Below are 57,462 nucleotides of genomic sequence, written 5' to 3' on the forward strand. Positions count from 1 at the left end.
GGCGGATCAATATCCGACACAATTGGTGCAGCCGCCAGCGCGGATGAAGTCGCAATTCCTCTTCTCGTTTTGTTAGTAGTCGGCGCATTGCTGCTCTCATCGCTTTGGATCGTTTATACGGCGCCTACGCTATTCGCCGAATTGCTGGTTGACGGAGCCCTTTCCGCTAGCCTTTACCGAAGGCTTCGGGGCCTCGACACCCAGCATTGGTTGGCCACTGCTATCAGCCGTACTATCTGGCCGTTCGTCATAACGGCGGTCATCGCCGGTTTCGGCGGTAAGGCTCTACAGTTTTGTGTTCCCACAGCCTACTCACTTGGCGAGGTAATACACTGGCATGAGTGAGCAGACGGCTAACCTCTCGGTCAACCGGACCTCGCGCATAAAGCCGCGCGAGGTCAGTTACCTCAAACGTTGAAGCTGTAGAGAAAACCCAAAAATGCCATTCTTGCTAATTCTCAAGCCAAGGGAATCAATGACTTACGCCGCTAAAAAAACCGCAAAACGACTTTTCCTACAGTCTCGTTAGGCAGAACATGTCACGCGAAGGCGATCTCATCAGACGCGAGTTGAAGAAGCATGTGATTCCTCGGTTGGAGGAACTTGGCTTTTCAGGAAAAGGGCTGTACTTTCAACGAAAACGTGAGGTCTTAGATCTTTTGGATTTCCAGTATTGGAAGTACGGGGGAGAGTTCTTGCTTGAATTCGCGTCGTGTGAGCTAGGCGATCTTAAGACGTCTTGGGGCGAGATTGTGCCTGAGAATAAAATCACCGTGGCGCATATTTCCCCATTGAAGAGGGCGCGCCTACAGCAGCAGGGGCCAACACGGGGAAAGAATTTCGGGGGATTTGCATTCGAAGGCTTCGCGGATGACCAAGAACGATACGAGTCACTGGCGCGACAAGTAGCAATGCTCCTGCCTCAAGTCGATCTTTGGCTTCGTATTAGGGAGGTCGGTTCACATGTGCACGTACTTGGAGCTGCCTAACATTTTGATCAACGCCGACGGCTGCGTCGCCGGTTATCGCGAACGTGTGTGCCGGGCATGGCACGTAACTATGCAGGTGCAAGTCCTGCAGCCAGGTTTTCGTAGAGCCGAAGGCTAGGAGAACGGCAAGGGCGTCGCCGCGAGGCGGGGTCTGAAGGAAGCCGAATCCAAAACTGCGGGGCGACGAACAGAAACCGGATATGAGGCGTGATGCATTCGGGGCGAGCGGGCACGTGACTGCGAAGCCCTCCATCTACGATTGGGATGCATTTTGTAAATCCGGCGCTCGCGCAGTGAAAGTGACGTGTCTTACCCCGGGAGGCCTGTCCGGTGCCACAGGAGTGGCTGGGAACTGAGAGATTGGTTTTGACCGCCGGGCAGGAGTCAGCAGAAGGCATAGTAGGTGCAAGGCCCTGCACCGAAGGCCGGAACAATAAATGATGCCAAACCTTGTAATGAGAAACGGGACTGCCCCTGATCGACAGCTAACGCTGCCGCTGGCCGAAAGGCCAGAGGGTGAACTCGTGGCTGGAGAGCAAGGGCTTCGTGCATCAACGGAAGACCTTACCCTGATGGCGCAGATACTCGCACGCGAGAATCTGAAACGCGCCTTGAAGCAGGTTCGTCAGAATCAGGGCGCACCGGGCATCGACGGCATGACGGTCGATGAACTTCCGGCGTACCTGAAACAGCATTGGCCGGAAATACGCGCCCAACTGGAGGCGGGACAATACCACCCGCAAGCGGTCAAGCGCGTGGAAATTCCCAAGCCCGACGGCAAGAAACGGCCATTGGGCATTCCGACCGTGTTGGACCGCTTCATTCAGCAAGCCATTGCGCAAGTAATACAAGCGCAATGGGAACCGGCATTCCACGCCGACAGTTACGGCTTTCGACCCAACCGGAATGCACATCTGGCTATCTGGCAGGCGCAACGCACTATCCGTGAAGGCCATGGCTGGGTGGTGGATATCGACCTTGAAGCGTTCTTCGACCGCGTCAATCATGACCGGCTGATGCAGCGGCTCAAGCAGCATGTTCCCGACCAGCAGGTACTGCGGCTCATCAACCGCTATCTGAAGGCGGGGGTGCGGATTGGCAGCCAAACACAGGCAACGACAGCAGGCGTGCCGCAAGGCGGCCCACTGTCTCCGGTGTTAGCCAATGTCGTGCTGGATGAACTGGACTGGGAACTGGACAAGCGTGGCCATCGCTTTGCCCGCTATGCGGATGATTGCAACATCTTCGTGCGCAGTCAGCGTGCCGGCGAAAGGGTGATGGCAAGCATAGAGCGTTTCGTGCGTGACCGGCTGAAGCTCACAGTCAATTCACGCAAGAGCGCAGTCGACCGACCATGGAATCGAAAATTCCTGGGCTTTACCATCAGCGCCAAGACCAAAGTGAAAGTGGCCGAACAGGCCATCTTCAAGCTCAAGGCGAAGGTAAAGGAGTTGACCCGTCGTACCAGAGGCCACCGTTTGAGCGATATCATCGTGGAGCTGAGAGAAACCCTGCTTGGTTGGAAAGCGTATTTCGGCATTGCCGAGGTACTGAGCCCTCTGCGGGATATAGACAAATGGATACGACGGCGGTTACGCTGCTATCAATGGAAACAATGGGGGCGAGCGGGATACCGTGAGCTGAGAAAGCGCGGTGTGACTGTGCGAGAAGCATGGAACTGCAGCAAATCGGCGCATGGACCTTGGCGCATCAGTATGGCTCCAGCCTTGCTGCTTGCGATGCCGAACCGATTGTTTCGCCAAATGGGGCTGCCTTCACTGGCAGCATGAGATCAACCGTATTTATTGAACCGCCGTGTACGTGACCCGTATGCACGGTGGTGTGGGAGGGAGGGGCTGCGAGGCTTCTTCCTATCCCGATTGACCGGCCGCTTTCCCGTATTTAGCCGACGGTGGCGAAGACCACCGGACTGAATGCATACTTCGCCGATCACGCTGAAAACGAACATCGGAGCATGCAAAGGACTTATTCCGTGCCTTCCATGTATTCCGCGGACATCCATCACGTCCTCGATTTCCCCTGATGTCAGACCGCCGCCGACGCGGTGAACAGCCCTCTCGAACCGGCTGGATAAAGCCTGTCGCATGGGCTAAGCTGACAGGATTTCCAACCCTGATCTGAACGCGATGACCAAGAAGACAATCCCCGCTACCCTTATTCCCGGCGATGGCATCGGCCCCGAAGTCACCGCGGCCACCGTCAAGGCGCTGGAGGCGCTCGGCAGCCCCTTTGCGTGGGAGACGCAGTACGCCGGCATGGCCGGTGTCGAGCGCTGCGGCGATCCGCTGCCGCAGGAGACGCTGGACAGCATCCGCCGCAATGGGCTGGCCTTGAAAGGTCCGCTGACCACGCCGGTCGGCGCGGGGTTCCGTTCGGCCAACGTGCGCATGCGCGAGGCCTTCAAGCTGTTCGCCAATGTGCGTCCGGTGCGCACCATCATTCCCGGCCGCTACGAAGACATCGACATCGTGCTGATCCGCGAGAACATCGAAGGCTTGTACGTCGCGCATGAACACTTCATCCCGGTCGGCGACGACCCGCAGGCGGTGGCGGTTTCCACCGGCGTGAATACGCGCGAAGGCGCGCGCCGCATCGCGCGCTATGCCTTCGAGTACGCGGTCAAGCATGGGCGCAAGAAGATCACCATCGTGCACAAGGCCAACGTGCTGAAAGCCTTGACCGGCATCTTCCTGGAAGCCGGGCGCGAGGTGGCCAAGGAATACGAAGGCCGGGTTGCGGTCGATGACCGCATCGTCGATGCCTGCGCGATGCAGCTGGTGCTCAATCCCTGGCAGTTCGACATGCTGCTGTGCACCAACCTGTTCGGCGACATTTTGTCAGATGAGCTGGCCGGACTGGTCGGCGGATTGGGGCTGGCGCCCGGCGCCAACATCGGCAAGGACGCGGCGATCTTCGAGGCGGTGCATGGCTCCGCGCCGGACATCGCAGGCAAGGGCCTGGCCAATCCGATATCGCTGTTGCTGGCCGCCGGCCTGATGCTGGATCACGTCGGGCAGAGCGATCTGGCGACACGCCTGCGCAACGGCATCCAGCAAACCCTGATGGAAGACCAGGTCCGCACCCGCGATCTCGGCGGCAGCGCCTCGACCGACGAATTCACCGCGGCCCTGGTCAAGCGCCTCGCCTGAAGCGCCCTGCGGGCGCGCTCAGGAAAACAAATCTTTCCGATGCTACACTGGACGCAGCTTCGCGCTGCGTCGGTGGCATCCTGAATCCGGCCGGCGCGTTTCACTCTCAGGGAAAACGTGAAAGACGCTGCGACACCATCCGGGATAGAAACCGAGCTCGAAAAATATCGTCGCCTGTTCCGCTCGATGCCGGACTATGCGACCTTCTCCATTCTGAAGACGGGCGAGTTCATCGACGTCAATCCCGGCTTCGAACGGCTGACCGGCTATCGGCGTGACGAAGTCATCGGCCGGACCTCGGCCAGCATCGATCTCTGGGTGCATCCCGAACATCGCGCGGCAATTGTCCAGCGCTTGCAGACGACGGAGACGACCTCCATCGAGACCCAGTTCCGCGACCGCTCCGGCAACATCTACGACGTGGATGCCTCCATGGCCATCTTCAACGTCAATGGCGAGGCATTGCTGGTGGCGACGGCGCGCGACGTGACCGCGCGCAAGCGCCAGGAGCAGGAGCTGGAGCAGTACCGCACGACGCTCGAAAAGCTGGTGGAACAGCGCACCATGGAGCTGGAATCGGCGATGCAAAAGCTCAAGGACCTGGCGGCGCATGATGAGCTGACGGGCGTCGGCAACCGGCGCGACCTCAACACCCATCTTGAGCAGGAATGCGCGACATTCAAGCGGCTGGCCGTGCCGTCGAGCGTCGCAGTGTTCGACCTCGACAACTTCAAGATGGTCAACGACCGTTACGGCCACGCGGCCGGCGACGAAGTGATCAAGGCATTTGCGCAGATCATCCGGCGCGAAATGCGGGTCGTCGATTATGTCGCGCGTTACGGCGGCGACGAGTTCGTGCTGCTGCTGAAAGGAATCACGGCGGAGGCGGCGCTGGTTCCGCTGGGCCGCATCCGCGAGGCGGTGCTGGCACATCCGTGGTCAGCGCTGATTCCGGATGTCGCGCTGACGACCTCGATCGGCGTGGCCTCCTTCCATCCGTCCGAATCGGCGGACGACACCTTCCGCCGCGCCGACAAGGCCTTGTATCAGGCCAAGCTGGAGGGACGCAACCGGGTTGTCATCGCAGCGGCCCCATAGAGCGCCTATCAAAATGCTACTGCGCAGCCCGATCCTGAACCTGCGATGCTCACCGTACATCACGTACGGCTGCGCTTCTCGATTCAGGCTAGGGCTGCTCGCTACGCATTTTGAAAGGCACTCTTGGCAAGCGCGGCGAGTGCTCATTCGCACTTAGCTGCGCTCGACGGATTTCCTGTCCGATGCAGACGGCTGCGGGCGCAGCGCAGCCATCACCACCAGGCGTATGAGTTCCCTGTTCGTCTCCGCGTCCTCCCGGCGGGGATGACGCGGCAGCAGGCCTGCCTCGATCGCTTTCTTGATGGCCGCCTGCAGCATTTCATCAGTGAGGTTCATGGCGTACCTCGTCCTGGAACGGTTGCTATGCTCAGAAGCTCGCGTTGGCGTTCGCAAACTGCGTCGGGCTGACATCGAGCTTGAGCGGGCCGAAGCCGGCACCGATCACGCCAACGTTGTTCAGCGCGTTGACGTTGATGTTCTGCAGCTGGACGATGTTCTGGTTCACGCCGACGTTGACGTTGGCTACCGGGCCGAGCCCGGCGAGCCAGGAATTGCCGCCGCGTACGGATGACATGCTCTTGCGGTCGAGTTCCCTGGTCTGGTCGAGGTCGTGAATCGTGATGTGCGACATGCTGTTCTCCTTGAATGCGTTGCGAACGGGCGGAGGCATTCGGCGCCTCCGCCGCAAATTGGATTAGTGGCCGAAGTTGATGGTGTTGGTGCCGGTCTGGTGCGGGTTCACGTTGGCCGTGATGTTGTCCGCGAAGGCGACGTTGTTGCCGTTGTTGACGAGCGTGTTCTGGCTCTGGCCCAGCGCTTGCGTGGCGCTGAAGTTGAAGTCGCTCTTCGAGATGTCGGTCATCGGGCCGAAGAAGGACGGCATGTAAGGCGATGCGCCGGAATATTTGCTCATGCCCGTGCCGCCATGCACGCTGGCCATGGCTTTGCGGTCGAGTTCTTCGTTGCGGACGAGGTCTTTGATGATCAAGGTTTTCATTGCGTTTCTCCTGAAAGGAATTAAAGGATTCGGGGTTGGTGTAGCGCGTTTCCTTGCGCTTGAAGGACATACAGCAGGGAGCGTGCCAGTTGCTGCGAGCGCACCGCGAAGCGCGCGCAAGCGCTTGAAAATAAAGGAGAAATTCGGATCAGGCCGGCACGGAAGCGGCGCGATGCTTGACATGCGGACAAGCATCGCTGATGGGGCGGGGCCAACACATTGGGACGCACTGTTCGTTTTGGTGCAACAGCTGGTGACGCGTGGGATGGCACGAGGGGGTGGGCGAGCGGAAGCGGGTGGCTAGCACCCGCTACGGCCTTGTCCGTTTGATCATGACGACGCGATGCGCCGCCTGCGTGTGTGGCCTCAGGCTTTCGCGGCCCCGCATTCCGGATTCAGCAGATTGGCCGGGTGGCCGCCGGTGAGCGCGGCAATCAGATTGTTCGCCGCAGTGTTCGCCATCGCGCGCCGCGTCGGTTCGGATGCGCTGGCGATGTGCGGCGTCAGCACCACGTTCGACAGGCCGAGGAAATCCGGATTGAGTTTCGGTTCGTTTTCGAACACGTCCAGGCCCGCCGCCGCGATCTTTCCCGATCGCAGCGCCGCGATCAATGCCACATCGTCAACAATGCCGCCGCGCGCAATGTTCACCAGCGTGGCGGTCGGTTTCATCAGCGCCAGCTCGGCGGCGGCGATCGTGTGATGCGAGGCCGCGGAGTAGGGCAGGACCAGAATCACGTGATCGGCATTGCGCAGCAGATCTTCCTTGCCGACATAGCGCGCATGGTTGGCGGCGCGTTCCAGGTCTTCGCTCAGGCGCGAACGGTTGTGATAGATCACCTGCATGCCGAAGCCGGTCGAGCGGCGTGCAATCGCCTGCCCGATGCGGCCCATGCCGATGATGCCGAGCGTGGCGCCATGCACATCCGCGCCGAGGAAGGCGTCGTAACGCCATTTCTCCCATTTCCCCGCGCGCAGCCAGTGCTCCGACTCGGTGATGCGGCGCGCGGTTGCCATCAGCAGCGCCCAGCCGAAATCGGCGGTAGTTTCATTGAGCACGTCGGGCGTGTTGGTCACCATGATGCCGGCCTTCGTCGCCGCATCGAGATCGATGTTGTTGTAGCCGACCGCCATGTTGCAGATCGCCTTGAGCTTCGGGCAGGCTGCGATGGTTTGCGCCGAGACGCGCTCGCTCGGCGTGGTGTAGACGCCGTCCTTGTCGCGCATTTTCTGCGCCAGCTCCTGCTCGGAAAAGATGCGGTCTTCCTGATTCGATTCGATGTCGAAATAGTGCGACAGGCGCTCCAGTACGTCGGGAAAGACGGCGCGGGTGACGAGGATGCTGGGTTTGGTCATGGCTATAGGCGAACGCTGGCTGGGGTGCTGAAATACTAACAGAGCAGCGCCGCGCGCGTTTGCCCGTTCAGGTCGTCGTGCAGGACGCTTGCATGAACTCACTGCTCTGTCCACGGAATACACGGAAATCACGGAAAGAACCGGTGTTGCTTTTTTCCGTGATTTCCGTGTATTCCGTGGACGCTCTGCTGTTTGCCTCCACGGCGCCGGCCTTCATGCAATCGCTCAGGCCGTCAGGCGCCAGGTCGCCGGTTCCTCCAGCACAAGGGTTTCATCCGAAGCAGCAAGGCGTAGCGCGGCTCGGCCGTGCGCCAGTTCCGTTGGGGCAAAACGGAAGCGCGATACCGAGGCCGACACGCGCATCGATTGCGCGGTCAGATCGTCGATGGCGCGCACCGCATCCTGCACCAGGTCGGAATTCTGATGCGTCGTTTCGTCGATCCGGTCGATTGACTGGCCGATAGTCAGCAAGTCTTCGGTCTGGCTGTCGCTCGCGGTCTTGATGTGCGCGACGATCGCCGTGACTTCGTTGATGCTGGTCACGATCTGCTGCATGGTCGCGCCGGCCTGGTCGGCCAGCGTGCTGCCGGTCGCGATCCGCTCGACCGACTGCGTGATCAACTCGCGGATTTCCTTCGCTGCCGTCGCGGATCGCTGCGACAGCGTCCGCACTTCAGAGGCGACCACCGCGAAGCCGCGGCCGTGCTCGCCGGCGCGTGCTGCTTCCACGGCGGCGTTGAGCGCGAGGATGTTGGTCTGGAAGGCGATGTTGTCGATGAGGCTGATGATCTCGACGATGCGCCTGGACGAGGCATTGATCGATCCCATCGTGCGCACCACCTCGGACACGACGGCGCCGCCCTCGGTGGCGACTTGGGCCGCGCCGGCGGCAAGCTGGTGCGCCTGCTGGGTATGTTCGGCATTGCGCTTGACCGTTGTCGTCATGGCTTCCATCGAACCGGTGATGGCGCGCACCGATTCCGCCTGCGCGACGGTGCGGCACGACAGGTCTTCATTGTCGCGCGCGATGTCGGTCAGCGCACCGTCGATCTCGGCGACGCCGCCCTGGATGTCGCGCGCCATGTGCGACAGGTTTTCATTCATCTGCTGCAGGGCACGCATCAGCTCGCTGATTTCGTCGCGTCCCGGCGCATGGATGGTGGAGCTCAGGTCACCCTCCGCCACGCGCGTGGCCACCGTCGCGGCGTCGCGCAGCGGCAGCACGATGCTGCGCGACAGGACCACCGCGAGGAAGCCGCTGACCAGCACGGCCGCGCCGCCGACGCCGATCAGAATCAGGACGCTGTTGGTGAACAGGTCGTTCGACTCCTGCGCCATGCGGTTGGCCTGCGCCTGCTGATATTCGCCGAGCGATCGGAGTGCCGCCTCGTAGTTCGCCAGCGAGCTGTCAAGGCGCGAGGACACCAGTTGTTCGACTTCGATGGTCTTGCCGATCGCCTTCAGCCGGAAGACTTCGGTGCGCGTCGTCAGGTAGGCATTCTCTGCTTCGGTAATCCGGTCCATCAGCTGCGCCTCTGCGGCGCTTGAGGCGGACTTGCGGATGGACGCGCCGAGTTCCGTGATCAGCCTGTCGCCGTCGACGAGCTGCTTCTCGTAGTAGTCGCCCAGTTCCAGGCTGTCGCTCTTGGCAATCGCGGTTGCGCGGGTGGCATTCAGGGCGACCGCGTTTTGCCATGACGCGACGCGCTGCAGCCCGGCGAGTTTTTCATTGACCAGGACCTTGGCCATGCGATCCACCGAGTACAGCCGCCAGACCGACAGCCCGGTCGTGAATGTCATGAGGGCGAGAATGCATGCAAATGCCAGCATCAACCGGGTTTCGATACGCGCGAGCCGAAAATTCATCATGTTCCTGTCGTGATTTGAATTCCACGTAGAGTAAGAAACTATTGCTACATGGATATGACATGCAAATGACGGCCGGTTGTGCGCACACATGGAAGGGCGCAATGTCATCAAGCGGTCATGCAATGCGGGCAAGATGTTTTGCAAACAAGAAATCTTTCCCGTTCGCATTGCCGCTTTTGCATCTGATAACCATGCTGCTTTCGAAGCCGTCCCAATTCCTGCGCAGGCGTTTCCTTGCCGCGAGCGAGAGCGGGTTTCGGTATGCCTGGCCCCTGCTTCCCATCGTGGTCGGCATCATCGTGTGGATTTCGGTGGACAAGGAAATCGCCAAGGAGCGGCAATCCTTCGAGCAGTCGCTGGCCTCTTCCGCGCAGTCGATCGCCGCCGGCTATGCGCGCTACCTGACGCGCTCCATCGATCAGATGGACCAGGTCACCATGCAGCTCAAATACGACTGGGAGACATCGAAGGGCACGCTCAGGCTCGGCGACCTGGTCGCCAGGGGAATGTTTACGTCGCCGCAGTATGTCGAGGTCGCGATCATCAATGGCAAGGGCGAGGTGGTGACGACGACCTCCACCGCATCCTTTGCGCAGTCGTATGCCGGGCGAAACTTCTTTCAATGGCACCGCGCGAACATTTCCTCCGCGCTGCGCATATCCGCTCCGGAAAACGAGCCGCTGAGCGGCAAGCTGCTGGTTCGCTTCACGCGGCGGCTGGATTCTTCCGATGACGACTTTGATGGCGTGGTGATCGTCACCGTCACGTCCGATTATTTTTCGACCTTCTACGATGCCGCTGCGCTCGGTAACCACGGCCTGCTGGCCGTGGTGGGCGACGACGGGCGGGTGCGCGCATCGCGGATCGGGAGCAAGGCGTCCGGGGCGGAGCCGGTTGCGTTGACGTACACACCGCGCTTCGGCACGCCGCAGGACGGCAATCGGTCTTTCGGGAAGGGCGAAGCCTGGCTTGCCCCGGACTGGTTTGTCGATGGCGAGAAACGATTTGTCGCTTGGCGCACACTTTCCGCCTATCCGGTCACCGTGATGGCAGGATTGTCCGAGCGCGAACAGCTTGCGCCGCTCCAGCGAAAATGGCGCACCTATCGCAGCATGCGCGCCGCAGCCGAAGCGGCGATCCTCGCGCTGGCTGTCCTCCTTGCCTATGTCGTCCATCTCATCGAACGCAGAAAGACCAGGCAGAGAAGTGTTCAGGCTGCGTATCGCCTGGCTACCGAAGCGGGTGAGGAGGGCTTCTACATGCTCTCCCCGATCCGAGACGAGAACCATGCCATTCGCGACTTCCGCATTCTCGACTGCAATGAGCGCGGCGCCGGCCTGCTCGGCAAGGAAAAAAAGGCGCTGCTCGGGCAGACCTTGTCGGAGAACTACCGGCGGGAAGAGTTTGCCCGTCTGCTCGATGTCTACCTCCGCGCGATGGACCTCGGCTCCTATCGCGAAGAAGATGAATTCCAGCCGATCGGATCGCCCACGCCGCGCTGGGTGCGGCGCAAGCTGGTTCGCTCCGGCGGAGAACTCGCGGTGACGCTGCGCGACATATCGGATGCCAAGGCGCAGGAAGGCAAGCTGATTCGACTCGCCAACACCGACGAGCTGACCGGCCTGCCGAATCGCTCGTGGTTCATGAAATCGCTGGAAGCAACCATCGCGAAATCGCAGGACGATGTGGTCGCCTTGCTGTTCATCGACCTGGACAAGTTCAAGAACGTCAACGACACGCTCGGCCACGCGACCGGCGACAAGGTGCTGCAGGAAGCGGCAGGCAGGTTGCGCCAGGCCTTGCGGCCCTCGGATCACGTCGCTCGCCTCGGCGGGGACGAGTTCACCGTGGTACTACGGCAGATCGGCGATGACGCAGAGATTGTCCGGGTCGCGAACCGTATCCTGGCGGCGCTCGCGGCACCGTTCCATGCAGGAGGCGCGACCATGGAAGTCGGCGCATCGATCGGCATCAGCGTCTATCCGCGCGATGGAACGACGGCCGGCACGCTGCTCAAGCACGCCGACATCGCGATGTATTCGGCGAAAGGCAATCGACGTGGCACCTACGCCTTCTATCAGCAAGCCTTGTACGAGGCCCTGAAGACGCGCATCAACACCGAACGCGAGCTGGCCGAGGCGATCGAACAGGACCAGTTTCTGTTGCACTACCAGCCGCGGGTGGATGCGGCCAGCGGCCGGCTGGTCAGCGTCGAGGCGCTGGTGCGGTGGCGGCATCCGGCGCGCGGCATGGTGCCGCCGCTCGAGTTCATCCCGATTGCGGAAAGTACCGGTCTGATCGCGAAGCTTGGCGCACTGGTGCTTGAGAAGGCATGCCGGCAGATCGCGCAATGGCGTTCCGACGGTCTGCATGCCGTGCCTGTTTCCGTCAACGTGTCGGCTGTCCAGTTTCAGCTTGGCGATGTCGACGACTTGCTGCGCCGGTGTCTTGCGGAATCCGCAATCTGCCCGAGCCTGATCGAACTCGAAATCACCGAGTCGGCGATGCTGGGCGAGCAAGCGACCATTGTCGATCGCTTGGCGGCGATTCGCGCGATCGGCGTCAAGATCGCGGTGGACGATTTCGGAACCGGCTATTCCTCGCTTTCGCAATTGCAGCGCCTGGACATGGATGTGCTGAAAGTGGACCGCGTATTCACCGCGGACCTCGGCCGCTCCGCGGAAAGCCATGTCTTGTTCAAGGCAATCGTCTCGATGGCCCATGCGCTCGACATGAAAGTCGTCGCCGAAGGCGTTGAAACCGAACTCCAGGCCGGCATGCTGCGGGAACTCGGTTGCGACGAACTCCAGGGCTACCTGATCTCGCGGCCGGTTCCTGCCGACGATATCGCCGCGCTGCTGCGGCAGCCGCACGGCCTGATCGGCGTGGATGTTGATCAACCCCATCTCCGCCTGATCAAATCCCACTGAGCCTGTCCGACTGCGTTCGTCGACGAGCCGCGTCGACGTGCGTTGCCTCGATTCTTCCGGAAACGCCACTCCCCGCTACCCGCTGCCGTCGCTGACTGTCTGTGCTGCGGAAAAGTGCATCTTTCCGCCATTGCCGTGCATGCCCGACCTGATTATTGTTTAATATGTATCGGGCAACTTGCAATGCGGATGCCTTGGCGCGCAACGATAGCGATCGTACAAGGTCAGAAGGTCTTCACCATGATTCACATGATTTCCAATAACGCATTCACTCAACCATGAGCTTCCAAAACCTAGACCTGAACCTGCTGCGCGTTTTCGATGCGGTGATGACGGAGCAGAATCTGACGCGCGCCGCCAATTCGCTCGCGATGACCCAGCCGGCGGTATCGAATGCGCTCAAGCGCCTGCGCGATGCGCTCGATGACGATCTCCTGATTCGCACCGCGCATGGCGTGCGCGCAACGCCGCGCGCGGAAACCTTGTGGCCGCCGATACGCCAGGCGCTGGCGTCATTGCAGAATGCCATCGCGCCCGACCTGTTCGACTTGTCGAAAGTGCAAATCACCTTCCGCATGGCCATGGCCGATTCCACGGCGGTGCTGTTTCTGCCGCCGCTGGTGCGCTCGATCGAGCGCGAGGCACCCGGCATGCGGGTGCAGATGGTGCCGTTGACCACGCGCGAGCCGCGCCCGATGCTGATCCGCAGCGAAATCGACCTCGCGATCGGTTATTTTCCCGGCGTGCTGGCCCAGATCGCCGGCGCGCAGGGGCCGGTCACGTCCAAGATACGGCATCAGCGCCTGTACAGCGGCAAGTACGTATGCGTGATGCGCAAGGATCATCCGCTGGCGGACAAGGACTTGACGCTCGACGCCTATTGCGCGGCACATCACCTGCACGTCAGCTTCTCCGGCCGCGCGCATGGCCTGGTCGATGATGCGCTGGCCAATCTGGAGCGCGAGCGCACCGTCCTGCTTACCGTCAACCAGTACTTCACGGCGGGCAAGGTGATTGCCAATTCCGATCTGATCACGGTGCTGCCCTTCCACCTGATCGCCGCGACCGGCATGGCCGAGGTGCTGGTCTGGAAGCGCCTGCCGTTCAATCTGCCGGACATCAACGTCGACATGCTCTGGCATGAGCGCGACACGCAAAGCATGGCGCACAAGTGGATCCGCGAACAGATGATCTCGCTGGTGGAAACCAGCGGCAGCGGCACCGGCACGAAATCGGAAGTGGACCGGCGCTGATCGAGTGAAACCCGCATAGCGCGTGTTGGTAATGCCCATGCAACAACAGGAGCCTGCAAAATCTGCTGACAATTTTCCGTGCAGAAAGTATATTGGCCATGAGGATTTTTCGCCAATCAGAAAGGACACCCAATGGCACGCACCGACAAATTCAGACTGCAGCACAATGAACTGATGGCGCTGGCAAACGAGCTTCAGGGCATGCTCAACGAAGACGCCTTGTCCCAGGATGCTGCCGCGGCGCGCCGCTGCCTCGGCAACCTGATGGGCAAGCTCACCATGCATCTTTCGACCGAGGACAAGGTACTCTACCCGGAACTCGAAGCGAACAAGGATCCGGCAGTGGCAAGCCTTGCACACCGCTTCGCGTCCGAAATGAAAACCACGGCTGCCAGCATCACCGCGTACAACGGCCGTTGGGGCACGCCGAGCGCGATCAAGGCGAACGCGCACGCGTTCATCAAGGAAACCAAGGACGTGATCAAGATCCTCGCCGACCGCATCAAGCGCGAGAACCAGGAGTTGTACGCGACGGCGGACCGCAGCGAGGGCAAGGCGTTCTAGCTTTCACCTGGATCGCTTGCTTACGAAACTGCTGACTTGAAGTTCTCGGCCTTGCCCGGGAATGCAAACAAGCCCGGAATCCATGTCAACCACGTGGCCGGGCGGAAGCGCGCTGTCCACCAGCCCCCATTCGACATACGACGCACGGTTGGCCGTTTCTTGCATTTCGCTGCCTAAAATATTCACCAGTGAGGAAACAGGCAAGGTACGGATGGTGGCGCCGGGCGCCAGTTCAGTGCTGGAGGCTGCTGCGGCCAGGCCGATGTAGATACCGCCGGAGAGCGTGCCTGTCACGCGCAGGCGAATGGATACACCTTCGCGCACCAGATGGCGCAGGCTCAATGCCAGGTGAACCAGATACTGCGAGAGAATAATCTCTTCATCCTGCAGCGAGGTACTGTGGCCGGGGCAATCCATGACGATCGTGAGGGTCTTCATCGCGCCATTCGAGCATGCCGATTCCGCCAGCTCGGCCAGCATGATCGCATCGGCTGCCCCAAAAGATCTGTCCATCACGCATCGTAGCGTGTCGCCGTCCAGTACGGGGCCTTCGCCGTTACCGAGGGCACGCCTGGCATCCTGCGCACCTGCCGACAGTCGCTGCGATAGATGGCGACGCTCCAGAAGCAATGCCTCGCGTGTCACGCACGGCGTTATCGGCTTGGCGACCCATGCGCGCACGGCTTCCGCATAAGCATCGAGATCGTCGGCGATCAGCTGCTCGGCGTTGCCAACGGCAGCGCGGGAAATGCCATTGATCCGACTTGACACGGTGTCGCGGGATGCGTCGTCCGTCAGCGCTGCCTGCAGCACGCGCGGCCCTGACATCGCCAGTTGCGTGTTTTCCGAATAAAGGCGCGCATCGGCCGAGAACGACAGCATGCTCGCCGAGCCAAAGGCATAGCGCCCGATGACGGCGAGCATGGGCACTTCGGCGAGACGGGCGTCCAGCACTTCCCGCATCAATGCACGTATTGCGCCTTGCACAGGCAATCCCGCCGTAAGGCGGGTGCCGGCGGAATCGATTAACAGCAGAACCGGCGCGCCTGTCGCACGCGCACGCAGCAATGCCCACTTGAAGTCGACACATTCGGCAACACCGAAGGTGCCCAGGGCCGCAGCGGGCTCGGTGGCAATGACCAGAACCTTGCGATTGGCAATATGCCCCTCTACGAGGCAAAGATCGGAATTGGTAGCGAGGTATCGCAACGCATCGCCCTTGAACAAGGCGGCGAGTCGCTGTGAAAGTTCAGCCCGGCTGTAGATTTTTTGTTCCACGATGACCCCTTACAATTTATCTAGAAGGAATGCCGCTGCAGCTGCCGGTGTGGTAAAACCGGCGGCCACGGCGGCGATCTGCTCCGGCAGTGCGGCTTGCACCGCGCTATGGTTGTGAAAGCGTTTCTGCAGACGCATATCGATGAGTGTCCACATCCAGTCCAAGGCCTGCTTGCGGCGTTTTTCCGTCAGCCGCCCGCTTGCCGACAGCATCTTGCGGTGTCGCAGAACGGCGTCCCAGAAAGCGTCGATGCCCTCGCCAGATGCCGCACTGACTGCCAGTACCGGCGCGGGGCCGTGCGACGCGCTGCGCAACAAGCGCAATGCATTTCGCATCTGGCCCATCGCCAGTCGTGTGGCGTTCCGGTCCAGGTCCGCTTTGTTGAACACCATCAGGTCAGCCAATTCGACAATGCCTTTCTTGATGGCCTGCAAGTCGTCGCCGCCATGCGCCTGCTGCAGCAACACGAAGGTATCGGTCATGGCGGCTACCGCTGTCTCGCTCTGTCCCACGCCCACCGTTTCGACGATGACGACGTCGAACCCGGCCGCTTCGCACACCAGCATGGCTTCACGCGTATGCGCCGCGACGCCGCCCAGCGAACCGGCGGCCGGCGATGGACGGATATAGGCATGGGACGTCATCGACAGCCGCTCCATGCGCGTCTTGTCGCCCAATATCGAGCCGCCATTGACAGAGCTGGAGGGGTCTACTGCAAGCACCGCCACGCGCTGGCCTTGTCCAATCAAATAAAGCCCGAGCGCTTCGATGAAGGTCGACTTGCCCACGCCCGGTGCGCCGGAAATGCCGACGCGCACCCGCTGGCCGGTTTCCGGCAACAAGGCATTGATGACCTGTTGCGCCCGCGCCTGATGATCGGCCCGGCTGGATTCGATCAGCGTGATGGTCTTGGCCAGAGCCCGGACTTGACGCGCGCGCACGCCCGCGACCAGCGCCGCATCCTCATCCGATAAGCCGGAGCCGGCTGTCATGGCGTGCGTCATGCAGTGCGGGACTTGGCGCCGATGCCGGCTGCCAGCGATGCGCTGATTTTCGCCAGGACATCGCCGGCGCATTGCGGAATCGGCGTGCCGGGGCCATAGATCCCTTGCACGCCGGCCTGGTACAGGAAGTCGTAATCCTGCGCCGGAATGACGCCGCCGACGAATACCACAATCTCGGCTGCCCCCTGATCCTTGAGCGCTTGCACGACCGCAGGCACCAGCGTCTTGTGGCCGGCGGCGAGCGTGGAGATGCCGAGCGCATGCACATCGTTTTCGATCGCCTGGCGTGCCGCTTCTTCCGGCGTCTGAAACAGAGGGCCGATATCGACGTCGTAGCCCAGGTCGGCAAACGCCGTCGCCACCACCTTCGCGCCACGGTCGTGGCCGTCCTGGCCCAGCTTGGCGATCATGATGCGCGGACGTCGGCCCTGCAGCGCGGCAAATCCCGCGATGTCCTTCTTGATCGCAGTCCAGCCGTCGTCATTGTCGAAGTGCGCGCCATAGACTCCCGCTACGCTCTGAATGGTGGCGCGATAGCGGCCGAATTCCTTCTCCAGCACGTCCGATACCTCGCCTACGGTGGCACGCGCGCGCATCGCATGAATCGACAGCGCCAGCAGATTGCCCTGGCCCTGGTTTCCGCCGCACCGCGCTGCTGCCGCCAGATCGCGCAATGCCGCTGTCACGGCCGCGCCATCACGCGCCGCCCTGGTCGCCTGCAGGCGACGGACCTGCGACTCACGCACGGCAGCGTTGTCGATGTCGCGAATCTCGACCGCATCTTCCCGGGCCAGCTTGTATTTGTTGACGCCCACGATGACGTCGCGGCCGGCGTCGATACGTGCTTGCTTTTCAGCGGCGGAAGCCTCGATTTTCAGCTTGGCCCAACCGGATGCGACGGCCTTGGTCATGCCTCCCATCTGTTCCACTTCCGTGAGCAGCGCCCACGCCTTGTCCGCCATTTCTTGCGTCAGTTTTTCCATCATGTAGGACCCGGCCCACGGGTCGATCACGCTGGTGATATGGGTTTCTTCCTGAATGATGAGCTGGGTATTGCGCGCAATGCGTGACGAGAAATCGGTCGGCAGTGCGATCGCTTCATCGAACGAATTGGTGTGCAGCGACTGGGTGCCGCCGAATACGGCCGCCATCGCTTCGACGGTGGTGCGCACGATATTGTTGTAGGGGTCCTGCTCGGTCAGGGACCAGCCGGAGGTCTGGGAATGCGTGCGCAGCATCATCGACTTCGGGCTCTTTGGGCCGAACTCCTTCATGATGCGCCACCATAACAAGCGCGCCGCCCGCAGCTTGGCGACTTCGAGATAGAAGTTCATGCCGATGGCGAAGAAAAAGCTCAAGCGGCCTGCAAACTGATCCACATCCAGGCCGCTGGCGAGCGCCGTTTTCACATATTCCTTGCCGTCGGCCAAAGTGAACGCCAGCTCCAGTGCCTGATTGGCGCCCGCCTCCTGCAGGTGGTAACCGGAAATCGATACCGAATTGAATTTCGGCATGTGCTGCGCGGTGTAGCCGATGATGTCGGCGACGATGCGCATCGACGGCTCGGGCGGATAGATGTAGGTGTTGCGCACCATGAATTCTTTCAGAATGTCATTCTGAATGGTGCCCGACAACTGGTCCTGCGCCACGCCTTGTTCTTCCGCCGCCACCACATACGCGGCCAGCACCGGCAGCACCGCGCCGTTCATGGTCATCGACACCGACACCTTGTCGAGCGGTATGCCGTCGAACAGGATCTTCATGTCTTCCACCGAATCGATCGCCACGCCGGCCTTGCCGACGTCGCCGGTCACGCGCGGATGGTCGGAGTCATAGCCGCGGTGCGTCGCAAGATCGAACGCGACCGACACGCCCTGTCCACCTGCTGCCAGCGCCTTGCGATAGAACGCGTTGGATTCTTCGGCGGTGGAAAAACCGGCGTACTGGCGTATGGTCCATGGCCGCACGGCATACATGGTGGCTTGCGGCCCGCGCACATAAGGCGCAAAACCGGGCAGCGTATCGGTGTAGGGCAGGTTCCTGATGTCGGCCGCCGTATAGAGCGGTTTGACGGCGATGCCTTCCGGCGTATGCCACACCAATTTGTCCAATGCGCATGCGGGGGCCGACTTGGCCGCGACTTTGGTCCACTCTTCGATTGACGTCGGACGAATGTCTTGAGGCGATTGATTTGCTTGAGAAGACATGGGCTGGATTCCACTGCGAATGGTTCGTTGGAAAATGTCTGCCGGAATCTGATGGGCTCTGAGCGCGGCACCACTTTGCCACCCTCGTCGGTGGCATTAGTCGAGGGCGTCAAATGCATCCGGCGCTGCGCAGTCTGTTTCTATGCGAGCGCTGATGGGAGAGATACGTTCGGATCAAGCCGGTCGTGTCACTCTTGCTGAACAACGCGTTGTTCTTGTTCGATGGCATGGCCGATGACCCGCTGTGCCTGTTGCAGGACCAGGAGCCGCGCCGATCGCAACGAATGGTTCTCGTTTGGAATTTGCGCTTTGATCGTGACGCTGGTCTGTTGAAACTCGACGGCAGTTTCGGCAAGCAAAGTGTGGCCGCTCGAGATGAAATTTAACTGTTCAAAAGTTGGAATGCTCATGCGTATGCCCTCGACAATCCGTTAAGAACGTGAACAATGTGATGTTGATCCATCGATCCGGATGGACAACGCGTGCCGGCTAACAGGTGCTACACGGTATTGGGTATTGGCTTGGGGCAGGTCATCAGTTCATTCGGGATGAATCGCCGGTGCCACTCTGCTTTTAACTGGGTGTATCGCGTTTGTGAGACGCTATGTTGGCCGCGGAGTCGTTGACCGGTTCTGACCGGCGTCAAGTGATGGGCACAAGATCGCATGGGAAAGTCGCGAAGTCGGCGCATGACGTCCTCCGGTCCTTGATGCGGAAAAAGATTGCGTCATCGACGCTTTGCACAACGATGATTTGACAGGCGATCGCTGTCGAAACTTGTTCAATCCTGATTCACGTCGCTAGCCCTGCCGTCTTGCCATGCTTCGGGCCAAGCGATGCAACCACGGCAGCCAGACCAAGCGCGCTGGCTCCGATCGCAAACAGCGACGTGAACGAATGCGTGGACGCGTACAGCGTCGCCATTGCGTGCCCGCCTATCGCCTGCAGCACAGAATAGAAGAAGGTCAGCAAGGCCCAGTTGCGCTGGTGTCCGCCGACGCCTTCCAGTTCGATCACGCGGCCCGACACCACCGCCCCCATGCCCGGCGTCAGCGCGCCGACTAGCAATGAGGAAGCAAACAGCGCAAGCGTCGAGGTAGACAGCAGCGGGAGCGCAACCGACGCGCCCTTGAGCGCGAGGCAACCGATCACGGTGGTGCGGAAACCGATACGATCGGCGATCAATCCGCACACCGGCGGGCCGAGCGCGGCGCCGACGCCGAACACCACCCAGAACGCGCCGCCGGCGGAAACCGGCTTGCCGAGTCCGTGCACCAGATACTCCACCCAGAACACGGTGTGCGGCAAATAGCCGATTGCATCGAGCGCATAGGCCACCAGCAAGGCAAGCAGCGCGCCGCGTGGCAGCATCTTTCCCTGCGCCGCAGTCGCGTGTGCCGGCGCGGCGGCCAGTGGCTTGTCATAGCGCTTCCAGGAAACCGCCACGCACAGCCCGATCATGGCGGCGAGCGCCGACCACGCCAGCGCCAGATGCTCGGCACCAAACACCGGTGCGGCGAAACCGGACAGCACGATGCCCCAGCCGACCCCGGAGAACATGATGCCGGCCGCCTTGCCGCGCTGTGCGACGGGAAGCTGGCTCAGCAGATAGGGCGCGGCGAGGATCATCAGCAGCGCGCCGGAAATGCCGGCCACGAAGCGCCAGCCCCAGAACCAGGCCAGCCCGAAATTGAACGCGCAGGCGATGAAACTGAGCAGGATGGCGACCATGGCCACACGCACCACACGCGCGGTACCAAGCATCAGGGCAAGGCGATGCGCCACCAGCGCACCGAGCAGATAGCCGATCAGGTTGGCGGCGGCGATCTGGGCCGCGCCGCCGGGCGCCGCCCAGTGTGCATCGATCATCAGCGGCAGCAAGGCGACATAGGAAAAGCGGCCCAGCCCGATGCCGATCAGCAGGGCGCACAAGCCGGCGACCGCAACGGGCCGCCAGGGTGACGAAGCGTGTTTGTTCATGCGTTGAATTCAAAAAGCGTGACGAGCGCTTCGTTCCCTTTCTGTGCCGGTCGAAACTTAGCGGGCAGGCGCGCGCTTGAACAGGGCGCTGATCTCGCCGACGATGCCGCGGCGGAACGCCAGCACGCAGAAGATGAAGATCAGGCCGGTGACGATGGTGACCGATTCGCCGATGGAAGTGAACCATTCGATATGGGTCGCGGATGCCAGCCAGGAACCGAGGTCGCCCAGCTTGTTCTCCAGCGCGATGATGAGCAGCGCGCCGACAATCGGCCCGGCCAGCGTGCCCAGTCCGCCGACGAGCGTCATCAGCACCACCAGGCCCGACATGGTCCAGTGCACATCGGTCAGCGTCTCGAAGCCGAGCACTACCGTCTTGGTCGCGCCGGCCAGCCCCGCCAGCGCGGCTGACAGCACGAAGGCCAGCAGCTTGTACTTGTCCGTGTCGTATCCCAGCGAAATCCCGCGCGGCTCGTTGTCCTTGACCGCCTTGAGCACCTGCCCGAAAGGCGAATGCACAGTGCGCACGATGAGCGCGAAGGCAGCGACGGCGATGCCGAGCACCACGTAATACAGCGTCATGTCGTTCGACAGATCCACCATGCCCAGCAGCTTCCCTCGCGGCACGCCTTGCAGCCCGTCCTCGCCGCCGGTGAACGGCGCCTGCAGGAACACGAAGAACAGCATCTGCGCCAGCGCCAGCGTGATCATGGTGAAGTAGATGCCCTGCCGGCGAATCGCCAGCAGGCCCATCAGCAGGCCGATGAAGGCAGCGAAGGCGGTACCGAGCAGCAGGCCCGCTTCGAAGGGCAGGCCCATGGTCTTGATGGCGTAGCCGGCCACATAGCCGGCACCGCCGAAGAAGGCGGCGTGGCCGAAGGAGAGCAGGCCGGTGAAGCCGATCAGGAGATTGAACGCGCAGGCAAACAGCGCGAAGCAGAGCACTTTCATCAGGAACACCGGGTAGGCGGCGAAGGGTGCCGCCAGTGCCACTGCCAGCGCGATTGCATATCCAACTTTCTTGTCCATGCCAGACTTCCTTTTCATTTCTCTTTGCCGAACAAACCTGCCGGCCGAATCATCAATACGATCGCCATGATGATGAACACCACCGTGGCCGACAGTTCCGGATAGAACACGCGCGACAGGCCTTCGATCACGCCCAGCCCGAGGCCGGTCAGGATGGAGCCGAGGATGGAACCCATGCCGCCGATCACCACGACCGCGAACACGACGATGATCAGATTCGATCCCATCAGCGGCGATACCTGGATCACGGGCGCGGCCAGCACGCCGGCGAAGGCAGCCAGCGCGACGCCGAAACCGTAGGTCGCGGTCACCATCAGCGGTACGTTGATGCCGAAAGCTTCCACCATCTTCGGGTTCTCGGTGCCGGCGCGCAGGTAGGCGCCGAGCTTGGTCTTTTCAATCACATACCAGGTCGACAGGCAGACCACGAGGGACGCCACCACGACCCAGGCGCGATACTTCGGCAGGATCATGAAGCCGAGGTCGAAGGCGCCCGACAAGGCGTCCGGCACCGAATAGGGCTGGCCCGACACGCCATAGAAGGAACGGAACAGGCCCTCCAGCAGCAGCGTGATGCCGAAGGTCAGCAGCAGGCCGTACAAATGATCCAGCTTGTACAAATGGCGCAGCATGGTCTTCTCGATCACGATGCCGAACACGCCGACCACGACCGGCGCCAGGATCAGCATCACGAAATAGTTCAGCTCGAAGTAGGACAGGCCCATCCATGCGAGGAAGGCACCGACCATGTACACCGCGCCGTGCGAAAAGTTGATGACGTTGAGCAGACCGAAGATCACCGCGAGGCCGAGCGACAGCATCGCGTAGAACGATCCGTTGACCAGGCCCAGCAGCAGCTGGCTCAACATCGCCTGCAAGGGAATACCGAAAATATCCATACGAATAGCCTTAAAGAAAAACCGGGGAGGACATGCGGGCCGCCGCTTTTACACGCCGCACTTACACGCCGAGCAGCTCGTTGAGCACGGGCATCATGCTGTCGAGCTTTTCGGAGGGGAAATGCTCGACGATCTGGCCGTGCTCCATCACATAGAAGCGGTCCGCCAGCGGCGCGGCGAAGCGGAAGTTCTGCTCCACCATGACGATGGTGTAGCCCTTGCTCTTCAAGGTGGTGATCATGCGCGCCAGCGCCTGCACGATCACCGGCGCCAGGCCTTCCGAGATTTCATCGAGCAGCAGCAGCTTCGCGCCGGTGCGCAGAATGCGCGCCACCGCCAGCATCTGCTGTTCGCCGCCGGACAGGCGCGTACCCTGGCTGGCGCGACGCTCGGCCAGGTTGGGGAACATGTCGTAGATCTCTTCGAGCGACATGCCCTTGTCGGTCTTCGACACCATGGGCGGCAGCATCAGGTTTTCTTCCGTGGACAGCGAAGAAAAGATGCCGCGCTCTTCCGGACAGTAGCCGACGCCGGTGTGGGCCACCTTGTAAGTCGGCAGCGCGATGGTTTCGCGGCCCTTGACCTTGATCGAGCCCTTGCGGCGCCCCGTGAGGCCCATGATGGCACGCATGGTGGTGGTGCGCCCGGCGCCGTTGCGGCCCAGCAGCGTGACTACTTCGCCCTGGCCGACCGACAGGTTCACGCCGTGCAGGATGTGCGATTCGCCGTACCAGGCGTGGAGATCGACGATGTCGAGTGCTTGTGATTTCATTTGAGCGAGGTTCTGGATGTTGTGATGAACGGCGGCATGCATCAGTGCGCTCCTTCCAGCGCGGCGCTGGCGCTTCCCATATAGGCTTCCATCACCTGCGCGTCTTGCGAGACTTCCCGGTAGCTGCCTTCGGCCAGCACGGCGCCGCGCTGCAGCACCGTGATCCGGTCGCAGATGCCGGATACCACGGCCATGTTGTGTTCCACCATCAGGATGGTGCGGCCGGTGGAAACCCGCTTGATCAGCTCGGTCACGCGACTCACGTCCTCATGTCCCATGCCTTGCGTCGGCTCGTCGAGCAGCATCAGTTCCGGCTCCATCGCGAGCGTGGTGGCGATCTCCAGCGCGCGCTTGCGGCCATACGGCAGATCGACCGTCAGCGTGTCGGCGAAGGATGCCAGGTCGACCTGCGTCAGCAACTCCATGGCGCGATCGTTCAGGCGCGACAGGCTGGCTTCGCTCTTCCAGAAATGAAAGGACGTGCCGAGCGCGCGCTGCAGTCCGATGCGCACGTTTTCCAGCACCGACAAGTGCGGGAACACGGCCGAGATCTGGAAGGACCGGATCACGCCCTGCCGCGCAATCCGGGCCGGCGTCGCATGGGTGATGTCACGCTTGTTGAACAGGATCTGGCCCGCAGTCGGCGTCAGAAACTTGGTCAGAAGATTGAAGCAGGTGGTCTTGCCTGCTCCGTTGGGGCCGATCAGCGCGTGGATATGACCGCGCGTGACCTGCAGGTTGACGTCGTTGACCGCGGTGAATCCCTTGAACTCCTTCGTCAGGCTTCTCGTCTCGAGAATGAAGTCGACCATTGATGCTCCTTGCTGTTTATCACGGACTCAAGATCCGGATCTGTTCTGATATTGATGCGGGCGCAACAGGTGCAACAAGCGTGCCATACCGTGCGCGAAGGCAATCGATGGCGATGACGGGCATAGCTTTCCCTGTCGGCGCAGCGGTTTGGCGATCCGATAACACTTCGCAACTTCTCGCCGCGTGTGTTTGCCGTGAACACTCTCCATGAAAGCCACTGTCTTCTGCGCACACATGTTTCGTTCAAAAAAGCATGAAAGCGGCTGCTCTACGAGAAAAGGCGCGCTTTCCCGTGCGTGGAACGGAATTTGCTGACAGGCTTACAGAGCACCAACTTCGCGGAAGAACGTGCCGACATCAACAAGGAATGCGCGAGCAGCGGCTGATGAGAATCGTTGCCTGCATCCCTACCCAGCCACATGTTTGAACAGGAAAACGGAGAACGAGATATGAAGCGCACTGCTTATTCCACATTAAGCACGACTCTCACCGCGATCGCGGCGGCAACACTTTCAGCCCATGCCGCAGCCCAGATTTCGGACGATGTCGTCAAGATCGGCGTGATCGTCGACAAGACCGGCGTGTATTCCGCCAACGGCGGCCCGGGCGCAGTCAGGGCGGTTGAAATGGCTGTCAAGGATTTCGGCGGCAAGGTGAACGGCAAGCCGATCGAGATCGTCTCCGCCGACTATCAGAACAAGGTGGACATCGCACTGTCGAAGGCGCGCGAATGGATCGACCGCGACAAGGTCGACATGATCATCGAGTCGACCGACTCCGCCGCCGCCATCGCGATGCAGAAGCTGGGCGCGGAGAAGAAGCGCGTGATGATCTTCGCCGGCTCGGCCAGCACCGCGCTCACCAACAAGGAGTGCTCGCCCTACGGCATCCACTATGTATATGACACCTATGCGCTGGCCACCGGCACCGGCCGCGCGGTGATGCAGGAAGGCGGCGACACCTGGTACTTCATCACGGCGGACTACGCCTTCGGCCATGCTCTGGAAAAGGACACCACCAAGGTCATCAACGAGATGGGCGGCAAGGTACTCGGCTCCATCAATCATCCGCTGTCGGCTTCCGACTTCTCTTCCTTCCTGCTGCAGGCGCAGGCTTCGAAGGCGAAGGTGATCGGCCTGGCCAACGCCGGCAAGGACACCCAGAACTCGGTGCGCCAGGCGGCCGAATTCGGCATTACCAAGGGCGGCCAGAAGCTGGCCACGCTGCTGGTGTTCGATACCGACATCAAGGGCCTCGGCCTGAACGCTGCGCAGGGCCTGCTGTTCACCACCGGCTACTACTGGGATTTCAACGACGAGACGCGCAAGTGGTCAAAGCGTTTCTATGACATCCACAAGGCCATGCCGACCATGATCCAGGCCGGCGCGTATTCGGCGACCATGCATTATCTGAAGGCGATCCAGGCCACCGGCAGCGACAATGCCGACACCGTGATGAAGAAGATGAAGGATACGCACATCAACGACTTCTTCGCCAAGGACGGCATCATCCGCGCCGACGGCCGCATGGTGCATGACATGTACCTGGCCGAAGCCAAGAAGCCGAGCGAGTCGAAGGGCGAGTGGGACATCATGCACATCAAACGCACGATCCCGCGCGACCAGGCTTTCCAGCCGCTCGCCGAAAGCACCTGCCCGCTGGTGAAGAAGTAATCGCATGACACCGGAGGCCGGCGTTTGTGCGCCGCCTCCGGCGCATTCCACGGCAACAGTGAGCAGAAATCCATCATGAGCAATCCACTTTCCAAGGAACTGGTCCGCGCCTGGCTGAAGCGGCGTCTGGAGAACCGCGAACCGCCGCCCGAGCTGGACCAGATACGGCGCGAAGTCGGCTGGGACGACACGGGCAAGAAGATGGAAAAGGAACTGGACAAGGGAAAGCAGGAGCTGGTCTTGCGGCCGGGAGAGAGCGATGCGCTTTTCGCCTGACGCGCGCAACGATGCGCCCGGCGTGCTGCTGGTCCTGAACGACGTCGTCAAGGACATGGAAGACGAATTCAACCGCTGGTACCAGCAGCAGCATCTCGATGACCGCCTAGGCGTCAGCGGCTTCAGGCGCGCACGCCGCTATCGCTCGGTGGACGGGCAGCCGAACTACATGGCGCTCTTCGACTGCCAGTCGATCGATGTGCTCGCTTCACCCGCCTATCACCGGCGCCTCGCCAATCCGACCGACTGGACCAGGAAGGTGATGCCCGCCTTTCGCAACATGCAGCGCTCGGCCTGCCGGGAAACCTGGTCGATCGGCGCCGGCATCGGTGGCAGCGCGATCGTCGTGCAATGCAAGCCGATCCAGGGCAGGGAAGACGATGCGCGGCGCTTCATCAGGGACAAGTTCGGCCCCGGCCTGATGCAGTCGACCTGCACCGTGCGCATCGCGCTGTGGGAAACCGATGCCGCCGTCACCGCCGCACCCACGTCCGAGATGGCGCTGCGTGGCAGCCAGGACAGCGTCGCCGACTGGGTGCTGTTCATCGAATGCTATGACCTGGGGCAAATGGCGCTTGCCCTGCATACCCAGATCCTGAGCGGCGAAGGCGCCAGGACCGGCCTGCTGATCGGCTCCTGGATGCGCTACCAGCTGATCTGCGAGCGCAGTGCGCAGCGCGAGGCTGCCTGACCGGTCGCCCTAGCTACCGAATTCATTATTTACACCAACCTCCCAAGGAGAACCGCATGAACAAGGAATTGTTTGACAAAGGCCTCAAGACCCGCCGCGAAGTGCTCGGCGCCGAATACGTCGATGCGTCGATCAAGAATGCCGACGAGTTCAACATGCCGATGCAGGAACTCGTGACGCAATACTGCTGGGGCGATGTCTGGAACCGCCCGGGCCTGGAGCGCCGCACGCGCAGCTTCCTGAACCTCGCCATGATCACCGCGCTCAACCGCCCGCACGAACTGAAGCTGCATGTGCGCGGCGCGATCAACAACGGCCTGACCAAGGACGAGATCAAGGAAGTCTTCCTGCAGGCCGCCATCTACTGCGGCGTGCCGGCCGCCATCGACAGCTTCCGCGTCGCCAAGGAAGTCTTCAAGGAAATGGGGATCTGATGAAGATCGGATTTATCGGACTGGGCATGATGGGCAATCCGATGGCCCATCTGCTGGCGCAGGCGGGGCATGCGCTTGCGGTCATGGACCTGAACGCGGCGACGGCGGAGCGCTTCGCGGCCGAACATGCCGGCGCGACGGCAGTCACCGAACTGAAGGATTTCAGCGATGCCGACATCGTCATCACCATGCTGCCGGACTCCAACGCGGTGGAAGCGGTTGTGCTCGGCAGCGCCGACAAGCCGGGCTTGCTTTCCATCCTGAAGAAGGGGGCGACGCTGATCGACATGAGTTCCGCCGAGCCGATGCGTTCGCGCAAGCTGGCGCAGACGCTGCAGGACAAGGGACTGCAGTATCTCGACGCGCCGGTCTCCGGCGGTGTCAAGCGCGCGGTGGATGGCACGCTGGCCATCATGGTCGGCGGCGATGCGGCGGTGCTGGCGCAATGCGAGCCGGTCCTGAAGATGCTCGGCAAGAACGTCACGCACGTCGGCCAGCATGGCGCGGGCCACGCGATGAAGGCGCTGAACAACTACGTCTCCGCCGCCGGCCTGATCGCCACGGTCGAAGCCTTGCAGGTTGGGCAGTCGTTCGGCCTCGACCCCGAGATCATGGTGGCTATCCTCAATAGCTCCACCGGCAAGAACAACACGACCGAAAACAAGGCGAAGCAGTTCATGCTGTCGGGCGCGTACAACTCCGGTTTTTCGCTGGCGCTGATGGCCAAGGATCTCGGCATCGCGATGGGGCTGGGCGAGTCGGTGGGTTTCGACATGCCGCTGGGCGACGAAGTGCTGCAGATCTGGCGCGATGCCAACGAGGCGCTCGGCAAGGGTGCGGACCATACAGAGATGTATCGCTATTTCCGGAACAGGAAACAGTGATCTGACTATGGAAAACACCACGCTGCCGACCTACGAAGTCTTCGCGCTGCGCTATGCCACGGTGGCGCGGCGCAGGCCGGAAAACTTCATGGTGCCGGACCCGCATGACGGTCCGATGCCGATGGATTATTTCGTCTGGCTGATCCGCGGCGCGGGCCGGACCTGGCTGGTTGACACCGGCTTCAACCGGGCCGCCGCCGACGAGCGCAAGCGCAATTTCCTGCGCTGCCCCATCGCCTCGCTGGCGGCGCTCGGCCTGCAACCGGAGGATGTGAGCGACGTCATCATCACCCATTTGCATTACGATCACGCGGGCAACGTGAATTTGCTGCCGAAGGCGCGCATTCACCTGCAGGAAAAGGAGTTGCACTACGCCACCGGCCGCTACATGACGCAGCCCCTGCTAAGGCATCCGTACGCGGTGGACGACGTGGTGGAAATCGTGCGCGGCGTCTACAAGGATCGTGTCGTGTTTTACGCCGGTGATGCGGAGCTCGCGCCCGGCATCCAGTTGCTGCTGGTGGGCGGGCACACTGCAGGGCTGCAGGCGGTGCGCGTGCACACAGCGCGGGGTTGGGTAGTGCTGGCATCGGATGCATCGCACTTCTACGAGAACATCCATCGTGACTCGCCGTTCCCGATTGTCTTCCATGTCGGCGACATGCTGGACGCGTACCGAAGATTGCTGTCGCTGTCGGACACGCCGGATCACCTGATCCCCGGTCACGATCCGCTGGTGCTGCAACGCTATCCCGCGTTCGGCGATCCGGCATCGGAAATCGCATGCCTGCATGAACCGGCGTTGCGGCCGCTGGTGTTGGGTGGGGAGTGACGCGTCAATCCACGGAGGAAGCAGTCGGACCTTAACAGCTTAATGTCCACTGAAAACACTCGGCGTGCCCCACGGAAATCACGGAAAAAATTCCTTGGTTTCTTTCCGTGTTTTCCGTGGACAATCCGAATCACCCAGCCATGCCCAGCTTCTTGTACAGATAAGCGCGCGAGATCCCCAGCTCCTCGGCGACCTTTTTCTTGTTGCCGCCGTGCTTGAGCATGGCGTCGCGAATCATCGCCTGTTCCATGTCATCGATGGCGTCCTGTATCTTTCCGGTAGGACGCGCCGCGACCGTGACCGGGGCCGGCTTTTCGCCAAACCCCTCGGGTATCGGACGGAAATTCTGCAGCGTGATTTCCGGGCCGTCGCAGAAGATCGCGGCCTTCTCCACTTCATGCAGCAATTGCCTGACGTTGCCCGGCCAGGGCAGCTCTTTCAGATAATCGTAGACGCGCCGGTCGACGCGCTTCACCGAGGTGCGGTGGCGCTCGGCGAACGCGACGAGGAAACTTTGCACCAGGTCCGGGATGTCTTCCGGGCGCTCGCGCAGGCTCGGCATGTGGATGGTGACGCCGCTGATGCGGTAATACAGGTCGAGGCGGAATTCACCGTTGCTGATCATCTCCTGGAAGTTGCGGTTGGTCGCGCAGATCAGGCGGAAATCCGAATGACGCGCACGGTCGCCCCCGACGCGTTCGAAGATGCCGTCCTGCAATACGCGCAGCAGCTTCACCTGGATTTCCGGCGGCATGTCGCCGATCTCGTCGAAGAACAGCGAGCTCTGGTCCGCCAGTTCGAACTTGCCCTTGCGTCCCTTTTTTTCCGCGCCGGTGAAGGCGCCCGCTTCGTAGCCGAACAGTTCGCTTTCGACCAGTCCGCTCGGCAATGCGGCCGCATTGACGAAGACCATCGGGTTTTCATTGCGCGGACTGAGGGCATGGATCGCATGCGCGGCCAGTTCCTTGCCGGTGCCGCTCTCGCCGACGATCAGCACCGGCACGTACAGCGGCGCGACCTTCAGGATGTCGGCCTTCAGCTGACGGATGGCATCGCTATTGCCCACCATCTTTTCCAGGCCATACGAGCGGCGCTTCAGGCCGGACAGTTCATTGCGGTAGAACTCGACTTCGGAGCGCAGCTTGGCCACTTCGCTGCTCAGTTCCAGCACCGTTTCCGGTCCCTTGAACATCACGCGGCCGAGCGCGCCGAGGACCTTGCCATTCTCCAGCAGCGGGATGCGCGCCACCACGCGGGTGACGCCGCCCATCTCCTGCAGCTTGCCGATTTCCGCCTTGCCGGTCTGCACGACTTCATGCAGGTTGGTGTTTTCGATGACCTCGGTGACATGCTTGCCGATGGCTTCGCCGCGCTTGATGCCGAAGAATTTTTCATGCACCGGAGGAATGAACTGGATGCGCGCCTGATCGTCGACGACGACCATCGACTCGTAAGGGTTGTTCAAAAAATAGTCAAACACCGCCTGCGCGAAATCCACGCTGGAAACAAATTCGAACAGCGTCGATCTGCCCTTCACAGGTTGAATCAGGAACACGACAGCGTCGGGGCTGGTCCGGTAGCTGGCGATCAGTTCCGGCTCACCTTCCAGCGCAATCATGCCGCGCTCCGCGCCTTTTTCCTTGAAACGCTCCAGCAATGCGCGGCGAATTTCAGGATCGCAAGCGAATCCCGTCTGGCAAATAGTTTCGAGTTGTCGATTCAGCACCAGCATGCCGAATTCGGGCAACTTTTCGTCAACCGATTTCATCCTGTGTCTTTTCAAAAAACAGATTTCGCGAAATGCATTGTCTCTCAAAAAGACATTCCTTTCACGACGGAAGTTCAATTGCGGCAAGCATCGGCTCCGCGACGCAGTGGCATGCGGCACGCAAAGCGCCATACGGCGCTGTATTGCGCGGCATCGAGGCCCGAACGCGGCGCAATGCCCGCGCGACACGATCAGTGCGGGAAGCGCCGTAAATCGGATGGCATGGAGGTTGCTCATGCATATGCAGAACTTGTCCATCAAAGATCTTGCAACCATGCTTCCTGCCGATTCATTACCGCCTCCGCAATCCGAGAACCCGCTGCGCCTGCTTGACGGCATCCGCGTGCTCGACCTCACCACCTCGATCGCGGGCCCCTATGCTTCCCTGCTGCTGGCCGACCTCGGCGCGTCCGTCGTCAAGCTGGAGCGGCCCGGCCGCGGCGACGATGCCCGTGCATGGGGACCGCCCTTCCTCGACGGCGAGTCGCTCTGGTTTCTCAGCGTCAATCGCAACAAGGACAGCGTCACGCTCGACTATGCCAAACCGGCCGGGCTGGAGGCCCTGCATGCGCTGGTCAAAGTGGCCGACGTCATCATCGTCAACCAGGTTGCGCGCAGCCAGAAGAAGCTCGGCATCGATTACGCCACGCTCAAGGCACTCAACCCGAGGCTGATCCACGTGTCGATTACCGGCTTCGGACTGTCCGGTGCAAGCGCCGACCAGCCCTGCTATGATTTGATCGCCGAGGGATACAGCGGCGTGATGGACATGACCGGCGAAGCCGATCAGGATCCGCAGAAGGTTGGCACGCCGGCGGCGGATCTTCTGTCCGGCGCGGATGCGGCACTCGCGACGCTGGCCGCATTGATTGATCGAGGCCGCACCGGCAACGGACATGCGGTCGATGTCGCCATGGTGGAAAGCATGACCCGTTTCATGACCCCGCGCATCATTCCCTATCTTGGCTCCGGCGAGCTGCTGCGCCGCAGCGGCGGAAAAGACAGTGTGATCGCGATCTACCAAACCTTCCATACCGCCGACGACCCGATCACTCTCGGCCTCGGCAACGACAATATCTGGACGCGTTTCTGCGATGCAATCGGGCGCCCGGACATGGGGAGCGATCCGCGCTTTGCCGACAACGTCGGGCGCCGCGAAGGCCGTGCGGAAATCGTGCGCGAAATCCAAACCATTCTGCTCACGCAGCCGCGCGCGCACTGGCTTGCGCTGTTCGCCAAGGCCCGCATCCCGGCCGGCCCGATCAACCGCATCGACCAGGTCGTGAGCGCGCCGGTACTGACGGAAAGAGGCCTGTTCTACGCCGCGCAGCGCGACGGCGTCCCGGTTCCCCAGGTCGGCCTCGGCATCCGCTTCGACGACAACCACCAGACCTTCCGCAAGGCCCCGCCACGACTCGGCGAAGACACGCAATCCGTCTTCACCTCCTGGCTCGGCTGGAGCGAAGAAAAGATCCAGCAACTCGGCTCCGCAGGACTGCTCTGACTGCGCCCGCCCATACCGTAAAGGAAAACTCCCATGACACGCAAATTCGAAACCATTCTCTACGCCGAAGACGGTCCTATCGGCACCATCACCTTGAACCGCCCGAACAACGGCAACATGTTCAACGAGACCATGTGCCATGAAATCCGCGACTGCCTCAACGACATCCGCCGCGAGACGCGCACCCGCGTCATCGTCATCACCGGCGCCGGCGACAAGTTCTTCTGCATCGGCGGCGAAAAGACCGGCATGGAAGACACCAACCTGTACGCCGGCGTGCTGCCGGTGCTCGACATGTACGAAGCGATCGACCGCCTGCAGAAGCCGGTGATCGCGTCCGTGAACGGCTTCGCGGTGGGCGGCGGCCATGTGCTGCAGGTGATGTGCGACATCACCATCGCCAAGGAAAGCGCGATCTTCCGCCAGGTCGGCCCGATGATGGGCAGCTTCGATGCCGGCTTCGGCACCTGGTACCTGGAAGACCTGGTCGGCAAGAAGAAGGCCAAGGAAATCTGGTTCCGCAATCCCAAGATCACCGCCGCCGAAGCGGTGCAGATGGGCCTGATCAACAAGGCCGTTCCGGATGACCAGCTGGCCGCCGCCACGCGCGAGATGGCGCTGGAAATCGCCGATCGGGGCGCGTTCGCGCTGGCGGCTATCAAGAGCGCCTTCCTGGCACGTCACGGCGGCGTCGCCGGCCTGTCGCGCGTGACGCATGACATGCTGCTGCGCCTGAATCTCAACACCGAGGAATCGAAGGAGCTGTCGAAGTCCTTCGCCGAGAAGCGCAAGCCCGACTCCGACAAGTTCGGTCACTGACAGGACACCGGCGCATGAATACGATTCTTACACTTCACGATCCGCAACAGGCACGCGCCTGGTATGACGCCGGGGTCTGGCAGGACAAGACCCTGTACGGCCTGCTGCAACAACACGCCGGCAGGCAGCCGGACGCCTTCGCGCTGCGCGACAGCGTGCATCGCCTGACATGGAGCCAGTTGCTCGCATGGACCGAGGCGGTGGCGGCGGATCTGGAAGAGGCGGGATTGCGCAAGGGTTCGCGCGTGTCGATCTGGCTGCCGAATCGCGTGGAAGCGCTGGTGGTATTCCTGGCCTGTTCGCGCAACGGCTACATCTGCAATCCGTCGCTGCACCAGAACTACACGGTGGCGGAGATCGTGCGCCTGCTCGAACGCATCGACTGCGAAGCCTTCTTCGGGCAGAACGGCTACGGCGCGGACGCCAACCGTCCCGGCGTGGCGGAGCAGATCGGTGCCGTCCCGTCACTGCGTCGCACCTGCTGGCTGGAGGCGCGCCAGGGGCGCGCCGACGTGGCGGGCGGCAACTTCCCCGCGCCCGGCAGCAAGCAGCCGGTGCATGTGCCGGACAACAATCCCGACAAGATCGTCTATCTCGCCTTCACGTCCGGCACCACCGGCATTCCGAAGGCGGTCATGCACAGCGATAACACCCTGCTCGCCAACGGGCGCGCGATGGTGCAGGACTGGCATCACGACAACAACACCATCCTGCTCACGCTCAGCCCCATCAGCCACCACATCGGCACGGTGGCGCTGGAGCAGATGCTGTCGGCCGGCTTCGAACTGGCGGTGAACGATTTGCCGCCCGGCCTCAAGCCGATCGACTGGATCCTCGAGACCGGCGCGACCTACGTGATGGGCGTGCCGACGCATGCGATGGACATCCTCGCCGAGATGAAACGGCGCGACATGGAGAAACTCGGCCGCGTGAAGGTGTTCTACATGGCCGGCGCGGCGATTCCGCGCGAAACGGCGCAGGGCTTCCTGAACCGGGGCATCCTGCCGCAGAACGTGTACGGCATGACCGAGAACGGTTCGCACCAGTACACACTGCCGAGCGACAGTGCCGACACCATCGTCGGCACCTGCGGACGGTCCTGCGCCGCCTACGAGATCAGGCTGTGGAACCAGGAGAACCCGGACCTCGAAGCGGGGCCGGGCGAGATCGGCGAAATCGGCGGACGCGGCGGCTGCCTGATGCTGGGCTACTTCAACAACCAGAGCGCCACTGAGAAGTCCTTCAACGCGCAAGGCTGGTTCATGAGCGGCGACCTCGGCATGCTGGACGAGAACGGCTGTCTCATCATCATGGGGCGCAAGAAGGATCTGATCATTCGCGGCGGGCACAACATCCATCCGTCCACCATCGAAGACCTTGCCGTTACGCACACAGCGGTGCTCAAGGCGGCGGCCTTTCCGATCGCCGACGAACGCCTCGGCGAAAAGGTCTGCCTCGCCATCACGACCAACGGCGCGCAGGCACCCGACGCGCAGCAGATGCTGCAGCACCTGCATGCGGCCGGCCTGTCGAAGTTCGACATGCCGGAGTACTACATCCCGCTCGAGGAGTTTCCCCTGACGGCTAGCGGCAAGATCCTCAAGCGCGAGCTGGTGGAATGGGTGAAGCAGGGCCGCATCGCGCCGACGCCGGTGCGCTTCACCGAGAAACAAACAAGCAAAGAGACAAGCTGACATGCCCATCAACCTAAGCTATCGCGACGAGTTCGCGATTCTCACCATCGACCGCCAGGAAGCGCTCAACGCATTGAGCTTTTCCCTGATCGGCGATATCGACAAGATCTTCGACGAGGTCGAAAAATCGGATGCCCGCGCACTGCTCATCACCGGCGCGGGCCAGAAGGCATTCTGCGCGGGCGCCGACATCAGCGAACTGATGAACCGCGATCTGGAAGCGCAGAAGCGCGGTGCGGAATTCGGCCAGCGCGTATTCGCGCGGCTGGACAACTTTCCGATTCCGTCGGTCGCGATCATCAACGGCTATGCCTTCGGCGGTGGGCTGGAACTGGCGCTGGCCTGCACCTTCCGCCTGGCCACGGCCAACGCCAAGGTCGGCCTGCCGGAAATCAAGCTCGGCCTGATTCCCGGCTACGGCGGCACGCAGCGCCTGCCGCGCGCGATCGGCGAAGCGCGTGCAATGGAAATGATTCTGAGCGGGCGCACCGTGGCGGCGGATGAGGCGCATCGCATCGGCCTGGTGAATCGCCTGGTCGAAGGCGACGCGATCGAAGCCGGCATCGCCTTCGCGCGCGAATTCAGCGGCCACGGCATGGTCGCGCTGCGACTGGCGCGCGGCGCGGTGCAACGTGCGCTGCAGACCTCGCTCGCCGAAGGGCTGAAGATCGAAGCCGACCTGTCCACCCTCGCTTACCAGACCAGGGACGCGGCGGAAGGCATGGCCGCTTTCCTCGAAAAGCGCAAACCCCAATTCAAGGACTGCTGAAAAAATGAGCAAGCAAGGCACCATCATCGTCACCGGCGCAAGCCGAGGCATCGGCGCGGCGATCGCGATCGCACTGGCCGATCAGGGTTTCAACGTGGCCTGCCTGTCACGCAGGGGCGAATTGCCGGCTGTGCCGGATGCGAGCGAAGCGGCGCTCGCACGCTGCAAGGCGTATTCCTGCGACGTCACGAAGAGCGACAGCCTGCGTGACGCCTTCGCCCAGGTCGCCATGTCCGGTCCCATCGTCGGCCTCGTCAACAATGCCGGCGTGCATCTGGAAGGACCGAGCGCCACTTTCTCGCTCGAAGATTACGAAACAGTGTTCTCCACCAACTCGACCTCGGTGTTCACCAGCTGCCAGCACATCTATCCGCACCTCGTCGCAGCGGGCGGCGGCCTGATCGTCAACATCGGCTCCTTCTTCGACAAGATGGGTGTCAAGCGCAATCTCGCCTACTGCGCGTCGAAGGCGGCGGTCGGCGCGATCACGCGCTGCCTCGCGGTGGAATGGGCAGGCAAGGGCATCCGCGTGCTGGACGTGGCGCCGGGCTACATCATGACCGACCTGAACAAGGAAGCGATGTCGGCCGGACCCTTGCGCGAGTATCTCGACAAGCGCATTCCCGGCCGGCAGCCGGGCACCTCGGAGGACGTGGCGAAGCTGGTGAAGGCGCTGTACTCCGCCGACATGCCTTTCCTGTCGGGTGAGACGATTTATATCGATGGTGCGCAAGGCATCGCGCATTAATTTTTGAAAAGAGAACGCTGTGAATATCTTTGAACGGCTCGACGCCGACATCCCGCTCAACGAGGATGAAAAACTCCTGCTCGACAGCGTGCGGTCACTGGCGCAAGACGAAATCATGCCGCGCGCGGAGCATTACGACAAGACCGGCGAATTCCCCTGGGAGAACGTCAAGGCCATCAACAATCTCGGCCTGAATGCGATGTTCATTCCCGAGCAGTACGGCGGCGCGCAGTTGTCGTACACCGCCTACCTCGCCTGCGTGCGCGAAATCGCGAAAGCATGCGCCTCGACCGGCATCATCTGGGCCACCAATTTCCATGCGATCAAACCGGTGATCGACTTCGGTTCGGAAGAACAGAAGGCGCGCCTCTTGCCGCGCATCGCAGAAGGCGGGCTGGCCGCGCTGGCGATCACCGAGCCGAACGCCGGCTCCGACGCGACCGGCATGCGCACGCGCTTCACGCCGGACGGCGACGAGATCGTGATCGACGGCGGCAAGACCTTCATCACCAACGGCGACGTGGCCGATCTCTATGTGCTGTTCGGCAAATGGAGCGAGATCGACGATCCGAAGCAGGCGATCTCGGTCGTCGTGCTGGAAAAGGGAACGCCCGGCCTGTCGGTAGTGCGCACCGAAGACAAGATGGGCCATCGCGGCTCCAGCACCGCCACCATCTCCTTCGACAATTGCCGCGTGCCGCGCGCCAACCTGCTGTGCAAGCCGGGCGACGGTCTGAAGATCCTGTTCTCCTCGCTCAACAAGTCGCGCCCCAGCGTCGCCGCACACGCGCTGGGCATCGCACGCGCCGCCTTCGAGGACGGCGTGGCCTACATCAACGAGCGCAAGCAGTCGGGCCGCAAGATCATCGAATTCCAGGGCATCCAGTTCATGCTGGCCGACATGGCGACCGATCTTGCGATGTGCGAATCCTTCCTGTGGCGTCTCGCCAGGCTGGTGGACGGCGGCGGCAGCGATTTCGGCATCGATGCGTCGATGCTGAAGATGCGCGCTTCCGATCTGGCCATGCGCATCACCACCGACGTGGTGCAGTTCTTCGGCGGCTACGGCTACTGCAGCGATTTCCGCGTCGAGCGCCTGATGCGCGACGCCAAGATCACGCAGATCTGGGAAGGCACCAATCAAGTCCATCGCCAGTTGATCGGACGCAGTTTTTTGACCAAATGAGGACTCCACAATGAGTGAGATCAACACCATCGGCATCGCCGGCTGCGGCACCATGGGCGCCGGCATCGCCATCGTGGCTGCGCGCGCGGGCTTCCGCACGGTCGTGTACGACACGCGCCAGGAAGCGCTGGAACGTTCGCAGAAGCAGACCAGGGACTTCTTCGCCAAGTCGGTCCAGCGCGGCAAGCTGACCGAGGAACAAATGGCGACCGCCATCAACAACCTGGTGACCACCACCAAGCTGGCCGACATGGCGCAGTGCGACCTGGTGATCGACGCCGTGTTCGAAGACCTGCGCGTCAAGCATGAGCTGTTCGGCAAGCTGAATGAAGTCTGTCCGCAGCACACCATTTTCGCGTCCAACACCTCGACGCTGTCGATCACCGAAATCGCCGCCGGCTCCGGCCGCGACGACCGTTTCGTCGGCATGCACTTCTGCCTGCCGGCGCAGTTGATGAAGCTGGTCGAGATGTCGCCCGGCCTGAACACCTCCGAGGAAACCTTCGCCAAGGCCTGGGCGGCCTGTGAAGCGCTGGGCCAGCGTCCGGTGAAGACCAAGGACAACCCCGGCTTCATCCTCAATTACTTCCTGGTGCCTTACAACAATGACGCGATCCGCCTGGTGGAAGCCGGCGTCGCCGCGCCGGCCGACATCGACCGTGCGATCAAGGAAGGTCTCGGTTATCCGATGGGGCCGCTGGAGCTGCTCGACCTGATCGGCCTCGACACGCAACTGCTGCTGTGCGATGCGCTTTACGGCATCACGAATGAACCGCGCGCCGCCTGCCCGCCGCTGGTGCGGCGCATGATCGCCGCCGGCCATCTGGGCCGCAAGTCCGGGCGCGGTTTCTATACCTATCAAGGCAATGCCATGTTCGGGAGCTGACACATGAACTATTCCATTATCGATACCGGCAACAGCCGCTCCTTCCCAGCCGCGCATGCCTTGCTGGAAGGGCAGGCGGCGGATGGTGAGGTCGTCATCCTGATCGGACAACAAGCCGGCGATGCGCTGGCGAAGGTGCAGGGCGCGGACAAGAAGGCTGCCATCCTGATCGAGCTTGGCACCGAATGCCTCGGCGTGCATACCGGCGAAAGCCGCGGCAAGGAAGGCTCCAACGTGCTCGGCTTCAACCGCTTCCGCCTCGGCGACGCCGATCCGTCCAACCTGGTCGAACTGGTGCGCCAGCCGAATACGCCGGAGTCCGCGATCAATGCCGCCAAGGCGGTGCTGGAAGGCGCGGGACTGAAGGTCGCGGTGTGCTTCGACTTCGCCGGACGCATCATCGACCGCCTGGTGCGGCCTTACTACAACGCCGCGCTGCGCCGCCTCGACGAAGGCCTCGCTACCGCCGATGACATGGATCTCACGCTGCGTCTCGGCCTCGGCTATCCGGAAGGCCCGATCGCGCTGCTGGAGCGCACCGGTCTTGAACATCACTTCGATGTGACGCAGTCGCTGTTCGACGCGCTGGGTGAATCGCCCTACGCGCCGGCCCGCCGCGCCCGCGTGGCGAAGGTGCGCGCCCAGAAGAAGGAAGGCTGACATGATGCGTCCGCTAGAAGGGGTGCGCGTCCTCGACTTCAGCACGCTGCTCCCCGGTCCGCTGGCGACACTGGTGCTGGCCGAGGCCGGCGCCGAGGTGATCAAGATCGAACGTCCCGGCCGGGGCGACGAGATGCGCAGCTACGTGCCGAAGTTCGGCGACGACAGCGTCAACTTCGCGCTGCTCAACCGCGGCAAGCGCAGCATCGCCATCGACCTGAAAGAGAAGGGCGTGGTCGACAAGCTGCGCGGCCTGATCGAAAGCGCCGACATCGTGGTCGAGCAATTCCGCCCCGGCGTGATGGATCGCCTCGGCCTCGGTTATGAAGCGCTGTCGGCGATCAACGACAAGATCATCTATTGCGCGATCACCGGCTACGGCCAGTCCGGTCCGCGCGCCAACGTCGCTGCGCACGACCTGAACTACGTCGCGGAATCGGGCATGCTGGGCCTGACGGCCGGGTCGGATGGCGCACCGGTGCTGCCGCCCGCGCTGATCGCGGACATCGCCGGCGGCACCTATCCGGCGGTCGTCAACATCCTGCTCGCCCTGCGCCAACGCGACCGCAGCGGCAAGGGCTGCAAGCTGGACATCGCGATGGCGGACAACCTGTTCACCTTCCTCTACTGGGCGCTGGGCAACGGTCAGGTAGCGGGGCAGTGGCCGACACCGGGCGGCGACCTGGTGACCGGCGGCACGCCGCGCTACCAGATCTATCGCACGAAGGACAACAAGTTCCTCGCCGCCGCGCCACTGGAAGACAAGTTCTGGGCGAACTTCATCGAGGCAATCAATGCGCCGCGCGAACTGCTCGACGACAGCCAGTCGCCCGCGACGGTGAAGGCGCGCATCCAGGAAATCATCGGCGCGCAGACCGCCGAGCACTGGCGTGCGGTGTTCGAAGGCAAGGATGTGTGCTGCGCGATTGTCGCCACCATGCAGGAAGCGATGGCGGATGCGCATTTCCGCGAACGCGGCGTGTTTTCGCGCGAACTGGCCAGCGGCGGCAAGCACATCACCGCGCTGCCGGTGCCGGTGCAGGATGCCTTCCGCGGTCAAGACCAATCCAGCGGCTATCCGGGACTGGGCGAGGCCAACAAGGATTTCGGCATCGACTGATGCCTGGCGCGGCAATGATTCAACTGTCCACGGAAAACACGGAAAAAACCAGAGAATATTTCCGTGTATTTCGTGCCTTCCGTGGGCTCCTCAAATTCAACGAGAACAATTCCTATGCGAGCAATCCTGATCAGGGAACACGGTGAGCCGGAGACCCTCAAGATCGAAGAAGTGCCCACTCCCAAATTCGGAGACGACGATGTATTGATCGATGTGCATGCAATCGGCGTGAACTATCCCGACCTGCTGGTGATCAGCGGCCAGTACCAGATCCTGCCAGCGCGTCCGTTCAGCCCCGGCAAGGATGCTGCCGGCGTGGTCGCGGCGGTCGGGCGCAAGGTCAAGTCCTGCAAGCCGGGCGACCGCGTGGTGGCGCAGGTGGAATCCGGCGCTTATGCGGAACAACTGGTGGCGCGCGCCAGCAATACCTTCGTGATGCCCGACAGCATGCCGTTCACCGATGCGGCCGCGATGGGCCTGGTGTACCAGACCGCGCACTTCGCATTGGTCGAGCGCGGCCAGTACCAGAAGGGTGAAACCGTGCTGGTCAATGGCGCGGCCGGCGGTGTCGGCCTAGCCGCAGTGCAGATCGCCAAGGGGCTCGGCGCGACGGTGCTGGCAGGTGTCAACAATGACGAACATGCGAAGCTCGCGAAGGCGAATGGCGCCGACACCATCATCAATCTCGCCGCCGACAACCTGCATGAGTCGCTGCGTCAGCAGGTGTACGGCGTGACCGGCGGACGCGGCGTCGACGTGGTGCTCGATCCGCTGGGCGGCGATGTGTTCGACGCGGCGCTGCGCGCAATGGCGTGGCGCGGACGCATGGTGGTGATCGGTTTCGCGGCCGGACGCATTCCCGTCATCAAGGCCAACTATCTGTTGGTCAAGAACATCCTCGTCTCGGGCCTGCAATGGAGCGATTATCGCGAGCGCGATCCGGAGTGGGTGCGCCGCGTGCAGGATGAACTGTTCGCGCTCTACACCGACGGCAAGATCAAGCCGAACGTCATGCGGAGCTTTCCGATGGAAGAGTTCGCCACCGCGCTCGCGCTGGTCAAGGCGGGCAAGGTGCAGGGCAAGGTGGTGCTGACCACGCCGCGCGCCCAGGCTTGAGCGGGAGTGACCAGCATGAATCATCCATTGGCATCTCCCAGCATCGTCGGCGTCGTCGGCAGCGGCGCGATGGGTTCCGGTATCGCGCAAGTCGCCGCGGCCGCCGGCCATCCGGTCAGGCTGTACGACACCCGCCCGGAGGCGGTCGAGAAAGCAATCGCCAGCATACGCAAGACCTTCGGCATGCTCGCCGAGAAGGGCCGCATGACGGCGGAAGCGGCGGACGCCGCCGGTCAGCGCCTGAGCGCGGCGGATTCGCTCGCAGGCTTCGCCGATGCCGGCCTGGTGATCGAGGCGATTGTCGAAGACCTCGACGTCAAGCGTCGCCTGTTCGCCGACCTCGAAGGCATCGTCGGCGACAGCTGCATTCTCGCCACCAACACCTCCTCGATTTCCGTCACCGCGCTCGCCGCCAACCTGCGCCTGCCGGGCCGCTTCGCCGGCATGCATTTCTTCAATCCGGTGCCGCTGATGGCGCTGGTGGAAGTCATCAGCGGACTGGCGACCGATCCGCACGTTGCGCAAACAATCTACGCGACCGCCTCCGCCTGGGGCAAGAGCCCGGTCTACGCGCGCTCGACGCCCGGCTTCATTGTCAATCGCGTGGCGCGTCCCTATTACGCCGAAGCGCTGCGCCTGCTGAACGAGCAGGCCGGCGAACCGGCCACCATCGACGCCATCCTGCGCGAAGCCGGCGGATTTCGCATGGGGCCCTTCGAGCTGATGGACCTGATCGGCCACGATGTGAATTTCGCGGTCACGCAATCGGTGTTCCAGGCCTACTTCAACGATCCGCGCTTCACGCCCTCGCTGGTGCAGCAGGAACTGGTCAACGGCGGTTTTCTCGGGCGCAAATCGGGCCGCGGCTTTTACCGCTACGGCGATGACAGCACGCCGCCCGCGCCGCACACCGAAGCGCAAGCGGACGCGCCGCAGCAAGTGACGGTAAAGAGTTCCGGGCTGGTCGCCGAGGCGATCGCATCGCGTGCGGCCGCTGCCTGCGTGACGGTGACGCGCATGTTGGGATCGCAGGAAGACGACGCCCTGCTGGAATGCGGCGGCGCGGTGCTCTATCTGACCGACGGCCGCAGCGCGACGCAACGCGCCGCCGACAACGGCATCGCGAACACCGTTCTGCTCGACCTTGCGCTCGACTACACGAAGGCGACAAGGGCAGCCTTGTGCCCGGCCGACCAGTGCACGCCCGAGGCCTATCGCGCCGTCGTCGGCCTGCTGCAGGCATGCGGCTTCAAGGTATCGCGCCTGGGCGACGTGCCCGGCATGGCGGTGATGCGCACCGTGGCGATGCTGGCCAATGAAGCGGCCGATGCGGTCAACCAGGACGTGTGCGATGCGGCGGCGGCCGACACCGCGATGCTCAAGGGCGTCAATTATCCGCGCGGACCGCTTGCCTGGGCCGACACGATCGGCTTGCATTACCTGATGCGCGTGCTGGGCAACCTGGGGCGCAGCTATGGCGAAGACCGCTATCGCATTTCGCCGCTGATCCTGCGCAAGGTGTGGAACGGCAGCGTGTTTCATGGCTGACGTCCGCAGCCGCCGAGCGGACGAGCCGAACCATTACTATCGAGGAAAACAACATGACTGAAGCCTTCATTTGCGACGCCATCCGTACGCCCTTCGGCCGCTACGGCGGCGCGCTGGCGCAAGTGCGTGCCGACGACCTGGCAGCGATTCCGATCCGGGCGCTGATGGAGCGCCATGCGGGCGTGGACTGGGCGGCGCTGGACGATGTCGCTTACGGCTGCGCCAACCAGGCCGGCGAAGACAACCGCAACGTCGGCCGCATGGCCGCCTTGCTGGCCGGTCTGCCGGAAAGCGTTCCGGCCAACACCATCAACCGCCTGTGCGGATCGAGCATGGACGCGGTAGGCAGCGCGGCGCGCGCCATCAAGTCGGGCGAGACATCGCTGATGATCGCCGGCGGCGTGGAAAGCATGACGCGCGCGCCCTTTGTCATGGGCAAGGCCGACAGTGCGTTCTCGCGCAGCGCGAAGATCGAGGACACCACCATCGGCTGGCGCTTCGTCAATGCGCTGATGAAGGCGAAGTACGGCGTCGACAGCATGCCGGAGACGGCGGAAAACGTCGCGCGCGAATTCGGCATTGCACGCGCCGATCAGGACGGTGTGGCGATCAGGAGCCAGCAGCGCTGGGCAGCGGCCAATGCGGCCGGCTTCTTCCGGAACGAAATCGTGCCGGTCACCATTCCGCAGAAGAAGGGCGAGCCGAAGGTGTTTGCCGTCGACGAGCATCCGCGCCCCGACACCACGCTGGAAGCCCTGGCGAAACTGAAGGGTGTGGTCAGCCCCGACGGCAGCGTCACCGCCGGCAATGCCTCCGGCGTGAACGACGGTGCCTGCGCGCTGCTGCTGGCATCGGAAGCCGCCGCCGGCCGCCACGGCCTGACGCCGCGTGCGCGCATCCTCGGCATGGCGACCGCCGGCGTGGCGCCGCGCATCATGGGTTTCGGCCCGTCGCCCGCCTCGAAAAAGGTTTTGGCCCTGACCGGCCTGCGCATCGATCAGATGGATGTCATCGAACTCAACGAAGCCTTCGCCGCACAGGCGCTCGCCGTCACGCGCGATCTCGGCCTCGCCGACGATGCCGCGCAGGTCAACCCCAACGGCGGCGCCATCGCGATCGGCCATCCGCTCGGCGCATCCGGCGCGCGCCTGGTCACCACGGCGCTCAACCAGCTGGAACGCACCAGGAGCCGCTATGCGCTGTGCACCATGTGCATCGGCGTGGGGCAGGGCATCGCGCTGATCATCGAGCGCGTGTGAGTCGCGCGGAAGGTGCGGCCAAGGTGCGGTTCCCGTCGATCCGGTTTTCGCGAATTTCCAACAAAGTGCGGGAAACAAGTGTGACAGCGGATCAATCGCGGGGCTACAATCTCTTTCAAATCGGATAGATTGGAGTGCGACTTGTCACAATCGCAGCCCCGTGATATTGCGTCTGCCCAGCGACTGAGGCTCGTCCGGACACTGCTTGCCATCGGTTTCTATGTGCTGTGCGACGTCGTCATGGCGTTTTGCGCCTGGTACGGCCTGTATCCGCTGTTCCCCTTGGCCGGGTATTCCATCGGCGTCGTCGCGGTGTCCGCCACCTTCCTTGCGCTCATCCGCTCCGGATGGAACCTGCGATTCAACGATCCAAGCATGACCAAGGCGCAGACCATCGGTTCGATCCTCCTGTGCAGTTACACCATCATCTATGCCGGCCCGCTGCGCGGCACCTTCATCTATGCGTATGTCATCAGCATCATGTTCGCCGGCATGCATCTCTCGTTCCGGCAACTGATCCATCTTGCGCTGCTGCCGCTGACCCTGTTCCCCTTCATCGTCGCGCTCGCTTCCCGCTATGACCCGGCAGGCGTCGACTGGCGCATCGAGTTCGTGCACTGGATCACGCTGTGGGTGATCCTGGGATTCACCACCATGTTGACCGGCTCGCTGAGCCAGTTGCGGGCAAGCCTGAAAGCCAGCAATGCGGAACTGAAAGCGGCACTGGCGCGGCTGACCGAAATGGCCGAGCGCGATGCGCTGACCGGGCTGTACAACCGGCGCTACCTGCTCGACATGCTGCACCGGGAGAAGAACAGGGCGGAACGCAGCAATGGCAGCTTCTGCGTGTGCGTCATCGATATCGATCATTTCAAGCGCATCAACGACACCTGGGGCCACGGCGGGGGCGACATCGTGTTGCGCGCCTTCGCCGGACTGGCCGCACGCTGCATCCGGTCGACCGATCTGCTGGGCCGATGGGGCGGGGAGGAATTCCTGCTGATTCTGCCGGAAACCTCGATCGCCGTTGCCGAGTCCTGCATCCTGCGCATACAGCGCGAGCTGGCGCATGTCGAATTCGCCGCTCTTGAACCGGATTTCCGCGTCACCGTTTCTGCCGGCGTTGCACCCTACGTCCCGAGCCAGACCATGGACGAACTGATCGACAACGCCGATCAGGCGATGTACGCAGCCAAGCGCGCCGGCCGCAACCGCGTGGTCAAGGCCGACGAGCAAGCCTGCGTGAAATGATCTGGCGCAGCATGCGTTGCGCTTTGTCCGGCTAGAATTTCCTGCAGGTCCACCCTTGCCAAGGCACCAATCATGCCGCCAAAGCTCATCCGGGCACTTTTTTCGCTGCTGATGCGCATCGCCTTGGGCGCCGGAAAGATGATCGCCATTCTCGCCGTGCCGGGTGTCGCATGCCTGCCCGGAGCGTTGTACGGTGCCGACCTGCCGTACGACGAGGCAAAAGCCGCGTCGGTGGATGCGGTGATCCGGTACCACGCGCTGTCATCCAGTTCCCGCAACAGCATGATCAAGCCTGCCCCGGCGGTGGAATGGGGCGCGGCTCCTCCGCCCTTCAAGAATTATCCGGGCGCAAGCCATGTCGCACTGGAGCGAAGAGCGGCCGGCGCGCGTGGCTTGAGCGACGCGCTGCGCAGCCCCGCCCCGCACAAGCAGCGCCTGCGGCGCGACGAGCTGGGCGAGATGCTGTACCTGTCGGCCGGCGTGACCGGGCGGCGAGAGGGTAACGCATTGCGCGCCGCACCCTCCGCCGGCGGACTGTACCCGATTGAACTGTACGTCGTGGCACGCGCAGTCGATGGTCTCCCGGCCGGCTTGTATCACTACGATCCCGAGCATCATCGTCTCGATACGCTGGGCGCCGCACCGACGCACTTCGGCGCACCCGATTCGGAAGGCGCCGATGCCGTGGTGCTGCTCAGCGCCGTGTTCCGCCGCACCGGCAACAAGTATCGCGACCGTGCCTACCGTCTTGCGGTGGCGGACGCCGGCCACCTGCTGGAAAACCTGCGGCTGGCAGCGCACCAGGCCGGCATGCAGGCGAGGCCGCTCGCGCAATTCGACGACGCGCTCGCCGCCAGGGCGCTTGGCATCGACGGCGTCGAGGAGGGCGTGCTTGCCGTCATGCACCTGCGGCAGGCGGCAGATGCGCAGCCTGCAGACGTACGGTCGCCAGCGCATTTCATCCCGGCGCCGGTGCCGGAGAGCACGGCGATCGGCATCACCGGCATGGTGCAAGGCGCGACTTCCTTGCGCCTTGTGCCGGAAGAGAAGCAAGCGGGAGCCATCGCATTGCCGCCTCCGCTTCCCGCCACGCAAGACCTGCGTGAAATCATCGCCCGTCGCCGCAGCACGCGCCGCTTCCTCGCTGAACCGGTGCCGCTGGCCATGCTGTCCTCGATGCTGGCCGACATGGCCTTGCCGCCGCTACTATCGGATGCGATCAATATTCATCTCATCGTCAACCGTGTTGCAGGATTGCCCGCGGGCGTCTACCGCTATGTTCCCGGCCATGCGCTGGCACCGGTGCGCCAGGGCGATTTCGCCGCCGCCGCGCAATCGGCCGCCTTGTCGCAGCCGGTGATCGGCAATGCCGCCGTGGTGCTGGTGCTGTCGGCCGATCGTGAACGCATGCTGGCGCAGGGGCCGCGCGGCTATCGCCATGCCTATCTCGAAGCGGGCATGCTCGGCGAACGCTGGCTGCTCGGCGCCGTCGCGCGCGGACTGGCGGCTTGCCCGGTCGGTGCGTTTTACGATGATGAAGCCGCGGCGCTGGTCGGCGTGGATGCGCAGCGCGAATGGGTGCTGCATTTTGCCGCGCTGGGGAAGGCGGAGAAATAGCGCTCGTTCATTCGGCCATCGTCTCGAACCCGGCACGCGTCATGCGCACGCCTTGCATCGCTTGCGGCAGGGCCTGGGCTTCCGGCCGATGCGGGTCGATGAACAGGTCGCCGAGGTTGGTATCCGACGATTTCCCCAGCAGCGACGCGCCGCCGCCGTCGATGCGGCCGGCCAGCCAGGCGTCCGCCACTTCCCGTCCGAGTTCCTTCAAATGCTGCAGGAAGGCCAGCGCCGTGTTGCTCTTGCTCGCCACGCCGTAGCCTGCCATGTCCGCATGCGGCGGAATGTAGTGCATCAGGATTTCCTTCTTGTTGTACAGCTTGCCGCCGGCCTGCCTGGCATAAGCCTCGGGCGGCACCTGGCGCAGCAGTTCGTTGACCTCGTTGATGCGCTTGATCTCGGCGATCAGCGAGGCATTGAAGGTGATCTCGTTCATGCGGTCGATGATTTCCCAGGCCGTATCCGGCGGCATCTCGGACTTCGCCGCGACGATGGGGTTGACGCCGACGATGACCATGTCGCGCGTTGCCTGCTTGTGATGCTCGATCAGCGGCGCCAGCGCGGGGTCGGCGACATAGCCGCCATCCCAGTAGTACTCGCCGTCGATCTGGACCGCCCGATCCACCACCGGCAGGCAGGCGGAGGCGAGCAGGTGCGGAATGCCGATTTCCTCCTTCGTGAAGCTCTTCGGCTGACTGGTGCGCACATTCGTGGCGCAGACATACAGCGCGGGACCGATGCGGCTGTGGTTGAGCACCTCCAGATCGATGCAGTCCGCGATCGCCAGCGCAATCGGATTCTGTCTCGGTGCGAACGACGACTGATACGGCGAACTGACGAGCGAGAGCGCATTGAGCGCAACCGGCACCGGCAAGCCGTCGATGTTCCACGAGGGGTGCAGCGGATTGGCGGCGAAGCGGTAGGGGTTCCAGAACAGGTTGCCGAGCGCCGCCACGTCGATCCAGAACTTGTCCAGCAGCGCGCGGGTATTGGTGCGGCGCGCGGCGGCGTCGAGCGGATGGCCGTTGAGGTCATGCTCCAGCGAGAGGCCGTAGGCCAGCACAGCGGCGATCATCGCGCCGCCGCTGGTGCCGCTGACGGCGACGATGTCGATGCGCTCCTCCTGCAGCAAGCGGTCGACCACGCCCCACACATATGCGGTGTGCGCGCCACCGCCCTGCAGCGCCAGCACGATCCTGTTCCTGTTTTGCGTCGCCATGATGGAAGCCTTTCGGGTTGCCATGAGGATGCGCCGCGCCGAAGGCGCGGGCTGGAAACAATGTAATGAACCGGACATGCGCACGCAAATCCGGATGCATGCCGCGCGACATGCGTCAATAGCGATGGCGCGTGCGGTGCCTGCGCGTAATAAATTCGCCGCAAGCGGCAGGCGCGATCACGCCGCTTGTTCCTGCAGCGCTGCGTTCTTCCAGAACAGGGATTGCCCGGTCAGGTACTCCATGCCTGCGGTGCTCTGCGTACCAGTCGTACGCGTGCGTTCCTAGGCCCCATTGGCGGCAGCCAGTGACGGGACGGCGTTCGGTGTCAGGGCGATGCCGGTGTTCCTGCGGGCGGAGCGTCCACTGCGGACATCACCGGTGCCGGGGACACACTCATGCGGCCCTGCCCGGGCTCTGTTTGAACCGGGGCCACCGGGGCTGCGCTGGTAAGGCTCGGCGAGGATTGCACACTGCTCAACTGTGTCTCGGACAGATCGCTTCCGCCGCCGCAGCCGGCGAAGGCAAACAAGGCGGTTGAAGCACAGGCGGCGCGGCGCAGAAAACGCGATGACAGACCATGATCGGTTTGCCGAGCCCGGGATGAATTCAGCATGAACAACTCCTCAGGAAAGTGACGGTGATGTCACTGTTGGCGCACTGTTGGTGGATAGCGCTTGTCTGAGTTTTGACGCGTAGAAATAGTTCCGTAATTAAAAATTCTGGAGAGGCGGCATCCGCTGCCTGCGGTACTGACGGATTGCCAATGATAAGCGCGCCATTGAAAGGAGAGCAAGAAGATCAGCTCAGCAGGCGGCTATGCTTGGGCAGTTGTGCGGCGAGATAGTCGTGCTGATCCGCCAACACATTCCTGCCGCTGAGCAGGTAATGTTCGGCGCGGCAGGGAACATAGGGAACATACAGCAGTGGACGGAAGTGCTGGACCAGCTTGTCGCCCTTTTCCTGGTTGCAGCGGCGGCAGGCGGTCACGCAATTCATCCAGGTGTCCTTGCCGCCACGCACGCGCGGAAGGATGTGATCGCGCGACAAGTCCTTGTGACTGAAGCGATCACCGCAATACGCGCAGGTATAGCGGTCGCGCTTGAACAGCAGGTAGTTCTGGTTGCCGAGCGGGAGTTCGTTGCGCAGCTTGCGCGCCATGTGCTCGCTGCCGGCAATCGCGATGATCGGCTTGATGGTGATTCTCGACTGCAGTCCCGAGCGCTGGAAGCCGCCACGGAACACCATGCTCAGCCCGCCCAGCTCCCACGCGACCTTGCCGGTCGCGTAGTAGATCACTGCGTCTTGCGCCGGAATCCAGCCGAAAGGATTTCCCGCGATATCGAGCGCCAGAATATGGGCAATCATTGCATCACCTGTGTTGCATCGTATGAACACCTGTTGTGTGCCGGGAGTGCGTCCCTCTGCCGGATTGCTGAAACGGAGTGCCGCCGGATTTCGACCGGCGTCTTTCGATCGTGCAGACGCGCACTTGTTTTTCCGGGCCTTTGCAGACCCTGTGCAGACTATAGGCTGATAATAAAACTAAATGTTGACGGAGTGAATGATTCAGAGTAATTCCGTGTTCCTATCACACATTTTGTGTATGGCGCGCAACTATGGAAAGCGTGTGCGGCCCCTATGCGGAGCGCCGGCCTTTCCCGCACACGCCACCTGCGGCAAGGTGTTCACCACCTCCACCGGATCCCGCTGCGCCTCCATTACGCTGCGCGGAACCTCCTGTTGGATTCGACAGCAACCGGCCCATCGGGTTTCCATGCGAGCAAGAAGAGAGCAATTCTGCTGGGCGGCTGTCTTGTGAGAGGGCATAAACGAAACCACGATATCATCACTCACCTCCTTTGCCACCGCGCGATTTCAGAAGCTCCGAACAGCTTGTGCGCACGGCACGCTGTCAAGGCCGCTCGCAAGAATCGCGAAAACCTCAGCGTGCTCAGGCGTCTGCCCGAAGCATTGGAAGTGCAACGGTAAGCAACGAAATTTGCAAGCCGGCCTTCGGAAAACGTCCGCCGCTTATCTAAACTCGTCTCGAGCGTACTGGTGGCGGTGCCATGTTATTGGAAGGCAGTCAACAAATGGCACTATTCGCAAGTTTTATTGTTTTTTTGACGTCTTGTACGTCAAGCACAAATCCGGAATGGGCGTCCTTGATGTATATCAAAAATAAAAAATGCGGTAATATTTTCGGGTAGTATTTCTGCAGCTGGCGCGGATCATTCTTATAAAGAGCAGGCAAAGACACTGCTCACATCATGCGCGCCGCATAGCGGGGGAGACAGTCTGAGTGATGGATTCGTGTGCCGCACATTTTGTTTGATGTGCAGGGCAGCGAGGGGGATTTCAGCGCGCTCGGAAAACTGAACCCTACTTGTTCATCATTTATCCAAGACACCATGGTACAAAGTATCTTTCCATCTCTGACTCCCGCCGACTCCGTGTTGTCAGCCTATGGCCTGTGTCGGACGTCCGATATTGAAGAGGCGCGTTCGGTTGGCGAGCGTCTCTTTTGCAAAAACGCTATCTACTCGAAAGACCCGCAGTTCAATACACGCGTCAACTATCGGCGTGCAGGAAGCTTGGGTGTGGGGCGCATGACCTATGGCGGCGAGACCATCATCGATCCGGATGTGATGGAATCGTTTTCGCTGATTCAGGTTCCGATCAGGGGACGCGAATTCATCGAGAGTGACGGCAAGCGCGCCTTGTTCGAGTCCGATCAGGGCGTGGTGCTGAATGCGCATGCCCGCACGCGCATTCAGCACATGGGGGATACCGAGAAAATCATCATCCGCGTCGATAACGAAGTGGTAAGGCGCCAGTGCCAGCAGCACCTGGGCCGCACCTTGCAGAAGGATGTCGAGTTCAAGATGGAGATGGCTCTGGATACGCCCGACGGCCGCAGCCTGGTCCAGATGCTGGCGTGGATGTGCGATGTCCTGTCGAATACGGACAAGCTGTCGCCGTTGTTGAGCACCCAGCTCGAATCCACGTTCGTGGGCATGCTGTTGAATAGTCAGCCTAACAACTACAGTGCGGAATTGTGCGAAGACAAGGGTCACTCCCTTGCGCCGTCCTTCATCAAGCGAATCGAGCAGTACATCGAAGAGCATGCCCATGAGCCGATCGCGGTGGGCGACCTGGCGGAACATGCCGGCGTCAGCACCCGCACCCTGTTCTCCGGTTTTCGCCGCTTCCGCAACATCTCGCCGATGCATTACCTGAAGGAGGTTCGCTTGCGTCGCGTGCACGACGAACTCCTGCAGGCCCAGGCTTCCAGCGGAACCGTGACTGCCATCGCGTTCCGCTGGGGCTTCAGTCATCTTGGTCACTTCACGACCGACTACAAGCGCCGCTTCGGCGAAACGCCGTCCGAAACATTGATGCGCTCCTGATACACCACATCTCTCCGATGCATTAGCTGAAGGAAGTTCGCTTGCGCCGCGTGCAGGCGAACTTCTGACGGCGCCATTTTTCAGCGGGGTGGCGACTGCCGTCGCATTCCACTGGGTCTTCAGCCAGCCTGACCACTTCACAACCGATACCCAGCGTGGCTTCGGTGAAATTCCTCCGAAACATCAACGTTCCTGATCGCTGTCGTGCTGTCATCGTCCATGCCGATGCGTGCGGAAAGCGGCTGCTTTTCTGCACTCGCGGGATAGTGGATTCGCCTGCGGGAGTGTCAGCCGGGATCTGCCTGCCATAGGATCGTAGCCGTAACCGGGGCTGTCGGCTGCGCCATGCGCGGTGTACCCCAGCATCCTGCTGCTGTACGGCAGGGCTCGAGCCTATTACCAGATCAAGGAGACCGAAATGAATGCTTCGAACCAGATGAAGGCAATGCGCGTCCACGACGCCAGCGGCCGTTTTCAGCTTGACACACTGCCGCGTCCGGAGCTGTTGCGCCCCACGGATGTGCTCGTCGAAGTCAAGGCGTCCGGCGTCGTGCCGAACCTGCGCAACGTGATTAGCCACTATGGCGAACGTTCCTACCTGACGCTGCCGGACTTGCCCGCGATTTTTGGTCTCGATACCGCAGGCGTCGTCGCCGAGGTCGGTACGGCTGTGACCGGCGTCGTGCCAGGCGATCGTGTGTACATTAATCCTGGCCGTTCATGCGGATCGTGCCATGCCTGCCGTAGCGGCGAGCCGACAAACTGCGTTGCGTACACCTTCCAGGGCTATTTCGGTTTCGGACCGCGCTCGAAGCAGATTTACAAGCAATATCCGTACGGCGGCTTCGGTCAGTATGCAACCGCGCCGGCTGACGGTCTGGTCAAGCTGCCGCCAGCGGTCAGCTTCGAGCAGGCCGCCCGCTTCGGCTATCTGGGCACGGCCTATTCGGGCTTGCGCAAGGCAGGTGTCGGCGCCGGCAAGACTGTCCTGATCAGTGGCGCCAGCGGCACGCTGGGTCTCGGCGCAGTGCAGATCGCGCGGGCGATGGGCGCGGTCAAGATTTTCTGCGTTGCCCGCAACCCTGAGCTGCTCGAACGTGTGCGTGCGCTCGATCCGCAGCGCATCCGCACCTTCTCGTATGGTTCTGGCGATCTCGGTGAATGGGTAAGGAGCGAGACGGGCGGCGTGGGTGTCGACGCGGTGCTCGACGCGATCGGCCCTGGCGCGTCGCACCAGGTCACGCTCGATTGCTTGAGGTCGCTAGCCCGTGGCGGCCGTCTGGTTGAAGTGGGCGCCATGTCCGATCCGCTGCCCTTGAACCTGCACGAAATGATGTGCTCGCAGATCAGCCTGATGAGCTCCCTGTGGTTCACGGTCGGCGAAGGCCAGGATCTTGCCTATATGGCCGCAGCGGGGACGCTGGACTTGAGCGTGTTCGATCATCACCGGTATGCGCTGGAGCAGGCTAACGAGGCGCTCGCCGACGCCGAGCAGCGCAAGGGCGGTTTCGTCAACGTGGTCATTGTGCAGTAAGCGCACGGTCCACATACAACAAGGTCAAGGAGCTTGAAATGGTAAGACGTATCGTAACTGGTGAGCGCAACGGCAAGTCGGTGGTGGTGTCAGATGGTCAGGTGGAGAATACCCACGACTACGCGTCGGTGCCAGGTTTCCGCACCACGTTGGCCTGGGCCACTACCGGGGCCGAGCCCACGTTACCTTTCGATGGACGCGACCCGGTGGTGGGCATCGAATCCATGTTGCCCGCGCCGCACGGCACGCGCGTCATTGTCGTGCAGTTTCCGCCCGATAGCGTGATGGCTGCGCCTGGCTTCGACGGTGCTGCGGCCGGCGCGGAATACGCAAAGTACCTGCCGGGTCTCGCCGAGAGCTTCGATACCGACGGCTCCGGTTTTCACCGCACCACGACGGTCGACTACGATGTGATCCTGTCCGGGGAACTCTGGCTCGAGCTCGATGATGGCGAGCTTCGTCATCTGAAGGCAGGCGATATCGTGATCCAGAACGGCACACGCCATGCATGGCGCAACAAGACTGAAACGCCGGCAGTGATGCTGTCCGTGCTGATTGGCGCCACAACCTGACAGTCCGACACAGGAGTCTCCACATGTCACATCATCATTCACACGCGCATCAGGGCGGATTCGATGAGAACGCCGCCGAGCAGCTCGCGTGGAGCGACGCGATGTTGCTCGGCCATGGTCCGATGGACGACACGCATGAAGAATTTGTGCATGTTGTCAAGGCGCTTGCCGCATGCAATGCGGTAACGGCCCTCGGCTGCCTGCAGACGGTCGAGGATCATCTGCTTGCGCATTTCGAGGCGGAGCGGGAGTGGATGGTGCGGACGGAGTATCCGAACATGGATTGCCATCTCGACGAGCATCAGAAGGTGCTCGACACGGTGCTGCGGGTAAACCAGCTTGCGAAGGACGGACAGGTCGGCCTGCGCGATGTGCGGCGCCTTGCCGCCGCGCTCGCGGACTGGTTCCCGAAGCACGCCACTTATCTGGATTCCGCGCTGTCCGCCTGGATCAGCAAACGCAGGCATGGGGGCGTACCGGTGATTCTGCGACGCGACCTCGCTGCCGGTGTGCAGCAAGAATCGACATTCGCCTGACCGGCGAAGGGCTGTATGTTGATGAGAGATAAGGTTGGCCTGGTGACGGGCGGCGGTTCCGGCATGGGGCGCGCGGCTGCGCTGAGCCTCGCCGCGGAAGGTGCGACGGTGGTGCTCGCCGGCCGTAGCGAAGACAAGCTTGCCATCGTGCGCAACGAAATCGTCACGTCGGGCGGCAAGGCCGAGATCAGGGTGATGGACGCCGCGCGCCGCGAAGACAACGAAGCGCTCGTCCAGTTCATCGAGTCACGCTTCGGCCGTCTCGATTTCGCGTTCAACAATGCGGGCGGTCACGCCGATTTCAAGCCGATTCATCAGACATCGGTCGAGGAGTCGGAATGGATCATCGACCTCAACTTCAAGGGTGTCTATTACGGTGTGAAGTATCAGGTCGAGGCAATGCTGCGAGCGGGCGGTGGTGCAATCGTGAACAATGCGTCGATCTTTGGCCTGCGCGGCATGAATGGCATCGCTCACTATGTCGCGGCCAAGCACGCGGTGGTTGGTCTCACGAAGGCGGTTGCGAAAGAGTGCGCAGGCCGGAACATCCGTATCAACGCGGTTTGCCCGGGCGCGACCGAGACGCCGAATTACATGCGTTCGACGGGCGGCGACGTTCATCTGCTCGACGACATGATCCCGATGCGCCGCATTGGCCAGCCGCAGGAAGTGGCCGAGGCGGTGCTCTACCTGCTGTCGGAAAGATCGGCCTACGTGACGGGGACGACGCTGTCGGTTGACGGCGGCATGACGGCCTGACCAGTAATCACGAACGCATCAAATTCACCGCAAGGGCTGAGTCCTGTGCAATACAGGACTCGGCCCTTGCGCATTTTGGCGTCTGGTTTCGCTGTCCACCGGCCCAAAAGCCAGTCCGAAACATGGATGTGTTTTTGATTGCTGTCGTCCGCTCATTGCCATGCCGATGAATGCACACTGAGCGCGTGTTTTTCTGCATTGACGGGATAGTGGGTTCGCCTATGGGAGCGCCAGCCGGGATGCCGCTACGTATTATGAAATCACTGCTTCGCATAGCACGAAGCGTTTTTCCCATACAGTAGGAGACTTTCATGGCAGACCAACCCGTTGTCCGTCGCCGCGTCGTCAAGAACGGCATCAGCGAAAAGCGCACCAATAACAGCAAAGTTCAGAGCCAGTATCAGCCATACAAGGATGCGGCCTGGGGCTTCATCAATCATTGGTATCCGGCCTTGTTCAGCAATGAACTGCCGGAAGACCATGTCGAGGGCATCCAGATCTGCGGCATTCCCATCGTGTTGCGCCGTGTGGACGGCAAGATCTATGCACTGAAGGATCAATGCGTGCACCGCGGCGTTCGCCTGTCGGAAAAGCCAATGTGCTTCAACAAGGAAACGATCTCCTGCTGGTACCACGGTTTCACGTTCGATCTCGAGTCGGGCGTGTTGTCCACCATCGTGGCCAACCCTGATGACAAGCTGATCGGCACGACCGGAATCACCACTTATCCGGTGCAGGAAGTGGCCGGCATGATTTTCGTGTTCGTACGCGAAGACGATTTCCCAGATGCCGATGTCCCGCCGCTGTCCGATGACTTGCCGTTCCGTTTCCCGGAAAACAGCGAGCGCTTCCCGCACCCGCTGTGGCCGTCCGCGCCGAGCGTGCTGGATGACAACGCCGTGGCGCTGGGCATGCATCGCACCGGCTTCGGCAACTGGCGCATCGCTTGCGAGAACGGCTTCGACAATGCCCACATCCTGGTCCACAAGGACAACACGATCGTCCACGCTATGGATTGGGTTCTGCCCTTGGGTATCTTGCCGACCAGCGATGACTGCATTGCCACGGTCGAGGACGACAAGGGGCCGAAGGGGCTGATGCAGTGGCTGTTCACCGACAAGTGGGCGCCTGTACTCGAAAACGAAAAGCTGGGGCTCAAGGTGGAAGGCATCAAGGGCCGCTACTACCGTACCTCGGTGGTGTTGCCGGGCGTACTGATGGTGGAGAACTGGCCGGAAGAGCACGTGGTGCAGTACGAATGGTACGTGCCGATCACCGACGACACGCACGAATACTGGGAAGTGCTGGTGCGCGTCTGCCCGACCGAGGAAGATCGCAAGAAATTCCAGTATCGCTTCGACCGCGTCTACAAGCCGCTCGCGCTGCACGGCTTCAACGATTGCGATCTGTATGCCCGCGAAGCGATGCAGAACTTCTACGCCGACGGCACAGGCTGGGATAACGAGCAGTTGGTGGCGACCGACGTGTCTCCCATCACCTGGCGCAAGATGGCGTCGCGCTGGAACCGCGGGATCGCCAAGCCAGGGCGCGGCGTGGCCGGCGCACTGAAGACCACCAGCCTGCGCTTCAAGGACACCGCCGACGGCATGCGTCCCGGCTACAAGGTGCCGAAGATTCCGGACGAAGAGTAAGAGCTCCGGACAGAGGATGTGAACAAGTCCGCTGCGCGGTCCCGTCTCGCCCCTGCCATGCTCGCCGTGCAGTCTTGCGGCTGCGCTTCTCGGGCGAGCATGACCGCTCACAGCGATTTCTTCATAGCGTCAAAGGGCCTGCGCCATCGCGCGCGGCCCTGTTTCGCTGACCGCTGTCCGCCTTCTTCCGGGTTCACAAAGATCTTCTCTGTTTTTTTCGCATGGCGACGTTCTCGGCAGCCGCGACTGCAGCAACGCCGTCTGAGCGCCGAGACCTTCGCATTGCCCTTCTTCCGTGGCCTGGAGTCAGCATGGAAAACGAATTGCACTATTTGGAAATGTCCGAGCTGTCGCAGCTGATCCGCAGCGGCCGGCTCTCGCCTGTCGAAGTCACGAAGGCGCAATTGGCGCGCATCGAGAAGCTCGACGGCCGACTCAACAGTTATGCGTACGTCGCAGCGGAGCAGGCACTGGCGCAGGCGCGCCAGGCCGAGGCCGAACTCGCGCGCGGCGAATATCGCAGTCCCTTGCACGGCGTTCCGGTTGCCGTCAAAGACCTGTTCTGGACGCAGGACATGCCGACCACGGCGGGCACCACGATTTACCGCGACTTTCTGCCGCCGGAAGACGCCACGGTTGTGACGCGCCTGATAGCAGCGGGTGCGGTGATCCTCGGCAAGCTGCGCATGACTGAGGGCGCGTTCGCCATTCATCACCCCGACTTGCCGGCGCCGACCAATCCGTGGGGCGCCGCGCACTGGGCCGGTGCCTCATCCAGCGGCAGTGGCGTGGCTACGGCGGCTGGCCTGTGCTATGCGGCGCTGGGCACCGACAC

General features: G+C 62.2%; 52 protein-coding genes and 1 pseudogene (1 of these 53 only partly in view). 35 read left to right on the forward strand and 18 right to left on the reverse strand.

Going from position 1 to position 57,462, the window contains the following annotated elements; genetic code table 11:
• The 5 genes and pseudogenes from E6W33_RS27340 to E6W33_RS24385 form a co-directional block, all read left to right on the forward strand.
• Positions 1–345: pseudogene (locus tag E6W33_RS27340) on the forward strand (hypothetical protein); the annotation flags it as partial.
• Between the two features lie 191 nt (positions 346–536).
• Entirely contained in the window at positions 537–989 is a 453-nt protein-coding gene (locus E6W33_RS24370) for a DUF4304 domain-containing protein (protein ID WP_136419982.1), read from the forward strand.
• Positions 990–1,426: 437 nt separating this feature from the next.
• A complete protein-coding gene (gene ltrA / locus E6W33_RS24375) occupies positions 1,427–2,779 on the forward strand; it encodes a group II intron reverse transcriptase/maturase (protein WP_211097420.1) in 1,353 nt (450 codons plus the stop codon).
• 357 nt (positions 2,780–3,136) lie between these two features.
• Positions 3,137–4,159 carry an isocitrate/isopropylmalate family dehydrogenase gene (locus E6W33_RS24380; RefSeq protein WP_136419983.1) on the forward strand — a complete coding sequence of 341 codons (1,023 nt, stop codon included), beginning with the start codon at positions 3,137–3,139 and terminating at the stop codon, positions 4,157–4,159.
• Positions 4,160–4,276: 117 nt separating this feature from the next.
• The gene (locus E6W33_RS24385; protein WP_136419984.1) at positions 4,277–5,257 is read left to right on the forward strand and encodes a sensor domain-containing diguanylate cyclase; all 981 of its coding nucleotides are present in this window, start codon (positions 4,277–4,279) and stop codon (positions 5,255–5,257) included.
• Positions 5,258–5,410: 153 nt separating this feature from the next.
• Here E6W33_RS24385 and E6W33_RS24390 read toward each other — a convergent pair whose 3' ends face one another.
• From E6W33_RS24390 to E6W33_RS24410, 5 genes are all read right to left on the reverse strand, one after another.
• Complete coding sequence (locus E6W33_RS24390) at positions 5,411–5,593, reverse strand: hypothetical protein (RefSeq protein ID WP_136419985.1); 183 nt, start codon at positions 5,591–5,593, stop codon at positions 5,411–5,413.
• A gap of 31 nt (positions 5,594–5,624) precedes the next feature.
• Positions 5,625–5,888 carry a hypothetical protein gene (locus tag E6W33_RS24395; RefSeq protein WP_136419986.1) on the reverse strand — a complete coding sequence of 88 codons (264 nt, stop codon included), beginning with the start codon at positions 5,886–5,888 and terminating at the stop codon, positions 5,625–5,627.
• A 63-nt stretch (positions 5,889–5,951) separates the two neighbouring features.
• Positions 5,952–6,254 (reverse strand): hypothetical protein, encoded by a 303-nt coding sequence (locus E6W33_RS24400; RefSeq protein ID WP_136419987.1) that lies wholly within the window; start codon positions 6,252–6,254, stop codon positions 5,952–5,954.
• Between the two features lie 366 nt (positions 6,255–6,620).
• Entirely contained in the window at positions 6,621–7,610 is a 990-nt protein-coding gene (locus E6W33_RS24405; RefSeq protein ID WP_136419988.1) for a D-glycerate dehydrogenase, read from the reverse strand.
• Positions 7,611–7,835: 225 nt separating this feature from the next.
• Positions 7,836–9,479: a methyl-accepting chemotaxis protein gene (locus E6W33_RS24410; RefSeq protein WP_168798746.1), complete on the reverse strand. Its 1,644-nt coding sequence runs from the start codon at positions 9,477–9,479 to the stop codon at positions 7,836–7,838.
• Between the two features lie 191 nt (positions 9,480–9,670).
• On the opposite strand from E6W33_RS24410, the gene E6W33_RS24415 reads away from it, so the two are divergent.
• The 3 genes from E6W33_RS24415 to E6W33_RS24425 all read left to right on the forward strand — a co-directional run bounded on the left by E6W33_RS24415 (position 9,671) and on the right by E6W33_RS24425 (position 14,226).
• On the forward strand, positions 9,671–12,409 hold the full coding sequence (locus E6W33_RS24415) for an EAL domain-containing protein (protein ID WP_168798747.1): 2,739 nt from the start codon (positions 9,671–9,673) through the stop codon (positions 12,407–12,409).
• 278 nt (positions 12,410–12,687) lie between these two features.
• Positions 12,688–13,662, forward strand: a complete 975-nt coding sequence (locus E6W33_RS24420; protein ID WP_136419991.1) for a LysR family transcriptional regulator — start codon at positions 12,688–12,690, stop codon at positions 13,660–13,662.
• Between the two features lie 132 nt (positions 13,663–13,794).
• Complete coding sequence (locus E6W33_RS24425) at positions 13,795–14,226, forward strand: hemerythrin domain-containing protein (RefSeq protein WP_136419992.1); 432 nt, start codon at positions 13,795–13,797, stop codon at positions 14,224–14,226.
• A 3-nt stretch (positions 14,227–14,229) separates the two neighbouring features.
• Here E6W33_RS24425 and E6W33_RS24430 read toward each other — a convergent pair whose 3' ends face one another.
• From E6W33_RS24430 to E6W33_RS24470, 9 genes are all read right to left on the reverse strand, one after another.
• The gene (locus E6W33_RS24430) at positions 14,230–15,504 is read right to left on the reverse strand and encodes a carboxyl transferase domain-containing protein (RefSeq protein WP_136419993.1); all 1,275 of its coding nucleotides are present in this window, start codon (positions 15,502–15,504) and stop codon (positions 14,230–14,232) included.
• Between the two features lie 9 nt (positions 15,505–15,513).
• Entirely contained in the window at positions 15,514–16,497 is a 984-nt protein-coding gene (meaB, locus tag E6W33_RS24435; RefSeq protein WP_136419994.1) for a methylmalonyl Co-A mutase-associated GTPase MeaB, read from the reverse strand.
• An 8-nt stretch (positions 16,498–16,505) separates the two neighbouring features.
• The gene (scpA, locus tag E6W33_RS24440) at positions 16,506–18,716 is read right to left on the reverse strand and encodes a methylmalonyl-CoA mutase (RefSeq protein ID WP_136419995.1); all 2,211 of its coding nucleotides are present in this window, start codon (positions 18,714–18,716) and stop codon (positions 16,506–16,508) included.
• Between the two features lie 188 nt (positions 18,717–18,904).
• Positions 18,905–19,126 (reverse strand): hypothetical protein, encoded by a 222-nt coding sequence (locus E6W33_RS24445; protein WP_136419996.1) that lies wholly within the window; start codon positions 19,124–19,126, stop codon positions 18,905–18,907.
• 382 nt (positions 19,127–19,508) lie between these two features.
• Entirely contained in the window at positions 19,509–20,696 is a 1,188-nt protein-coding gene (locus tag E6W33_RS24450; RefSeq protein WP_136419997.1) for a YbfB/YjiJ family MFS transporter, read from the reverse strand.
• A 57-nt stretch (positions 20,697–20,753) separates the two neighbouring features.
• Entirely contained in the window at positions 20,754–21,725 is a 972-nt protein-coding gene (locus E6W33_RS24455; protein ID WP_136419998.1) for a branched-chain amino acid ABC transporter permease, read from the reverse strand.
• Positions 21,726–21,739: 14 nt separating this feature from the next.
• Positions 21,740–22,624: a branched-chain amino acid ABC transporter permease gene (locus E6W33_RS24460; RefSeq protein ID WP_136419999.1), complete on the reverse strand. Its 885-nt coding sequence runs from the start codon at positions 22,622–22,624 to the stop codon at positions 21,740–21,742.
• Positions 22,625–22,685: 61 nt separating this feature from the next.
• The gene (locus E6W33_RS24465) at positions 22,686–23,396 is read right to left on the reverse strand and encodes an ATP-binding cassette domain-containing protein (protein ID WP_136420069.1); all 711 of its coding nucleotides are present in this window, start codon (positions 23,394–23,396) and stop codon (positions 22,686–22,688) included.
• 41 nt (positions 23,397–23,437) lie between these two features.
• Positions 23,438–24,208, reverse strand: coding sequence for an ABC transporter ATP-binding protein (locus tag E6W33_RS24470; protein WP_136420000.1), 771 nt, complete (start codon positions 24,206–24,208; stop codon positions 23,438–23,440).
• Between the two features lie 450 nt (positions 24,209–24,658).
• Here E6W33_RS24470 and E6W33_RS24475 point away from each other — a divergent pair, with 450 nt between their 5' ends.
• The 6 genes from E6W33_RS24475 (at position 24,659) to E6W33_RS24500 (ending at position 28,999) form a co-directional block, all read left to right on the forward strand.
• Entirely contained in the window at positions 24,659–25,882 is a 1,224-nt protein-coding gene (locus E6W33_RS24475; protein ID WP_136420001.1) for an ABC transporter substrate-binding protein, read from the forward strand.
• A gap of 75 nt (positions 25,883–25,957) precedes the next feature.
• The gene (locus E6W33_RS24480; RefSeq protein ID WP_136420002.1) at positions 25,958–26,158 is read left to right on the forward strand and encodes a hypothetical protein; all 201 of its coding nucleotides are present in this window, start codon (positions 25,958–25,960) and stop codon (positions 26,156–26,158) included.
• Entirely contained in the window at positions 26,142–26,849 is a 708-nt protein-coding gene (locus E6W33_RS24485; RefSeq protein ID WP_136420003.1) for a DUF4286 family protein, read from the forward strand. Before E6W33_RS24480 ends, E6W33_RS24485 begins: the two co-directional genes overlap by 17 nt.
• A gap of 56 nt (positions 26,850–26,905) precedes the next feature.
• Positions 26,906–27,283: a 4-carboxymuconolactone decarboxylase gene (gene pcaC, locus E6W33_RS24490; protein WP_136420004.1), complete on the forward strand. Its 378-nt coding sequence runs from the start codon at positions 26,906–26,908 to the stop codon at positions 27,281–27,283.
• Positions 27,280–28,167: an NAD(P)-dependent oxidoreductase gene (locus E6W33_RS24495; RefSeq protein ID WP_136420005.1), complete on the forward strand. Its 888-nt coding sequence runs from the start codon at positions 27,280–27,282 to the stop codon at positions 28,165–28,167. Before pcaC ends, E6W33_RS24495 begins: the two co-directional genes overlap by 4 nt.
• A gap of 7 nt (positions 28,168–28,174) precedes the next feature.
• On the forward strand, positions 28,175–28,999 hold the full coding sequence (locus E6W33_RS24500) for an N-acyl homoserine lactonase family protein (protein ID WP_136420006.1): 825 nt from the start codon (positions 28,175–28,177) through the stop codon (positions 28,997–28,999).
• 130 nt (positions 29,000–29,129) lie between these two features.
• Here the strand turns inward: E6W33_RS24500 and E6W33_RS24505 are convergent, their stop codons facing one another.
• Positions 29,130–30,767, reverse strand: a complete 1,638-nt coding sequence (locus E6W33_RS24505; protein WP_247869774.1) for a sigma 54-interacting transcriptional regulator — start codon at positions 30,765–30,767, stop codon at positions 29,130–29,132.
• Positions 30,768–31,002: 235 nt separating this feature from the next.
• Here E6W33_RS24505 and E6W33_RS24510 point away from each other — a divergent pair, with 235 nt between their 5' ends.
• From E6W33_RS24510 to E6W33_RS24575, 14 genes are all read left to right on the forward strand, one after another.
• Positions 31,003–32,271: a CoA transferase gene (locus tag E6W33_RS24510; RefSeq protein WP_247869775.1), complete on the forward strand. Its 1,269-nt coding sequence runs from the start codon at positions 31,003–31,005 to the stop codon at positions 32,269–32,271.
• A gap of 33 nt (positions 32,272–32,304) precedes the next feature.
• On the forward strand, positions 32,305–33,090 hold the full coding sequence (locus tag E6W33_RS24515; RefSeq protein ID WP_136420007.1) for an enoyl-CoA hydratase-related protein: 786 nt from the start codon (positions 32,305–32,307) through the stop codon (positions 33,088–33,090).
• 14 nt (positions 33,091–33,104) lie between these two features.
• Positions 33,105–34,784: a class I adenylate-forming enzyme family protein gene (locus E6W33_RS24520; protein WP_136420008.1), complete on the forward strand. Its 1,680-nt coding sequence runs from the start codon at positions 33,105–33,107 to the stop codon at positions 34,782–34,784.
• A 1-nt stretch (position 34,785) separates the two neighbouring features.
• Positions 34,786–35,553 (forward strand): enoyl-CoA hydratase-related protein, encoded by a 768-nt coding sequence (locus E6W33_RS24525; protein ID WP_136420009.1) that lies wholly within the window; start codon positions 34,786–34,788, stop codon positions 35,551–35,553.
• Positions 35,554–35,557: 4 nt separating this feature from the next.
• The gene (locus E6W33_RS24530; protein ID WP_136420010.1) at positions 35,558–36,301 is read left to right on the forward strand and encodes an SDR family oxidoreductase; all 744 of its coding nucleotides are present in this window, start codon (positions 35,558–35,560) and stop codon (positions 36,299–36,301) included.
• Positions 36,302–36,320: 19 nt separating this feature from the next.
• The gene (locus E6W33_RS24535) at positions 36,321–37,487 is read left to right on the forward strand and encodes an acyl-CoA dehydrogenase family protein (RefSeq protein ID WP_136420011.1); all 1,167 of its coding nucleotides are present in this window, start codon (positions 36,321–36,323) and stop codon (positions 37,485–37,487) included.
• 10 nt (positions 37,488–37,497) lie between these two features.
• Positions 37,498–38,373, forward strand: coding sequence for a 3-hydroxyacyl-CoA dehydrogenase family protein (locus E6W33_RS24540; RefSeq protein WP_136420012.1), 876 nt, complete (start codon positions 37,498–37,500; stop codon positions 38,371–38,373).
• Between the two features lie 3 nt (positions 38,374–38,376).
• The gene (locus tag E6W33_RS24545; RefSeq protein WP_136420013.1) at positions 38,377–39,033 is read left to right on the forward strand and encodes a 3-hydroxyacyl-CoA dehydrogenase family protein; all 657 of its coding nucleotides are present in this window, start codon (positions 38,377–38,379) and stop codon (positions 39,031–39,033) included.
• Position 39,034: 1 nt separating this feature from the next.
• Positions 39,035–40,153 (forward strand): CaiB/BaiF CoA-transferase family protein, encoded by a 1,119-nt coding sequence (locus E6W33_RS24550; protein ID WP_136420014.1) that lies wholly within the window; start codon positions 39,035–39,037, stop codon positions 40,151–40,153.
• Positions 40,154–40,267: 114 nt separating this feature from the next.
• The gene (locus E6W33_RS24555; protein WP_136420015.1) at positions 40,268–41,269 is read left to right on the forward strand and encodes an NADPH:quinone oxidoreductase family protein; all 1,002 of its coding nucleotides are present in this window, start codon (positions 40,268–40,270) and stop codon (positions 41,267–41,269) included.
• A gap of 15 nt (positions 41,270–41,284) precedes the next feature.
• Complete coding sequence (paaH, locus tag E6W33_RS24560) at positions 41,285–42,817, forward strand: 3-hydroxyacyl-CoA dehydrogenase PaaH (RefSeq protein ID WP_136420016.1); 1,533 nt, start codon at positions 41,285–41,287, stop codon at positions 42,815–42,817.
• Between the two features lie 53 nt (positions 42,818–42,870).
• Complete coding sequence (gene pcaF, locus E6W33_RS24565; protein ID WP_136420017.1) at positions 42,871–44,076, forward strand: 3-oxoadipyl-CoA thiolase; 1,206 nt, start codon at positions 42,871–42,873, stop codon at positions 44,074–44,076.
• Positions 44,077–44,217: 141 nt separating this feature from the next.
• Entirely contained in the window at positions 44,218–45,327 is a 1,110-nt protein-coding gene (locus tag E6W33_RS24570) for a GGDEF domain-containing protein (protein ID WP_136420018.1), read from the forward strand.
• Between the two features lie 72 nt (positions 45,328–45,399).
• Complete coding sequence (locus tag E6W33_RS24575) at positions 45,400–46,944, forward strand: SagB family peptide dehydrogenase (protein WP_136420019.1); 1,545 nt, start codon at positions 45,400–45,402, stop codon at positions 46,942–46,944.
• Positions 46,945–46,951: 7 nt separating this feature from the next.
• Here the strand turns inward: E6W33_RS24575 and E6W33_RS24580 are convergent, their stop codons facing one another.
• From E6W33_RS24580 to E6W33_RS24590, 3 genes are all read right to left on the reverse strand, one after another.
• Positions 46,952–48,187: a patatin-like phospholipase family protein gene (locus tag E6W33_RS24580; RefSeq protein WP_168798748.1), complete on the reverse strand. Its 1,236-nt coding sequence runs from the start codon at positions 48,185–48,187 to the stop codon at positions 46,952–46,954.
• A 302-nt stretch (positions 48,188–48,489) separates the two neighbouring features.
• Positions 48,490–48,777: a hypothetical protein gene (locus tag E6W33_RS24585; protein ID WP_136420021.1), complete on the reverse strand. Its 288-nt coding sequence runs from the start codon at positions 48,775–48,777 to the stop codon at positions 48,490–48,492.
• A 185-nt stretch (positions 48,778–48,962) separates the two neighbouring features.
• Entirely contained in the window at positions 48,963–49,529 is a 567-nt protein-coding gene (locus E6W33_RS24590) for an HNH endonuclease (RefSeq protein ID WP_136420022.1), read from the reverse strand.
• A gap of 1,046 nt (positions 49,530–50,575) precedes the next feature.
• On the opposite strand from E6W33_RS24590, the gene E6W33_RS24595 reads away from it, so the two are divergent.
• From E6W33_RS24595 to E6W33_RS24625, 7 genes are all read left to right on the forward strand, one after another.
• Entirely contained in the window at positions 50,576–51,574 is a 999-nt protein-coding gene (locus tag E6W33_RS24595; RefSeq protein ID WP_136420023.1) for an AraC family transcriptional regulator, read from the forward strand.
• Between the two features lie 418 nt (positions 51,575–51,992).
• Positions 51,993–53,108 (forward strand): zinc-binding dehydrogenase, encoded by a 1,116-nt coding sequence (locus E6W33_RS24600; protein WP_211097422.1) that lies wholly within the window; start codon positions 51,993–51,995, stop codon positions 53,106–53,108.
• Positions 53,109–53,146: 38 nt separating this feature from the next.
• Positions 53,147–53,680 (forward strand): cupin domain-containing protein, encoded by a 534-nt coding sequence (locus E6W33_RS24605; protein WP_136420024.1) that lies wholly within the window; start codon positions 53,147–53,149, stop codon positions 53,678–53,680.
• A gap of 23 nt (positions 53,681–53,703) precedes the next feature.
• Positions 53,704–54,216: a hemerythrin domain-containing protein gene (locus E6W33_RS24610; RefSeq protein ID WP_247869776.1), complete on the forward strand. Its 513-nt coding sequence runs from the start codon at positions 53,704–53,706 to the stop codon at positions 54,214–54,216.
• A gap of 15 nt (positions 54,217–54,231) precedes the next feature.
• Entirely contained in the window at positions 54,232–54,975 is a 744-nt protein-coding gene (locus tag E6W33_RS24615; protein WP_136420025.1) for an SDR family NAD(P)-dependent oxidoreductase, read from the forward strand.
• Between the two features lie 311 nt (positions 54,976–55,286).
• Entirely contained in the window at positions 55,287–56,627 is a 1,341-nt protein-coding gene (locus E6W33_RS24620; protein WP_136420026.1) for a Rieske 2Fe-2S domain-containing protein, read from the forward strand.
• A 311-nt stretch (positions 56,628–56,938) separates the two neighbouring features.
• A protein-coding gene (locus tag E6W33_RS24625; protein ID WP_136420027.1) for an amidase crosses the window boundary here: on the forward strand, positions 56,939–57,462 show its 5' portion. 874 nt of this gene lie beyond the right edge of the window; only the first 524 of its 1,398 coding nucleotides appear in the window; it begins with the start codon at positions 56,939–56,941; the stop codon falls past the right edge of the window.

Origin of the sequence: Herbaspirillum sp. ST 5-3, from assembly GCF_004804275.1 — a bacterium.
Classification (GTDB): Bacteria; Pseudomonadota; Gammaproteobacteria; order Burkholderiales; family Burkholderiaceae_D; genus Noviherbaspirillum.

Bases quoted from the DNA above. Each gene is read 5' to 3' on its own strand.
- E6W33_RS24370 (WP_136419982.1), top strand. From the start codon at position 537: ATGTCACGCGAAGGCGATCTCATCAGACGCGAGTTGAAGAAGCATGTG.
- ltrA (WP_211097420.1), top strand. From the start codon at position 1,427: ATGATGCCAAACCTTGTAATGAGAAACGGGACTGCCCCTGATCGACAG.
- E6W33_RS24380 (WP_136419983.1), top strand. From the start codon at position 3,137: ATGACCAAGAAGACAATCCCCGCTACCCTTATTCCCGGCGATGGCATC.
- E6W33_RS24390 (WP_136419985.1), bottom strand. From the start codon at position 5,593: ATGAACCTCACTGATGAAATGCTGCAGGCGGCCATCAAGAAAGCGATC.
- E6W33_RS24395 (WP_136419986.1), bottom strand. From the start codon at position 5,888: ATGTCGCACATCACGATTCACGACCTCGACCAGACCAGGGAACTCGAC.
- E6W33_RS24400 (WP_136419987.1), bottom strand. From the start codon at position 6,254: ATGAAAACCTTGATCATCAAAGACCTCGTCCGCAACGAAGAACTCGAC.
- E6W33_RS24405 (WP_136419988.1), bottom strand. From the start codon at position 7,610: ATGACCAAACCCAGCATCCTCGTCACCCGCGCCGTCTTTCCCGACGTA.
- E6W33_RS24410 (WP_168798746.1), bottom strand. From the start codon at position 9,479: ATGATGAATTTTCGGCTCGCGCGTATCGAAACCCGGTTGATGCTGGCA.
- E6W33_RS24415 (WP_168798747.1), top strand. From the start codon at position 9,671: ATGCTGCTTTCGAAGCCGTCCCAATTCCTGCGCAGGCGTTTCCTTGCC.
- E6W33_RS24420 (WP_136419991.1), top strand. From the start codon at position 12,688: ATGAGCTTCCAAAACCTAGACCTGAACCTGCTGCGCGTTTTCGATGCG.
- E6W33_RS24425 (WP_136419992.1), top strand. From the start codon at position 13,795: ATGGCACGCACCGACAAATTCAGACTGCAGCACAATGAACTGATGGCG.
- meaB (WP_136419994.1), bottom strand. From the start codon at position 16,497: ATGACAGCCGGCTCCGGCTTATCGGATGAGGATGCGGCGCTGGTCGCG.
- scpA (WP_136419995.1), bottom strand. From the start codon at position 18,716: ATGTCTTCTCAAGCAAATCAATCGCCTCAAGACATTCGTCCGACGTCA.
- E6W33_RS24445 (WP_136419996.1), bottom strand. From the start codon at position 19,126: ATGAGCATTCCAACTTTTGAACAGTTAAATTTCATCTCGAGCGGCCAC.
- E6W33_RS24450 (WP_136419997.1), bottom strand. From the start codon at position 20,696: ATGAACAAACACGCTTCGTCACCCTGGCGGCCCGTTGCGGTCGCCGGC.
- E6W33_RS24455 (WP_136419998.1), bottom strand. From the start codon at position 21,725: ATGGACAAGAAAGTTGGATATGCAATCGCGCTGGCAGTGGCACTGGCG.
- E6W33_RS24460 (WP_136419999.1), bottom strand. From the start codon at position 22,624: ATGGATATTTTCGGTATTCCCTTGCAGGCGATGTTGAGCCAGCTGCTG.
- E6W33_RS24465 (WP_136420069.1), bottom strand. From the start codon at position 23,396: ATGAAATCACAAGCACTCGACATCGTCGATCTCCACGCCTGGTACGGC.
- E6W33_RS24470 (WP_136420000.1), bottom strand. From the start codon at position 24,208: ATGGTCGACTTCATTCTCGAGACGAGAAGCCTGACGAAGGAGTTCAAG.
- E6W33_RS24475 (WP_136420001.1), top strand. From the start codon at position 24,659: ATGAAGCGCACTGCTTATTCCACATTAAGCACGACTCTCACCGCGATC.
- E6W33_RS24480 (WP_136420002.1), top strand. From the start codon at position 25,958: ATGAGCAATCCACTTTCCAAGGAACTGGTCCGCGCCTGGCTGAAGCGG.
- E6W33_RS24485 (WP_136420003.1), top strand. From the start codon at position 26,142: ATGCGCTTTTCGCCTGACGCGCGCAACGATGCGCCCGGCGTGCTGCTG.
- pcaC (WP_136420004.1), top strand. From the start codon at position 26,906: ATGAACAAGGAATTGTTTGACAAAGGCCTCAAGACCCGCCGCGAAGTG.
- E6W33_RS24500 (WP_136420006.1), top strand. From the start codon at position 28,175: ATGGAAAACACCACGCTGCCGACCTACGAAGTCTTCGCGCTGCGCTAT.
- E6W33_RS24505 (WP_247869774.1), bottom strand. From the start codon at position 30,767: ATGAAATCGGTTGACGAAAAGTTGCCCGAATTCGGCATGCTGGTGCTG.
- E6W33_RS24510 (WP_247869775.1), top strand. From the start codon at position 31,003: ATGCATATGCAGAACTTGTCCATCAAAGATCTTGCAACCATGCTTCCT.
- E6W33_RS24515 (WP_136420007.1), top strand. From the start codon at position 32,305: ATGACACGCAAATTCGAAACCATTCTCTACGCCGAAGACGGTCCTATC.
- E6W33_RS24520 (WP_136420008.1), top strand. From the start codon at position 33,105: ATGAATACGATTCTTACACTTCACGATCCGCAACAGGCACGCGCCTGG.
- E6W33_RS24525 (WP_136420009.1), top strand. From the start codon at position 34,786: ATGCCCATCAACCTAAGCTATCGCGACGAGTTCGCGATTCTCACCATC.
- E6W33_RS24530 (WP_136420010.1), top strand. From the start codon at position 35,558: ATGAGCAAGCAAGGCACCATCATCGTCACCGGCGCAAGCCGAGGCATC.
- E6W33_RS24540 (WP_136420012.1), top strand. From the start codon at position 37,498: ATGAGTGAGATCAACACCATCGGCATCGCCGGCTGCGGCACCATGGGC.
- E6W33_RS24545 (WP_136420013.1), top strand. From the start codon at position 38,377: ATGAACTATTCCATTATCGATACCGGCAACAGCCGCTCCTTCCCAGCC.
- E6W33_RS24550 (WP_136420014.1), top strand. From the start codon at position 39,035: ATGATGCGTCCGCTAGAAGGGGTGCGCGTCCTCGACTTCAGCACGCTG.
- E6W33_RS24555 (WP_136420015.1), top strand. From the start codon at position 40,268: ATGCGAGCAATCCTGATCAGGGAACACGGTGAGCCGGAGACCCTCAAG.
- paaH (WP_136420016.1), top strand. From the start codon at position 41,285: ATGAATCATCCATTGGCATCTCCCAGCATCGTCGGCGTCGTCGGCAGC.
- pcaF (WP_136420017.1), top strand. From the start codon at position 42,871: ATGACTGAAGCCTTCATTTGCGACGCCATCCGTACGCCCTTCGGCCGC.
- E6W33_RS24575 (WP_136420019.1), top strand. From the start codon at position 45,400: ATGCCGCCAAAGCTCATCCGGGCACTTTTTTCGCTGCTGATGCGCATC.
- E6W33_RS24580 (WP_168798748.1), bottom strand. From the start codon at position 48,187: ATGGCAACCCGAAAGGCTTCCATCATGGCGACGCAAAACAGGAACAGG.
- E6W33_RS24585 (WP_136420021.1), bottom strand. From the start codon at position 48,777: ATGCTGAATTCATCCCGGGCTCGGCAAACCGATCATGGTCTGTCATCG.
- E6W33_RS24590 (WP_136420022.1), bottom strand. From the start codon at position 49,529: ATGATTGCCCATATTCTGGCGCTCGATATCGCGGGAAATCCTTTCGGC.
- E6W33_RS24595 (WP_136420023.1), top strand. From the start codon at position 50,576: ATGGTACAAAGTATCTTTCCATCTCTGACTCCCGCCGACTCCGTGTTG.
- E6W33_RS24600 (WP_211097422.1), top strand. From the start codon at position 51,993: ATGAATGCTTCGAACCAGATGAAGGCAATGCGCGTCCACGACGCCAGC.
- E6W33_RS24605 (WP_136420024.1), top strand. From the start codon at position 53,147: ATGGTAAGACGTATCGTAACTGGTGAGCGCAACGGCAAGTCGGTGGTG.
- E6W33_RS24610 (WP_247869776.1), top strand. From the start codon at position 53,704: ATGTCACATCATCATTCACACGCGCATCAGGGCGGATTCGATGAGAAC.
- E6W33_RS24615 (WP_136420025.1), top strand. From the start codon at position 54,232: ATGTTGATGAGAGATAAGGTTGGCCTGGTGACGGGCGGCGGTTCCGGC.
- E6W33_RS24620 (WP_136420026.1), top strand. From the start codon at position 55,287: ATGGCAGACCAACCCGTTGTCCGTCGCCGCGTCGTCAAGAACGGCATC.